This window comes from Brevundimonas abyssalis TAR-001, assembly GCF_000466985.1.
Lineage (GTDB): Bacteria > Pseudomonadota > Alphaproteobacteria > Caulobacterales > Caulobacteraceae > Brevundimonas > Brevundimonas abyssalis.
This window is the reverse complement of the sequence record NZ_BATC01000015.1, coordinates 1-49243: the sequence shown is the minus strand read 5'-3', so window position 1 is coordinate 49243 and position 49243 is coordinate 1. Positions and strand designations below refer to the sequence as shown.

At 69.5% G+C, this 49243-nt stretch carries 49 protein-coding genes, 1 tRNA gene and 8 pseudogenes; 43 read left to right on the top strand and 15 right to left on the bottom strand.

Translation table 11 applies throughout. The features are described from left to right. Positions 1–386 precede the first annotated feature (386 nt). The 3 genes and pseudogenes from scpA to MBEBAB_RS17955 all read right to left on the bottom strand — a co-directional run. A pseudogene (gene scpA, locus MBEBAB_RS06155) lies at positions 387–2510 on the bottom strand (methylmalonyl-CoA mutase); the annotation flags it as partial. Beyond that, a complete protein-coding gene (locus tag MBEBAB_RS17960) occupies positions 2507–3316 on the bottom strand; it encodes a methylmalonyl-CoA mutase family protein (protein ID WP_148291454.1) in 810 nt (269 codons plus the stop codon). The gene MBEBAB_RS17960 and the pseudogene scpA, both read right to left, overlap by 4 nt. Further along, positions 3309–3941: a methylmalonyl-CoA mutase family protein gene (locus tag MBEBAB_RS17955; protein ID WP_158332122.1), complete on the bottom strand. Its 633-nt coding sequence runs from the start codon at positions 3939–3941 to the stop codon at positions 3309–3311. Before MBEBAB_RS17955 ends, MBEBAB_RS17960 begins: the two co-directional genes overlap by 8 nt. Before the next feature lie 187 nt (positions 3942–4128). On the opposite strand from MBEBAB_RS17955, the gene MBEBAB_RS15055 reads away from it, so the two are divergent. The 14 genes from MBEBAB_RS15055 (at position 4129) to MBEBAB_RS06095 (ending at position 15079) form a co-directional block, all read left to right on the top strand. Then, positions 4129–5562, top strand: a complete 1434-nt coding sequence (locus tag MBEBAB_RS15055) for a DUF2793 domain-containing protein (RefSeq protein WP_021697078.1) — start codon at positions 4129–4131, stop codon at positions 5560–5562. 237 nt (positions 5563–5799) lie between these two features. After that, positions 5800–6318 carry a tlde1 domain-containing protein gene (locus MBEBAB_RS06140; protein ID WP_021697077.1) on the top strand — a complete coding sequence of 173 codons (519 nt, stop codon included), beginning with the start codon at positions 5800–5802 and terminating at the stop codon, positions 6316–6318. Beyond that, on the top strand, positions 6315–6785 hold the full coding sequence (locus MBEBAB_RS06135; RefSeq protein ID WP_021697076.1) for a hypothetical protein: 471 nt from the start codon (positions 6315–6317) through the stop codon (positions 6783–6785). The genes MBEBAB_RS06140 and MBEBAB_RS06135 overlap by 4 nt, the downstream gene beginning before the upstream one ends. A gap of 355 nt (positions 6786–7140) precedes the next feature. Further along, positions 7141–7971, top strand: a complete 831-nt coding sequence (locus MBEBAB_RS06130; protein WP_021697075.1) for a flagellin — start codon at positions 7141–7143, stop codon at positions 7969–7971. 127 nt (positions 7972–8098) lie between these two features. Then, on the top strand, positions 8099–8344 hold the full coding sequence (locus tag MBEBAB_RS17400; RefSeq protein WP_021697074.1) for a flagellar protein FlaG: 246 nt from the start codon (positions 8099–8101) through the stop codon (positions 8342–8344). A gap of 134 nt (positions 8345–8478) precedes the next feature. Further along, a complete protein-coding gene (locus MBEBAB_RS06120) occupies positions 8479–9315 on the top strand; it encodes a flagellin (protein ID WP_021697073.1) in 837 nt (278 codons plus the stop codon). Between the two features lie 69 nt (positions 9316–9384). Further along, positions 9385–11043 (top strand): NHL repeat-containing protein, encoded by a 1659-nt coding sequence (locus MBEBAB_RS17395; protein WP_242397107.1) that lies wholly within the window; start codon positions 9385–9387, stop codon positions 11041–11043. Continuing rightward, positions 11043–11489, top strand: coding sequence for a hypothetical protein (locus MBEBAB_RS17390; RefSeq protein WP_242397106.1), 447 nt, complete (start codon positions 11043–11045; stop codon positions 11487–11489). The genes MBEBAB_RS17395 and MBEBAB_RS17390 overlap by 1 nt, the downstream gene beginning before the upstream one ends. Then, positions 11456–12091 carry a hypothetical protein gene (locus MBEBAB_RS17385; RefSeq protein ID WP_242397105.1) on the top strand — a complete coding sequence of 212 codons (636 nt, stop codon included), beginning with the start codon at positions 11456–11458 and terminating at the stop codon, positions 12089–12091. The genes MBEBAB_RS17390 and MBEBAB_RS17385 overlap by 34 nt, the downstream gene beginning before the upstream one ends. Positions 12092–12177: 86 nt before the next feature. Beyond that, entirely contained in the window at positions 12178–12852 is a 675-nt protein-coding gene (locus tag MBEBAB_RS06110; protein ID WP_021697071.1) for a hypothetical protein, read from the top strand. Then, the gene (locus MBEBAB_RS06105) at positions 12852–13253 is read left to right on the top strand and encodes a hypothetical protein (protein WP_021697070.1); all 402 of its coding nucleotides are present in this window, start codon (positions 12852–12854) and stop codon (positions 13251–13253) included. Before MBEBAB_RS06110 ends, MBEBAB_RS06105 begins: the two co-directional genes overlap by 1 nt. Positions 13254–13346: 93 nt before the next feature. Next, complete coding sequence (ssb, locus tag MBEBAB_RS06100; protein ID WP_045318942.1) at positions 13347–13823, top strand: single-stranded DNA-binding protein; 477 nt, start codon at positions 13347–13349, stop codon at positions 13821–13823. 345 nt (positions 13824–14168) lie between these two features. Next, the gene (locus MBEBAB_RS18310; RefSeq protein WP_306302000.1) at positions 14169–14486 is read left to right on the top strand and encodes an EamA family transporter; all 318 of its coding nucleotides are present in this window, start codon (positions 14169–14171) and stop codon (positions 14484–14486) included. Then, complete coding sequence (locus tag MBEBAB_RS06095) at positions 14432–15079, top strand: DMT family transporter (protein WP_306301999.1); 648 nt, start codon at positions 14432–14434, stop codon at positions 15077–15079. The genes MBEBAB_RS18310 and MBEBAB_RS06095 overlap by 55 nt, the downstream gene beginning before the upstream one ends. On the opposite strand, the gene MBEBAB_RS06090 is transcribed toward MBEBAB_RS06095, so the two are convergent. Next, positions 15076–15693, bottom strand: a complete 618-nt coding sequence (locus MBEBAB_RS06090) for a superoxide dismutase family protein (RefSeq protein WP_021697067.1) — start codon at positions 15691–15693, stop codon at positions 15076–15078. The genes MBEBAB_RS06095 and MBEBAB_RS06090 overlap by 4 nt on opposite strands. Before the next feature lie 147 nt (positions 15694–15840). Between MBEBAB_RS06090 and gyrA the strand changes: the two genes are divergently transcribed. Genes gyrA through MBEBAB_RS06060 form a run of 7 tightly spaced genes read left to right on the top strand, consistent with a single transcriptional unit; the run spans position 15841 to position 22443 of the window. Then, positions 15841–18597, top strand: a complete 2757-nt coding sequence (gene gyrA, locus MBEBAB_RS06085; protein WP_021697066.1) for a DNA gyrase subunit A — start codon at positions 15841–15843, stop codon at positions 18595–18597. Between the two features lie 47 nt (positions 18598–18644). Beyond that, positions 18645–19430 carry a hypothetical protein gene (locus MBEBAB_RS06080; protein ID WP_148291452.1) on the top strand — a complete coding sequence of 262 codons (786 nt, stop codon included), beginning with the start codon at positions 18645–18647 and terminating at the stop codon, positions 19428–19430. Positions 19431–19436: 6 nt separating this feature from the next. Beyond that, a complete protein-coding gene (locus MBEBAB_RS06075) occupies positions 19437–20249 on the top strand; it encodes an aminotransferase class IV (RefSeq protein ID WP_021697064.1) in 813 nt (270 codons plus the stop codon). Between the two features lie 55 nt (positions 20250–20304). After that, entirely contained in the window at positions 20305–20790 is a 486-nt protein-coding gene (gene coaD / locus MBEBAB_RS06070) for a pantetheine-phosphate adenylyltransferase (RefSeq protein ID WP_021697063.1), read from the top strand. Further along, a complete protein-coding gene (locus tag MBEBAB_RS06065) occupies positions 20787–21635 on the top strand; it encodes a peptidylprolyl isomerase (protein WP_021697062.1) in 849 nt (282 codons plus the stop codon). The genes coaD and MBEBAB_RS06065 overlap by 4 nt, the downstream gene beginning before the upstream one ends. A gap of 17 nt (positions 21636–21652) precedes the next feature. Continuing rightward, a complete protein-coding gene (locus MBEBAB_RS18305; protein ID WP_306301998.1) occupies positions 21653–21916 on the top strand; it encodes a hypothetical protein in 264 nt (87 codons plus the stop codon). Beyond that, on the top strand, positions 21826–22443 hold the full coding sequence (locus tag MBEBAB_RS06060) for a peptidylprolyl isomerase (RefSeq protein ID WP_306301997.1): 618 nt from the start codon (positions 21826–21828) through the stop codon (positions 22441–22443). The genes MBEBAB_RS18305 and MBEBAB_RS06060 overlap by 91 nt, the downstream gene beginning before the upstream one ends. 98 nt (positions 22444–22541) lie before the next feature. Here the strand turns inward: MBEBAB_RS06060 and MBEBAB_RS06055 are convergent. Then, positions 22542–23602 (bottom strand): annotated as a pseudogene (locus tag MBEBAB_RS06055) (Ppx/GppA phosphatase family protein). Positions 23603–23745: 143 nt separating this feature from the next. Here MBEBAB_RS06055 and hspQ point away from each other — a divergent pair. After that, a complete protein-coding gene (gene hspQ, locus MBEBAB_RS06050; protein ID WP_021697059.1) occupies positions 23746–24051 on the top strand; it encodes a heat shock protein HspQ in 306 nt (101 codons plus the stop codon). Between the two features lie 60 nt (positions 24052–24111). Beyond that, on the top strand, positions 24112–24993 hold the full coding sequence (phhA, locus tag MBEBAB_RS06045) for a phenylalanine 4-monooxygenase (RefSeq protein ID WP_021697058.1): 882 nt from the start codon (positions 24112–24114) through the stop codon (positions 24991–24993). Here phhA and MBEBAB_RS06040 read toward each other — a convergent pair. Continuing rightward, a pseudogene (locus MBEBAB_RS06040) lies at positions 24990–26284 on the bottom strand (diguanylate cyclase domain-containing protein). The gene phhA and the pseudogene MBEBAB_RS06040 sit on opposite strands and share 4 nt — an antisense overlap. Positions 26285–26461: 177 nt before the next feature. On the opposite strand from MBEBAB_RS06040, the gene MBEBAB_RS06035 reads away from it, so the two are divergent. Beyond that, complete coding sequence (locus MBEBAB_RS06035; RefSeq protein WP_021697056.1) at positions 26462–27388, top strand: YihY/virulence factor BrkB family protein; 927 nt, start codon at positions 26462–26464, stop codon at positions 27386–27388. Here MBEBAB_RS06035 and MBEBAB_RS06030 read toward each other — a convergent pair. Beyond that, positions 27354–27644, bottom strand: coding sequence for a sulfurtransferase TusA family protein (locus MBEBAB_RS06030; protein WP_021697055.1), 291 nt, complete (start codon positions 27642–27644; stop codon positions 27354–27356). The genes MBEBAB_RS06035 and MBEBAB_RS06030 overlap by 35 nt on opposite strands. Between MBEBAB_RS06030 and MBEBAB_RS06025 the strand changes: the two genes are divergently transcribed. Beyond that, positions 27643–28287, top strand: coding sequence for a hypothetical protein (locus MBEBAB_RS06025; protein ID WP_021697054.1), 645 nt, complete (start codon positions 27643–27645; stop codon positions 28285–28287). The two genes, MBEBAB_RS06030 and MBEBAB_RS06025, sit on opposite strands and share 2 nt — an antisense overlap. On the opposite strand, the gene MBEBAB_RS06020 is transcribed toward MBEBAB_RS06025, so the two are convergent. Next, on the bottom strand, positions 28259–28750 hold the full coding sequence (locus MBEBAB_RS06020) for a CinA family protein (protein WP_021697053.1): 492 nt from the start codon (positions 28748–28750) through the stop codon (positions 28259–28261). The genes MBEBAB_RS06025 and MBEBAB_RS06020 overlap by 29 nt on opposite strands. Positions 28751–28830: 80 nt before the next feature. Between MBEBAB_RS06020 and MBEBAB_RS17380 the strand changes: the two genes are divergently transcribed. Further along, entirely contained in the window at positions 28831–30081 is a 1251-nt protein-coding gene (locus MBEBAB_RS17380; RefSeq protein ID WP_242397104.1) for a hypothetical protein, read from the top strand. Then, a complete protein-coding gene (locus tag MBEBAB_RS17375; RefSeq protein WP_242397103.1) occupies positions 30021–31127 on the top strand; it encodes a spermidine synthase in 1107 nt (368 codons plus the stop codon). Before MBEBAB_RS17380 ends, MBEBAB_RS17375 begins: the two co-directional genes overlap by 61 nt. Here the strand turns inward: MBEBAB_RS17375 and MBEBAB_RS06010 are convergent. Beyond that, entirely contained in the window at positions 31105–32250 is a 1146-nt protein-coding gene (locus MBEBAB_RS06010) for a bifunctional 2-C-methyl-D-erythritol 4-phosphate cytidylyltransferase/2-C-methyl-D-erythritol 2,4-cyclodiphosphate synthase (protein ID WP_021697051.1), read from the bottom strand. The two genes, MBEBAB_RS17375 and MBEBAB_RS06010, sit on opposite strands and share 23 nt — an antisense overlap. Positions 32251–32328: 78 nt before the next feature. Here MBEBAB_RS06010 and MBEBAB_RS06005 point away from each other — a divergent pair, with 78 nt between their 5' ends. Continuing rightward, positions 32329–32820 (top strand): CC0125/CC1285 family lipoprotein, encoded by a 492-nt coding sequence (locus MBEBAB_RS06005; protein ID WP_021697050.1) that lies wholly within the window; start codon positions 32329–32331, stop codon positions 32818–32820. On the opposite strand, the gene MBEBAB_RS06000 is transcribed toward MBEBAB_RS06005, so the two are convergent. Beyond that, positions 32817–34037 carry a hypothetical protein gene (locus MBEBAB_RS06000; RefSeq protein ID WP_045318940.1) on the bottom strand — a complete coding sequence of 407 codons (1221 nt, stop codon included), beginning with the start codon at positions 34035–34037 and terminating at the stop codon, positions 32817–32819. The genes MBEBAB_RS06005 and MBEBAB_RS06000 overlap by 4 nt on opposite strands. Positions 34038–34172: 135 nt before the next feature. Beyond that, positions 34173–34613 carry a DUF2214 family protein gene (locus MBEBAB_RS05995; RefSeq protein ID WP_021697048.1) on the bottom strand — a complete coding sequence of 147 codons (441 nt, stop codon included), beginning with the start codon at positions 34611–34613 and terminating at the stop codon, positions 34173–34175. Between the two features lie 47 nt (positions 34614–34660). On the opposite strand from MBEBAB_RS05995, the pseudogene crcB reads away from it, so the two are divergent. The 7 genes and pseudogenes from crcB to MBEBAB_RS05965 all read left to right on the top strand — a co-directional run bounded on the left by crcB (position 34661) and on the right by MBEBAB_RS05965 (position 39627). Next, a pseudogene (gene crcB, locus MBEBAB_RS05990) lies at positions 34661–35049 on the top strand (fluoride efflux transporter CrcB). Between the two features lie 40 nt (positions 35050–35089). Beyond that, positions 35090–36084, top strand: a pseudogene (locus MBEBAB_RS05985) (RluA family pseudouridine synthase). Next, entirely contained in the window at positions 36081–37775 is a 1695-nt protein-coding gene (locus tag MBEBAB_RS16680; RefSeq protein ID WP_021697044.1) for a putative 2OG-Fe(II) oxygenase, read from the top strand. The pseudogene MBEBAB_RS05985 and the gene MBEBAB_RS16680 overlap by 4 nt, the downstream one beginning before the upstream one ends. Continuing rightward, positions 37772–38464 carry an HAD-IA family hydrolase gene (locus MBEBAB_RS05975; RefSeq protein ID WP_021697043.1) on the top strand — a complete coding sequence of 231 codons (693 nt, stop codon included), beginning with the start codon at positions 37772–37774 and terminating at the stop codon, positions 38462–38464. Before MBEBAB_RS16680 ends, MBEBAB_RS05975 begins: the two co-directional genes overlap by 4 nt. A gap of 41 nt (positions 38465–38505) precedes the next feature. Then, a complete protein-coding gene (locus MBEBAB_RS17370) occupies positions 38506–38649 on the top strand; it encodes a hypothetical protein (RefSeq protein ID WP_242397102.1) in 144 nt (47 codons plus the stop codon). 26 nt (positions 38650–38675) lie between these two features. Beyond that, on the top strand, positions 38676–39059 hold the full coding sequence (locus MBEBAB_RS05970) for a hypothetical protein (RefSeq protein WP_021697041.1): 384 nt from the start codon (positions 38676–38678) through the stop codon (positions 39057–39059). Positions 39060–39114: 55 nt separating this feature from the next. Next, positions 39115–39627, top strand: coding sequence for a DUF805 domain-containing protein (locus tag MBEBAB_RS05965; RefSeq protein WP_081703437.1), 513 nt, complete (start codon positions 39115–39117; stop codon positions 39625–39627). On the opposite strand, the pseudogene lipB reads toward MBEBAB_RS05965, so the two are convergent. Next, positions 39624–40363: pseudogene (lipB, locus tag MBEBAB_RS05960) on the bottom strand (lipoyl(octanoyl) transferase LipB). The gene MBEBAB_RS05965 and the pseudogene lipB sit on opposite strands and share 4 nt — an antisense overlap. Positions 40364–40436: 73 nt before the next feature. Between lipB and MBEBAB_RS05955 the strand changes: the two are divergent. Then, on the top strand, positions 40437–40688 hold the full coding sequence (locus tag MBEBAB_RS05955; protein WP_045318939.1) for a FliM/FliN family flagellar motor switch protein: 252 nt from the start codon (positions 40437–40439) through the stop codon (positions 40686–40688). A gap of 132 nt (positions 40689–40820) precedes the next feature. Here MBEBAB_RS05955 and MBEBAB_RS16100 read toward each other — a convergent pair whose 3' ends face one another. Continuing rightward, positions 40821–41699 (bottom strand): hypothetical protein, encoded by an 879-nt coding sequence (locus tag MBEBAB_RS16100; RefSeq protein WP_021697037.1) that lies wholly within the window; start codon positions 41697–41699, stop codon positions 40821–40823. 211 nt (positions 41700–41910) lie between these two features. Between MBEBAB_RS16100 and MBEBAB_RS05945 the strand changes: the two genes are divergently transcribed. From MBEBAB_RS05945 to MBEBAB_RS18610, 3 genes and pseudogenes are all read left to right on the top strand, one after another. Next, on the top strand, positions 41911–42720 hold the full coding sequence (locus tag MBEBAB_RS05945; RefSeq protein WP_045318938.1) for an AraC family transcriptional regulator: 810 nt from the start codon (positions 41911–41913) through the stop codon (positions 42718–42720). Between the two features lie 44 nt (positions 42721–42764). Beyond that, complete coding sequence (locus MBEBAB_RS17365; protein ID WP_021697035.1) at positions 42765–43280, top strand: hypothetical protein; 516 nt, start codon at positions 42765–42767, stop codon at positions 43278–43280. Further along, positions 43202–43432: pseudogene (locus tag MBEBAB_RS18610) on the top strand (CPBP family glutamic-type intramembrane protease); the annotation flags it as partial. The gene MBEBAB_RS17365 and the pseudogene MBEBAB_RS18610, both read left to right, overlap by 79 nt. A gap of 125 nt (positions 43433–43557) precedes the next feature. Here the strand turns inward: MBEBAB_RS18610 and MBEBAB_RS17360 are convergent. Further along, the gene (locus MBEBAB_RS17360; RefSeq protein WP_242397101.1) at positions 43558–43758 is read right to left on the bottom strand and encodes a fibronectin type III-like domain-contianing protein; all 201 of its coding nucleotides are present in this window, start codon (positions 43756–43758) and stop codon (positions 43558–43560) included. Between the two features lie 242 nt (positions 43759–44000). Then, a pseudogene (locus MBEBAB_RS05935) lies at positions 44001–45950 on the bottom strand (glycoside hydrolase family 3 C-terminal domain-containing protein); the annotation flags it as partial. A 484-nt stretch (positions 45951–46434) separates the two neighbouring features. Here MBEBAB_RS05935 and MBEBAB_RS05930 point away from each other — a divergent pair. From MBEBAB_RS05930 to MBEBAB_RS05920, 4 genes are all read left to right on the top strand, one after another. Next, positions 46435–46521, top strand: a tRNA-Leu gene (locus MBEBAB_RS05930). 192 nt (positions 46522–46713) lie between these two features. Next, positions 46714–47199, top strand: coding sequence for a magnesium transporter MgtE N-terminal domain-containing protein (locus MBEBAB_RS18300; RefSeq protein ID WP_306301996.1), 486 nt, complete (start codon positions 46714–46716; stop codon positions 47197–47199). Next, a complete protein-coding gene (gene mgtE / locus MBEBAB_RS05925; protein ID WP_306301995.1) occupies positions 47082–48128 on the top strand; it encodes a magnesium transporter in 1047 nt (348 codons plus the stop codon). The genes MBEBAB_RS18300 and mgtE overlap by 118 nt, the downstream gene beginning before the upstream one ends. 250 nt (positions 48129–48378) lie before the next feature. Next, a partial coding sequence (locus MBEBAB_RS05920; RefSeq protein ID WP_045318937.1) for a lysozyme occupies positions 48379–49243 on the top strand: 865 nt, incomplete at its 3' end.

The window sequence follows — 49243 nt, the reverse complement described above, 5'->3', positions numbered from 1 at the left end:
CCCGAATGAGACTCTGGACGCGAAAAACAGTGCAATTGCAGTGCAAGACCCGGGAAAAAACAGGGTCCGAAATGTCCGAAATCCCGTTCGGAGCGTGCGGTTGAGCAGGCGACGGTCTGAAGCGAAAAAAAACAGTGCAATGGAGTCTCACCGTCTCACGTCCCCGCGCTGATCCCTGTCGCCGGACGGGAGTATAAGGGCGCTGAAACAGGGTGGGCGTAAACAGGGACGGCGGCGCAGCCAATCCATTGGAAACAAACGGATCGGGCGCCGGGAAGCGGTGGCGCATCCGGTGGCCCCTTCGCCCTGACCGTGCGTATGGATCGCCGGGACGGGCCCGGCGATGACGGTGATCTAGCGCTTCCCGGCGGGGGGCTGGGCGTAGCGAGGCGGGCGTTGAGCTTGTCCAGCAGGTCGACGGCGCACTCGGCGATGACCGTGCCGGGGGGATAGACCGCCGCGGCCCCACTCTCGATCAGGGCGGGCACGTCGCCGGGCGGAATGACGCCGCCGACCACGATCATGATGTCGGGGCGGCCCAGCTTTTCCAGCTCGGCCTTCAGTTCCGGCACCAGAGTCAGGTGTCCCGCCGCCAGCGACGAGGCGCCGACCACATGGACATTGTTGTCGACCGCCTGTTTCGCGGCCTCGGCGGGAGTCTGGAACAGGGGCCCGGCGTCCACGTCGAAACCGATGTCGCCATAGGCGGAGGCGATGACCTTCTGGCCCCGGTCGTGGCCGTCCTGGCCCAGCTTGGCGACCAGAATGCGGGGCGGGCCGCCGTCGTTCTCGACGAAGGCGGCGACCATGCCGCGCGCGCGGGCCAGTTTCGCGTCGGCCCCGGCCTCGGCGGCGTAGACGCCCTTGACCGTCTTCACCTCGGCGACATGGCGGCCGAAGGCGGCCTCCATGGCGTCGGACATCTCACCCACGGTGGCGCGGGCGCGGGCGGCGTCGACGCACAGCTCCAGCAGATTGGCGTTTCCGGCGGCGCCCGCCTTCAGGGCATCCAGCGCGGCCCGGCAGGCGGCCTCGTCCCGCTCGGCGCGCAGGCGCTTCAGCTTGTCGATCTGGCGGGCGCGGACGTCGGCGTTGTCCACCTTGAGCACCGGAATGTCGTCGGCCAGATCCGAGAGATATTTGTTCACGCCGACGACGGTCTGCTGGCCGGTGTCGATGCGGGCCTGGGTGCGGGCGGCGGCTTCCTCGATGCGCAGCTTGGGGATGCCGGCCTCGATGGCTTTCGCCATGCCGCCCAGCGTCTCCACCTCCTCGATGTGGGCCAGGGCGCGGGCGGCCAGGTCGTTCGTCAGCCGCTCCACATAGTATGAGCCGCCCCACAGGTCGGCGCTGTCGGTCATGCCGGTTTCGCGCTGCAGGAAGATCTGGGTGTTGCGGGCGATGCGGGCCGAGAAGTCGGTGGGCAGGGCGAGGGCTTCGTCGAGCGAGTTGGTGTGCAGGCTCTGGGTTCCGCCGTGGGCGGCGGCCATGGCCTCCACCGCCGTGCGGGCCACATTGTTGAACACGTCCTGGGCCGCGAGGCTCCAGCCGGAGGTCTGGCAGTGGGCGCGCAGGGCCAGGGACTTGGCCGACTTGGGCGCGAACTCGCGCTGGATCAGCGAGGCCCACAGCAGGCGCCCGGCGCGCATCTTGGCCACCTCCATGAAGTGGTTCATGCCGATGGCCCAGAAGAAGCTGAGGCGCGGGGCGAAGGCGTCGATGTCCATGCCCGCGGCCACGCCCGCGCGGGCGTATTCCACCCCGTCGGCCAGGGTGTAGGCCAGCTCCAGGTCCGCCGTCGCTCCCGCTTCCTGCATGTGATAGCCGGAGATGGAGATGGAGTTGAACTTCGGCATCTCGCGCGCGGTGTAGGCGAAGATGTCGGAGATGATCCGCATGGAGGGGGCCGGCGGATAGACGTAGGTGTTGCGGACCATGAACTCCTTGAGGATGTCGTTCTGGATGGTCCCGGTCAGCTTGTCGCGGCTGACGCCCTGTTCCTCGGCGGCGATGATGTAGAGCGCCATGATCGGCAGGACGGCGCCGTTCATGGTCATGGACACCGACATCTGATCCAGCGGGATGCCGTCGAACAGGGTCTGCATGTCGAGGATGGAGTCGATGGCGACCCCGGCCATGCCCACGTCGCCCGCCACGCGCGGATGATCGGAATCATAGCCCCGGTGGGTGGCCAGATCGAAGGCGATGGACAGGCCCTTCTGACCGGCCGCCAGATTGCGGCGATAGAAGGCGTTGGACGCCTCGGCCGTGGAGAAGCCCGCGTACTGGCGGATGGTCCACGGGTTGGTGGCGTACATGGACGGGTAGGGGCCGCGCAGATAGGGCGCGACGCCGGGCAGGCCGTGGACGAAATCGAGCCCCTCGAGCGCAGCGGCGCCGTAGGCCGGATCAACGGTGATCTTTTCGGGCGTGGTCCAGCCGTCACCTTGGGCGGGCGCGGCCGAGCCGGTCTGGTCGAAGGTCAGGGTGGTGAAGTCGGGCAGGCTCACGGGTGCGCCTCCACATGGTCGGACAGGCGGGTGGGGGCGAAGGGCGTGCAGGCGTCGTCGGCGCCGGCCTGACGCACATCCGGCGCGGGGACCGCGTGGGCCGGGCGCGGGTCGATGGTCACGGGGTCTTCGTCAGCGGGATAGAGGCTGACGCCGAGGATCGGGGCGGAGCCGTCGCGGGTGGAGGCGATCAGGGCCTCGCGGGCGCCGGCCACGTCGTCGGCGAGCGAGCCGGACAGGAGGGCGGCGGCCAGACCGCCTTCGGCTTCGATGGCCTGGAACACGGCCCAGCCCGCGCGGGCCAGATCGTCGGTCAGCTGCTCGAAGAAGAAGGCGCCGCCCGCCGGGTCGGCGACGCGCCCCAGATGGCTCTCCTCCATCAGGATCAGCTGGGTGTTGCGGGCCTGACGGCGGGACAGGGGATTGTCGCCGCCCAGCGGCGCGGTGAAGGAGTCGAGCACCACGGCCTGGGCGCCGCCCACGGCTCCGGCGAAGGCGGCGGCGGTCAGGCGCAGCAGATTGTTGTGAACGCCCCGGTCGGCCAGCATGCGGGCGGAGGAGCGGACCTCGATCACGGCGGGCGCATCCGAACCGCAGGCTTCGGCGATGCGCGCCCAGATGGCGCGGGCGGCGCGCAGCTTGGCGATCTGCACCGGATAACGGGCGTCGGCGGACAGGCCCAGGACGATGCGCTTCAGCCCCTCGGCAGGCGCGATCCCGGCGGCCTCCAACGCGCGCAGATAGGCGACCACGGCGGCGGCCATGACGCCCAGCTCCTGGGCCTCGGTCCCGCCCGCCTCATGCACGAAGCGGCCCGAGGCGAGGAACAGGCTGGCGCGGGGATAGGCCCCGGCGTGGCGGGCGCCGGCCTGGGCGGCGGCGTTGACGTGGGCGGCGACGGGGCCGGCGCTGGCGCTTCACGGGCGAAGGCGGACAGGGGGTCCAGATGGAAGGCGAGGGGGGCCTCGGGCGCGCCTTGGCCAGCACGGCCAGCCAGTTGGCGCCCTCGGCGCCCATGAAGCCTGCATCCAGCGCGACAGGGGCGAGATCGAGCAGGACGCCGTCGAGGGCGCGGGCCAGATCGTCCTGCGAGCCCACGGTCACGCCGGCCTCGCCCGCCGGATCGAGCCGCAGCAGCAGCGAGGCCGCGCCTTTGGTCAGGGCGTCATGGGCCAGGGCGTTGGCGCGCGCGGGCTCTGGGTGGTCGATGAGGGTGCGCAGATCCCACGGGCGGTCGCGGTCGCCGGACAGGCCCGGGCGGGCGCGCAGGACCGCGCGGTCCGGGTCGGCGGCGTAGAGCGGCTGGATCGCCAGACCATCGGCGGTGCGGCCGATCAGGGTCTCGAACGGCGCGCCTTTCAGGCCCTTCTCGGCGAGGGCGCGCCAGTCGGCGAGGGACGGGACGGGGAAATCTGGGCTGAGGCTTTTCACGGCGCGAGTGATGGGCCGCGGGCGCCCGGCCCGTCAAGCCGGGCCGAAACAGCGCGCCTTAATCCCGCATTTTTCGAGCCCACTTCATTGACGCACAAGGGGTCGGGCCTCGCGAGAGGCCGATTTCGCCGCACGCGTTCGCGGCGCCCGCACACTGACGCTCACGATCCATCATGGAGGCGCGAGCGTGATCCCAGCCGAATCCCAGTCCAGCGCGAGGCTGGACCTGCCCTATCTGCAGGCCGGGCAGATGCAGAAACATGTGACCCTGAACGAGGCCCTGACGCGGCTGGACGCCCTGGTCCAGTGCGCGGTGGTCAGCCGGTCCATCAGCGAACAGCCGGCGGCGCCGGACGACGGCGCGCTCTATATCCTGCCCGACGGCGCGACCGGCGCGGCCTGGTCGGCGATGACGCCGGGCGCGCTGGCGCGGTTCGAGGCGGGCGGCTGGACAGCGATCGCGCCGCCGCCGGGTCTGCGGGCCTTCGTGGCGGATGAACAGCGGCTCGTGGTGTTTGGCGAGGACGGCTGGATCGAGGTGGGCGGGAGCCCCGACCGGCTGGACGATCTGCAAGGGCTGGGCGTCGGCACGGCCTCGGACGAGACCAACGCCTTCGCCGCCAAGCTGAATAGCGCGCTGTGGACCGCGCGGACCGAGGGCGAGGGCGGCACCGGCGACCTGCGCTCTGTGCTGAACAAGACGGACGAGGCGAAGACGCTGTCGCTGCTGTTCCAGTCGGGCTGGTCCGGGCGGGCCGAGATCGGACTGATCGGCGACGACGATCTGGTGCTGAAGGTGTCGCCCGACGGGGTCGTGTGGCGCGAGGCTGTGCGAATCGATCGTCAGACCGGGCGGCTGGGCTTTCCGGTGATGGACGCGTTGCTGCGGCCCGCGACCCAGGATGTGCTGACGGCCTTCGAAACCCCGCCCGGGCGGGTGCGGGCCTTCCTGATCGACGACCTGATCAGCGCGCTGGAGGCCGCCGGGGTCTGGGCGCGGCTGAGCGCGCTGTATGTGACGGCGGCCCACGACGAACAGGCGGGGCGGCTGAATCTGAAAACGCCGGGGCTGTACGACCTGACGCCCATGAACGGTCCCGCCTTCACGGCGGACCTCGGCTGGTCCGGTGACGGCGTGGACGCCTGGGTGGACACAGGTCTGAGCGCCTCGGCGCTGGCGGACGGCGGGACCGGGCTCGCGGCCGGCGTCTGGGTGGCGGCCAATCCATCGCCGGGGACCAGCCAGTTCCCGCTGGGGCCGGTGGACGGCGACGAGACCCTGTCCATGGCGATCAGTCCGACGACCGGCAATTTCAGCGCGCGGGTGGGGACCGGCGCCCTGGCCGTGTTCGGCGCGGCGCCCGCCGTGACGGGCCATTTCTGCGTCAGCCGCACCGGCACGACCCATGTGTCCGGCTATCACGACGGGGTGCTGATCGGGGCGCCGGCCAGCGCCTTCACCGGCTATGCGGGTGGGTCGACCGGCCTGTTGCGGCGGTTGGGCAATTTCCACAACGGAACCCTGGCGGCGGCCTGGCTGGGCCAGGATCTGGACGCGGGCCAGGTGGCGGCGCTGCACGGGGCGCTGGCGGCCTACCTCGGCCAGGCGGGGGTGGTCTGATGGAGCGCGATCCACAGCCCGAAGGGGATTGGCGGTTCCGCCGGGCCTATACCTATGCGGCCACGGTGGCGGGGCTGGGCCTGCTGGCGGTGCTGGTGTGGCGGCTGGAGGCGCCGCGGGAGCTGATGTGGGTGGCGGTGGCGCTGATCGTGCGCGACGCCTGGCGCGAGACCCTCTACATCGTCGCGCCCTCGGCCCAGGCCATCGTGGCGGGGCTGGCCGCCTGGCGGGGCGGGCATGAGGGCCCCGGACGCGCGCGCGCTGCAGGCGACGCTGGGGAGCCTGGGGCTTTACTCCGGCGATCTGGACGGGGTCTGGGGGCCGCTGTCGCAGGCGGCGTTCGACGCCCTGGTGGAGGGATTTCGCCGCTGCCGTCCGGCGCCCAGGCTGAACCGGTCCATGGGATGGTCCTGGGACCAGTCCGAAGGCGCGCTCTATTTCGACGGACGCTGGGTGGCGCGGGGCTATTCGGGGCGCGGGGAGGGGCGGAACAACCCGGCCATGGAGGCGGTGCGCGGCGTCGGGCCCATCCCGGCCGGGCGCTGGCGCATCGGCCCGCCGCGCACCAGCACGCGGACCGGCCCGCACATCATGGACCTGACGCCCATCGGCCATGACGCCCATGGACGCAGCGCCTTCCAGATCCACGGCGACAACGCGACCGGCGACGCATCGTCCGGGTGCATCGTCCTGCCGCGGGCGTATCGGGAGCGAATCAGCGGCGGCGCGTTCAGCGTGCTGGAGGTGACGCCATGATCCAGATGTTTCCCGGCCGGACGCTGATTCCCGGGTGGGTGAAGATCGTGGCGGTCGTGCTGGCGATCATCGCGGCGGTCGCCCTGGCCGCGCATCAGTGGGACCGGCTGTGGTCCTGGCTGCCCTGGTCCGACGAACGGCGGCTGGAGCGGGTGATCGACCAGCGCGACCGCCTGGCCGCCGAGGCCGTCGCCCAGGCCGCACACATCGAGGTGCTGACCGCGCAGGCGCGGCGCGTCGAGACCGTCCACCGTCAGGTGATCGAACTGCGAGACCTGACCGATCCCGTCATCCATGAAGCCCGGAGCGCGCCCGATGCGTCCACACCGCTTGATCCCGATCGCGCTGATCGCCTGCGCGAGCATGACCGCCGCCTGTGCGAACTGGCGCCCGGCGCCTGCGCCGGTCCAGCCGCCGCCCCTGCCGGAAGCGGCGACCCGGCCCTGTCCGATCGCGACCCTGGCTGAGGCGCCGACCTGGGCGGACCTGGAGGCCGCCTACATCGTGCGGGGACGCCAGCTGGTGGAATGCGACCTGGCGCGGCGGCTGGCGGTGGAGACGCTGGAGGCCATGGGCGCAGCGCCAGGCCCATGAGCGGCAAATCATGCCGGGCGGCAGGCAAAATCTGCAGGGCGTGGCGGCGAACCGGCAAAATGTGCAGGGTTCGGGGCGTGGTAAATCAACCTATAACGCTGTGATTTCAGTGGTTTGATTGCTGTCGCAAAGCGCTCAAACTGGCCCGCCCCTTGCTTCAATGAGCCTGAGCAAAATGCTCCCGGCAGTCAAAATGACGTCGGACACCTTGAAAGAAAAGGACGCGTCATGCTGAACAGCGTGAACACCAACGTGGGCGCTATGGTCGCCCTGCAGAACCTCTCGCAAACCAATTCCGAGCTGAATACCGTTCAAAACCGGATCAACACCGGCAAGAAGGTCAATTCGGCCAAGGACAATGGAGCCATCTGGGCCATCGCCCAGAACCAGCGCGCCGAAATGGGCGCCCTGAACACCGTCAAGGAAAGCCTGCAACGCGGTCAGTCGACCGTCGATGTGGCCATGGCCGCCGGCGAATCCATCTCCGATCTGCTGCTGCAGCTGAAAGAGAAGGCTCTGGCCGCGACCGACGAGACCCTGACGACGGCGTCGCGGAGCGCCTTGGCCGAGGATTTCGATTCGATCCGCGACCAGATCACCTCCGTGATCGAAAACGCCTCGTTCAACGGCGCCAACCTGCTGGATGGCTCGCTGACGGGTGGCTACAAGGCCCTGGCCTCGGCCGACGGCACCTCGACCATCGACGTGGCTGGTGAGGACATGAGCCTCAGCGGCTCGATCGTCACCCTGGGCGCCGCGGACAGCATCACCACCACGACCGACGCGACGGATTCGCTCGCTCTGGTGGACGCTTCCATCGCCAACGTCTCGGCCTCGCTGGCCCGGATGGGCACCAGCTCCAAGGCGCTGGGCACCCACCTGTCCTTCGTGGGCAAGCTGCAGGACAGCCTGGAAGCCGGTATCGGCAACCTGGTTGACGCTGACCTGGCCAAGGAGAGCGCGCGACTCACCGCTCTGCAGACCAAGCAACAGCTGGGTGTGCAGGCGCTGTCGATCGCCAACTCCTCGACTTCCATGCTGCTGGGACTGTTCCGCTAATCCAGGAACGGGGAGGGAGCGTCCACGGGCGCTCCCTCCGTCTTCCCGCCTATCGGGAGGCGCCGGCCTGATGACCGGCGAATGAGGGATGGATGCACATGCAAAGATAAGCCGCGCTTCGTTTCCGGTGGTCCCCGCCACATCGTCGTCCGCATCGGGCGATTTTGCGGATCCGGGACCGTCAGAGGAAGCCGAACGCCTCGCGCGTTACCGTCTGGTGATCGAGGAGGGCGCCGCCAAGGGCGCGTTCGTCTACAAGATCCTGGACCGCGAGACCGGAGAGGTCGTCCGACAGCTGCCTCGCGATGAGGTTGCCCGCATCGGAGATCAATCCGGCTACGCCGCAGGAGCGGTGATCGACACCCGGGCCTGAATCCCGAGGGTCATCAAGAGCGCCGAACCGCCCGACCGCTGGTCGAGGCGGATATCGTGGTTAGCGCGCGTTAACCATACGCATACGACTCGGTCGATACCGTCCCCCTAGAAATCCTCGGGGAACGAAGACCCATGACCAGCAGCGTTCACACCAACACATCCGCGCTGATTGCGCTTCAGAACCTCAACCGGACGAACGAACGTCTGGAAGCGGTCCAGGGACGGGTGAACACCGGCCTGAAAGTGCAGGGAGCCAAGGACAACGCGTCGGTCTGGGCCATTGCCCAGGGGCAGCGCGCGGACCTGGGCGCCCTGAGCGCCGTCCAGATGAGCCTGGATCGCGCCACTTCGGTGGCGGATGTGGCCCTCTCGGCGGGAGAGACCATCTCGGACCTGCTGAACCAGCTGAAGGAGAAGGTCGTCGCCGCCAACGACGAATCGCTCAAGACGCAGTCGCGGGAGCTGCTGAACGACGACTTCCAGGCCTTGCTGGGATCGATCGCCCAGGCGGTTCAGAACGCCGAGTTCGACGGCGCCAATCTGCTGGACGGCTCCCTGACCAACGGGGTGCGCTTCCTGGCCAACGCCGAGGCGGACGCCTTCGTCACCCTCAGCACCCGCGACCTGAGCCTGGGCGGCGGCATCATCGACCTGACCCTCAGCTCGAACCTGCTGAACATGACCGATGCAGCCGCGGCCCTGACGGATCTGAACAACTCCATCTCCCAGGTGAATTCGGCCCTGGGCGCCCTGGGGTCGCAGGCCAAGCAGATCGAGGCGCACAACGGATTCGTCTCGCGCCTGATGGATACGGTCGAATCGGGCATCGGCAATCTGGTGGACGCCGATCTGGCCAAGGAGAGCGCGCGGCTGACGGCCTTGCAGGTCCAGCAACAGCTGGGCGTGCAGGCCCTGTCCATCGCCAACCAGGCCCCGCAGGTGATCCTGTCGCTGTTCCGCGGCGGTTAAGCACGATTTCGGGCTGACGCTTAAGCCTTCGTTTGCTGCGTCGGGCGCATCCTGGAGGCTGGAGCGTCCATGATCGACAACAGCTACATTCTGGGTCTGTTCGGGCAATACGGTTTCACTACCGGCACGAGCAGTCTTTCCACGGGCGCGACGCAGCGGCTCAAGGCCCAGCCGACTCCGCCGTGGGACACGACGCGCCAGGCGCAGCAGAGCGATCTCCTGCGCGCCGCCCTGGCCGGACGCAGCCTGATCAACGAGGGCGCCGCGCGGCTGGACGTGCCCGGCGCCTCGGCCGACTACGGCAAGCTTTTCACGCTCTATCAGGGGTTGGCCTCCCTGGCGGCCCTGGCGGACCAGGCGGGAAGCCCCGGCGCCTCGACGACCCAGGTTTCGCTGGCCGACAAGCGATTCGAGGCCGGACTGTCCGAAGTCACCGGCTGGATGGCGCAGGCGGGGTTTGACGCCTTCTCCATGGTGCAGGGGACCTCCAGTTCGCTGTCCAAGAGCACGGCCGGCGTGGTGCGCGACACCTCCAAATCCCTGACCGGGCCGATCCACGAGGGGGGGCTGGCCGATCCCGTGGCCGCCTTCGAGGGCGACGTGCAGTTCCGTATGACCATCGGCAAGCTGGAGACCTCGGTCGATATCGACATCGATCTGGCCGAGATGGGCGCCCAGCCGCGCACGCTGAGCGCCGTCATCAGCCACATCAACGGCAAGCTGGAAACCGCCGGGGTCCAGACCCGCATCGGCCGCGAGATGATTCCGTCCGAGGAGCGCACGATCCAGGTGGGCGACAAGACGGTGAAGCTGCCGGACGGTCCCGAGCGCTGGGCGCTGATGGTGCGCGGATCCTCCGTGGAGACCGTGGAGTTCTCCGCGCCCGACACGGCCGACGCGGTCTATGTGGTGCAGGGATCGGGCGCGGGAAACCAGCTGCTGAAGTTCACGGACGGGGCAGGCGTGGGCGCGGCCGCCGGGATCGGAGAGACCCACTGGGTCGACGGGCGCATGTCCCAGAACGGCCTGCCCGAGGGCATCAGCGCCATACGGGCCACCGAGACGGACGCCGAGGGCAATGTCTGGATGGTGGCCGATCTCAGCGAGGGGAGCGCCACCCAGCCGATCAAGGGGACCAGCGACGTCGCCCTGATGAAGTTCGATTCCGCCGGACGACTGGTGTTCTCGCGGGCCCTGGGCGCGGCCAGCGAGGCGTCGGGCTACGCCCTGGCGATCTCTGACGACGGCCGCGTGGCCGTGGCCGGGTCGGTCACCGGGGCGCTGGTCAACGGTGATGTGGGCGCCAACCGCGCCGTCTCGGACAGCTTCGTCACGGTCTATGATCTGGACGGTGTGGAGCAGTGGACCCAGCGTCGCGGCGCGACGGCGGCCGACGAGGCCACCGCAGTGACCTTCGGCGATGACGGAACGGTCTATGTGGCGGGCCGGGCGAAATCGGCCATGACCGGCGCCTCGGCCGTCGGCGGCTGGGACGGATACCTTCAGGCCTTCAGCCAGAGCCAGGCCTATCCCACCGCGCCGATCACGGCGGCTTCGAAATTCACCACCCAGTTCGGAACCGCCGGGGACGACTCCGTCGCGGCGGTGACGGTGGAAGGCAACGACCTCTATGTGGCCGGGGTGGAGAACGGGCGCGGCGTGCTGAGGCGCTACACCCTGAACCCGACCGGCGCGCGACCCTGGCGGCGACGCGGGACCTGGGCCTGATGGGCGGCGAGATCGCCGGACTTTCGGTCTCGGATGGACGGGTGGTGGTGGCCGGGACCACCCACAACTCGGATCTGGCATCAGGGGCGACGGTGAATACGGCCCATGCGGGCGGCAAGGACGTTTTCGTCCTGTCGCTGGACCCCAGTCTGACGGCGGACGGCAACGACCGCATCACCTTCTTCGGCGGAGCGGGTGACGACACCGCCGCCGACATGCAGGTTCGTGACGGCAAGGTCTGGCTGACCGGCGTTCACGACCGTCCGCTGGGCGGTCTGGAGGACGACCCGACCGAGGCCTACGCCGCGCGTCTGGACGCCCAGACCGGCGCGGTGGAGTGGAGCCGCGTCTGGCAGGGGGCGGGCAACCAGGCGGCTCCGGCGACGCTCGCCGTGGCGGCGGGCGGCGCAGCGTGCTGGACCGGCTTGGCCTGCCGACCGGTGTGATCGCCCAGGGGGACTCCAAGCTTCTGACCGCCGCCACATCGGTGCGTGTGGGTGACCGTTTCGAGGTGGTGGGCGCGAACGGCCGGGCGCGGACCGTGACCATCGAGGCGCGCGACACCCTGCAGTCCCTGGCCCGCAAGATCGAGCAGGCCTCCAACATGCAGTTGAGGGTGACGGTCGCCTCGGAAGGCGGCGAGGTCACCGGCAAGGACGGCGAGACCGCCCTGACCATGGGGGGGCTGCAGCGTCTGTCCATCAGCGCTCGTGACGGCCGCGAGGGCGCGATCCTGAAATCGGGCGCTGCGGGGCGCGACGCCCTGGCGGGGTTGGGGCTGAGCCCCGGCTTCATCGGCCGGATCTCCGGCAACGACGCGCGCACGACCTATGGGGTGGATCTGCCCAACACCCTGAACCTGGCGACCCCGGACGCGGCGAAGCGCGCGGGTGAGGCGATCCTGGCGGCCATGAAGGTGGTGCGCGACGCCTATCGCGACCTGAAACCCGAAGACCCCCTGACCAAGGCGAGGGGCCAGGCGCCGGCCTATATGACCGCCCGCATCGCCAACTATCAGGCGGCCCTGAACCGTCTGACGGGGGGATAGGGGAAAACCCTCTCTGGAGTTCGCTTGCTGGTTGACGGCGCGCCTGCGTCGGGGGTTATTGCCGGGAAGATTTCCGCGAGAGGTTCATGGCGTTTCCCAACGACAACCGCATCATCCTGGCGCTCGGCGCCGTTCTGGCCGTGGTGGCGGCCGTGGTCATCGCCCTGATCTTCATGGGGCGGGGCGGCGATGATGAGCCGACGACGCCGGAAGAACGCGCGGGCCTGCAGCTGGATGTGACCGAGGCGCCCGATCTTGAACCGACGCGCGAGCTGCGCTGTTTCGTGGACGGCCGGTTCGTGGGCATGGCCACCCTGGCGGACTGCGCCCGCCAGAACGGCGTAGCCACCGAAGGCCTGGACGTGGGTCTGGACGAGACCGGGGCCCTGGCCGCCGCGCCGACCGCCCAGTTCGCCCCGCCGCCCGAGGAGCCGCCGCTGGAGTTGACCGAGGCCCAGCCCATCACTCCGCCCGAGGTCTCGCCCGTCGGCCCCGCGCCGCAACCGGTCCAGGCGGGCGCGCCCTGTCTGCGCCACGTGGGCGGCGAGTGGCGTCAGTTGTCGGCCGGCATGAGCCAGGGCGCCTGTGTCCAGGCCCTGTTCGCGGGCACCTGCGTGCGTCCCGGAGACGCCCAGTACGGCCGCTGGGGCGACCTGACCCTGCGGCTGGTGCCGCGCCGGGTGGAGCAGTCCCAGGACAACAGCCGCTTCCGCACCCTGGCCGAGCAGGACCGCAACTGTCAGTTCCCGGGGCTTCGTTGATGAGACCGCTGCTTCTTTCCGCCGCCCTGATGGGCCTGACCCTGGCCGCCTGCTCCACAAGCACCGAGGCGCCGTTCGACCAGGGCGTCTGCTACCATGTGGTGGAGGAAGGCGAGGAGGTGCGCTTCAACGTCCTGGCCGAGGATGTGGAATCCATCGAGTTCTGCGCCGCGCGGCTGGAGGAGATGCGGCTGAACTTCCTGAGGCTGGGCGGCTCGGTGCTCGAGATCAAGGGCTCCTATCAGGGGCAGTTCATCTTCATCGAACGGGCCGGCGTCTATTTCGGCCAGACCCTGGAGGGGGGGCGGTTCTTCGCCCTGGCCCGCACCGGGGACGGCCGTCTGGCCATTCCCGGCGTCATTCAGCGCCCGCCGGCCTCGACGCCTGAAACGGCGGATTGACGTCACGCACGCGGCGTGAACAATATGTGAACATGGTGTTCCTGAGAGCGTTCGCGCGCCTTCGGGAAGGCCTTATTGAACAAGGAAAAAGCAATGGCGGGCAGCGTCAACAAGGTCATTCTGGTGGGCAACCTGGGGCGTGACCCCGAAATCCGCAATCTTCCGTCGGGCGAGAAGGTCGCGAACCTGTCGCTGGCCACCTCCGAGCAGTGGCGCGACAAGGCGACCGGCGAGCGCAAGGAAAAGACCGAGTGGCACCGGGTGGTGATCTTCAACGAGAACATCGTGCGCGTGGTCGAGAACTATCTGAAGAAGGGCTCGACGGTTTACATCGAGGGCTCCTTGCAGACCCGGAAGTGGACGGATCAGCAGGGCGTGGAGAAATACTCCACCGAGGTGGTGCTGCAGAAATTCCGCGGCGAACTGACCATGCTGGGCGGCCGCAGCGAGGGCGGCGGCTCGGGCCCGCGGGACGACGACGGCTATTCGTCGGGCTTCTCCAGCGGCGGCGCCAACAAGCCGTCCGGTCCGAAGGAAAGCTACGACCTCAACGACGATATTCCATTCTAGGGCGCTACCGCTCGGCTCGCGGAGCCTCGCTGCTTGAGCGCGGGCGCTTCTTCCCTCTCCCTATGGGAGAGGGCTGCGCGCACGGATGCGTGAGCATCCGTCCTGTGCGCGCAGGGTGAGGGTCGGGTGCGTCTTGCGAGGCACCGAACCCTCATCCCCCGCGCCAGAACCTCCGCTACGCTCCGGTGCGCGGGTCCCCCTTCTCCCAATGGGAGAAGGACGAGCGCTGAATTGCGCTCAAGCCGTGAGCGTCCGCGACGCGAACATAGCGCCCCAGGATGGCGCCTAAGATATGGTCATGATTTGTGAGGGGCGGGGGGGCGCCGCCCGTGGCATGAGCAGGCTGTGACCGAGTCCCGTTCCGCCCTGAGTGTCGCCGAGATCGCCGCCATCGCCGCCATCGTGGTGATCTGGGGCGTGAACAACGCCGCGGCGAAGGTGGCGACCGAGAGCCTGCCGCCCCTCCTGACCGGCGCCCTGCGGTTCGGCCTGGCGGCGGTGTGCCTGGCCTGGTTCGTGCGGCCGCCGTTCCCGAACTGGAGAAGCCTGGTGCTGCTGGTCGTGCTGGGCGGCCCGATCCACTTCGGCCTGATCTATCTGGCTTCTCCATGGCCAATGACGTCAGCCCGCTGTCGGTCAGCCTGCAGCTGTGGATTCCCATGACGGCGCTGTTCGCCTTTCTGTTGCTGGGCGAGCGGATCACGGTGCCGGCGGTTCTGGGCATGCTGATCGCCTTCTTCGGCATCGCCTGGATGGTGCTGGACTCCCACGCCTTCATGGACCTGCCCGCCATCATGATCGGCGTGGGCGCCAGCGTGGCCTGGGCCCTGACCACCGTCATCGCGCGGCGGACGCGGGCCGTGTCCCCCATGAAGATGCAGGGGCTGCTGTCCATGACCGCCTTCGTGTTCCTGCTTCTGGGCTCGATGACCTTCGAGACGGGGCAGGTTGCGGCCATGCAGGAGGCGCCGCCCCTGGCCTGGGGCGCGGTGGCCTTCGGAGCCCTGATCTCCACGGTCATCGCCACGGGCCTGGCCTTCTGGCTGGTGCAGCGGCGTGAGGCGGGACGGGTGACGCCCTATCTGCTGCTCACGCCCGTGGTGTCGATCCTGATCGGCTGGGGCTTCATGGGGGACGTCCTGACCGTGCAGATCCTGACCGGCGCGGCCCTGACCCTGCTCGGGGTGACCATCGTCGCCCTGGCCGAGCGGGGACTGCGCGCCGGGGTCGCCCCCGGCGCGAAGGTCAGGCTCTAGCCGCGCGAAACGACGGCGCAGGCCACGCGGTCGCCCGCCCCGCCGATGGGCTGGCTGCGGTGATCATCCGGGCTGGCGTGGATGACGACAGCGGAGCCGTCCTCGTCCCACAGCCACTGGCCGGGACCGTTCTCGGCGATGCGGGCCGAGGTGGTGAACAGCTCCGCGCGCGCCTGACCATTCTCGCCCGCGTGGATGTTGGGCAGGTCGCCGTCGTCGGGTCCCTCGGGATTCAGCAGGCCGTGGGGCGCCTGGTTGTGATTGATGTGGCTGCCCGCGTTCTGGAAGGCGGCGTCGCCGCAGTCGCCCACGGCGTGGATGTGGATGCCGTGCCAGCCGGGCGTCAGGCCCTCGGCCTCCACGCGCATCAGCAGGCCCGTGGGCGCCTGGGTGAGGGTGACCGTGCCGATCTCCTCGCCATCGTTGCTCATCAGGGTGGCGTTCCCCGTCTCGGTGGTCGTGGCCCGAACGAGATCCTGGTCCGCGGGGGCGGACGCCGTCTCTGACGGGGCCGTCGAGGGGGCCGGGGGCGTCGTGGGCTCGGTGTCGCCGCAGGCCGCGAGGCCCAGGGCGCCGATGCCAAGGACCGTGGTGAGAAGAAGGTTCGCGCGCATATATCGGCTCCCTTTGAAAAGCTTTGCCGCAGGGGGTCTGGATGCGTCGGCGTGCTTTGCCACGCAAGCCCCTGGATGCTAATGTTTCGGCCACGGAAGACGTTCCGATTCCCGCCCCCCGGGGGCGTCAGAAAAGCCTGAATTCACTTGACCGACGACAGCCAGAACGACGCCCCGAATACGGGCGGCACCGACGATATCGCGCCGATCGCCATCGAGGACGAACTGCGCCGTTCCTATCTCGACTACGCCATGAGCGTGATCGTCAGCCGGGCCCTGCCGGACGTGCGCGACGGGCTCAAGCCCGTGCATCGCCGCATCCTGTATTCGATGCACGAACTGAACATGACGCCCGAGCGCAGCTACATGAAGTGCGCGCGGGTGGTCGGCGACGTGCTGGGGCGGCTGCACCCGCACGGGGACGCGTCGGTCTACATGGCCCTGGTCCGCATGGCCCAGCCGTTCTCCATGGGGCTGATGCTGGTCGACGGCCAGGGCAATTTCGGCTCGGTGGACGGGGATATGCCCGCGTCCATGCGATACACCGAGTGCCGCATGCAGGCGTCGGCCATGGCGCTGCTGGCCGACATCGACAAGGACACGGTCGATTTCCAGCCCAACTACGACGGCAAGGAGCTGGAGCCCGTCGTCCTGCCGGCGCGGTATCCGAACCTGCTGGTCAACGGCGCCGGCGGCATCGCCGTGGGCATGGCCACCAACATCCCGCCGCACAATCTGGGTGAGATCGTGGACGCCTGCGTGGCGCTGCTGGACGACCCGGACATCGGCCACGACCAGCTGCTCGAGATCGTGCCGGGCCCGGACTTCCCCACCGGCGGCGAGATCATGGGCCGCACCGGCGCGCGCAACGCCCTGCTGGACGGCCGGGGCTCCGTGGTGGTGCGCGGCAAGGCCACCATCGAGGAGATCCGCAAGGATCGCGAGGCCATCATCATCACCGAGATCCCGTATCAGGTGAACAAGCAGACCCTGATCGAGCGTATCGCCGAGATGGTGCGCGAGAAGCGCCTGGAGGGCATCGCCGACATTCGCGACGAATCCAGCCGCGAGGGCATGCGCATCGTTGTGGAGCTGAAGCGCGACGCGCCGGGCGACGTGGTGCTGAACCAGCTCTATCGCTGGAGCGCCCTGCAGAGCTCGTTCGGCGTCAACATGCTGGCGCTGAACCACGGGCGGCCCATACAGATGGGCCTCAGGGCCATGCTGGACGCGTTCCTGGACTTCCGCGAGGAAGTGGTGGTCCGGCGCATCAAGTTCGAACTGGCCAAGGCCCGCGACCGGGGCCATGTGCTGGTCGGCCTGGCCACGGCGGTGGCCAATATCGACGAGGTCATCCACATCATCCGCTCGTCCGCCGATCCGGCCGAGGCGCGCGAACGGCTGCAGGGCAAGCCCTGGCCGGTGGGCGACATGATCGCCCTGGTCGAGCTGATCGCCGACCCGCGCAGCGTCGTCATCGACGGCGACAAGCTGCAGCTGACCGATGAACAGGCCCGCGCCATCCTGGCCCTGACCCTGTCTCGCCTGACCGGCCTGGGCCGTGACGAGATCATGGGCGAGGCGCGCGAACTGGCGGGCGTGATCCAGGGCCACCTGACCCTGCTGTCGGACCGCAAGAACATCATCGCCGTGATCCGCGAGGACCTGCTGGCCGTGAAGGCCGAGTTCGCCGTGCCCCGTCGCACCGTGATCGGCGAGGGCGAAGGCGACATGGAGGACGAGGACCTGATCCCGCGCGAGGAGATGGTCGTCAGCGTCACCCACGGCGGCTACGTCAAGCGCGTGGCCCTGAACGCCTATCGGACCCAGCATCGCGGCGGCAAGGGCCGTTCGGGCGTGTCCATGAAGGACGACGACGCCGTGGTCGGCGTGTTCTCGGCCTCGACCCACACGCCGGTGCTGTTCTTCGCCACCAACGGCAAGGCCTACAAGCTCAAGACCTGGCGTCTGCCCCTGGGCGGGCCGACCTCGCGCGGCAAGGCGTTCGTGAACCTGCTGCCCATCGAGCCGGGCGACTCCATCATGAACGTGCTGCCCCTGCCCGAGGACGAGGCGGACTGGGCCAACTACGACATCATGTTCGCCACCAAGTCCGGCGACGTGCGCCGCAACAAGCTGTCGGACTTCGCGACGGTCAACCGCGCGGGCAAGATCGCCATGAAGCTGGAGGACGGCGACCACATGGTCGGCGTCGCCCTGTGCACGGCCGAGGACGACATCCTGCTGACCACCGCCCTGGGCCGCGCCATCCGCTTCAAGGCCGACGACGTGCGCGTGTTCAAGGGCCGGGACTCCACCGGCGTGCGCGGCGTCCGTCTGCAGGACGAGGACGAGGTCATCTCCATGGCCGTGCTGGGCCGCGTGGACGCCACGCCGGAAGAGCGGGCCGCCTACGTCAAGCACGCCAACGCCATGCGCCGGGCCGCGGGCGACGAGGATGAAGCGACCGTTCCGGACGCCGATGACGAGACGGTGGCCGAGGCCGCGCTGTCGGTCGAGCGCATCGCCGAGCTGGGGGCTGCCGAGCAGTTCATCCTGACGGTCACCGACACCGGCTTCGGCAAGCGGTCCTCGGCCTATGAGTATCGCCGCACCGGTCGGGGCGGGCAGGGGCTGACGGCCCACGGCCTGGGCGGCCGCGCGGGCGCCCGCCTGACCGCCGCCTTCCCGGTGGAGGACAGCGACGAACTGCTGATGGTCACCTCGCGCGGTCAGATGATCCGCACGCGCGTCGATCAGGTCCGCATCGTCGGCCGGTCCAGCCAGGGGGTCACCATCTTCCGCACCGCCGACGGCGAGAAGGTCGTTTCGGTCGAGCGCCTGGCGGAAGTGTCGGGTGATGACGGCGTCGAGGACGGCGACGAGGGCGGCGCCGAGGAATAGAACGGTCGGACACGGCCGTGGCCGGTGGCAAGGATAGGGAGGGGTTCTTGCGCATATTGGTGCTGTTGCTCGCGCTTGCTCTGGCGTCGTGCGGGGTGGGGTCTGTCGATCCGGAACGGGATACGCAGGCCAGAGACGTCTATGAGCACGTGCGCTTGGGCGATTTCGACGCCCTGCGATCATCGATGACCGACGCGGCCAACGCGAACACGACCGATGAACAACTACAGTCGATGCGTGAGTACGCTGCACTGGATACGCCGTCAGAGACTCGCGTCCTGTCCTGGCAGTGGAATACGACGAGCGATCTGTCCGCTTACGAGGTCGTCCATGAGTACGACCATCAGCAGAAGGTTGTTCAGTTCAGCGCCTTGATGGTTCGGCAAGGTGAAGGCCCCTGGCTCGTGGAGCGAGTCCATATCAACCACTTCTCTCCGGCTGAGGCCGCGCTGACAGCCTTCACCCTCCAGGGGAAGACGCCGCTGCACTATGGTGTGCTTGCCCTGGCGGTGCTGGCTCCACTGTTCTGCCTGTTTACGGCGGTCGTTGCGGGGTGGCGGCGGCGTTGGGTCTGGATGATCGTCAGCCTGTTCGGGGTGGGTCAGCTGACCCTGAATTGGGCGACCGGCGCCGCTGAGTTTCATGTCGCGCAGTTCGCGCTTCTCGGTGCGGGTTATGCAAAGGGGCCGGGCGCTCTCGACCCGTGGATCATCCTTGTGGCCCTGCCGATACCCGCCCTTCTGTTCTGGCTGTTTCGAGGGTGGCGACCCAAGAAGCCGAAAGCCGGAAAGGTCAGCGGCGCTGATCATCCGACCGCCGCGACGCCGGACTAGGGTGCAATGCTGACCCTTCTCGTCAACGGGGCGCCGGCCGGGCAGGACGATCTGCTGCATATGGCGCTGGTGAACTACGGCGCTTTCACCTCCATGCAGGCGGAGCAGGGCGCCGACGGCGTGTGGGGCGTGCGGGGGCTGGATCTGCATCTGGCCCGGCTGCGCGAGGGCGGGCTGGAGCTGTTCGGCCAGGCGCCGGACGAGGGCGAGGTGCGCCGCTGGATCGGTCAGGCCTTGCGGGATCAGTCCGGCGCCGCCTCGGTGCGGGTCAGTCTGTTCAGCCGGATGATCAGTGTTCGCAATCCGTCGGCGCGGGGGACGCCCGACGTGATGGTCATGGCCGGGCCGCCCGCCGCGGACCCGACGGAAGCGCTGAAACTCAGGGTCTCGCGCTACGTCCGCGAGATCCCGCACCTGAAGCATGTGGCCACCTTCGGCCTGATCCGCGAGCGGCGCGAGGCCATGGCGGCGGGGGATGACGACGTGCTGTTCGCCGACGACAACGGCCGGGTCACCGAGGGCAGCATCTGGAACATCGGCTTTCTGAAAGGCGACACGGTGGTCTGGCCCCAGGGCCCGATGTTGGCGGGGACGGGGCAGGCCCTGATCCAGCGCGGGCTGGAGGCCGTGGACGTCGCCACCGAGCAGCGCTGGGTCGGCCTGCCCGAGCTGCCGGACTTCGACGCCGCCTTCATCGTCAATGCGGCCATGATCGGGGTTCCGGTCGCGGCCATCGGGGCGGTGCGTTATGCCGAGCGGCCGGACCTGACCATGCTGGTGAAGAACGCCTGGCGATCAAACCCGTGTCAGCCGCTCTAGGTTCGACGGCGCGCGGATGCTAAACCGGGGCGAACGTGGGGGAGATCAGGGCCTTATGCGCATCGGACTGTATCCGGGCACCTTCGATCCGGTGACCAACGGGCACATGGACATCATCGGCCGGGCCGTGAAGCTGGTGGACCGGCTGGTCATCGGCGTGGCCCAGAACGACGACAAGGGCCCGCTGTTCACCACGGCGGAGCGTGTCGAGCTGCTGCGGGCCGAGGTGGCGCCCCTGAACGCCGACATCGTGGTGGAGCCGTTCTCGACCCTGTTGATGCATTTCGCCGAACAGCTGAACGCCAACGTCATCGTGCGGGGCCTGCGCGCCGTCGCGGACTTCGAGTACGAGTTCCAGATGACGGCCATGAACCAGCGCCTGAACGCCGACATCGAGACCGTCTTCCTGATGGCCGATCCGCGTCACCAGGCCATCGCGTCCCGGCTGGTCAAGGAGATCGCCCGGCTGGACGGCGCGATCGAGAGTTTCGTCAGTCCCCGGGTCGCCGAGCGCGTCCGGGCCAAGGTCCAACACGCATGAAGTTTCCGACCAGCCTTCTGGCCGCCGCCGTCCTGGCGACCGCCGTGTCCCCCGCCGTGGCCCAGGAGGCCGAGATCTGGCGCGACATAGCGCCCGAGAACCTGTGGGTCATCGACACCTCCAAGGGCCGCGTGCTGGTGGAGCTGGCGCCGGATATGGCGCCGCACGCGGTCGAGCGGATCCAGACGCTGACGCGGCAGGGATTCTACCAGAACCACGCCTTTCACCGGGTGATCCGGAACTTCATGGCCCAGACCGGCGATCCCACAGGCACCGGCGCGGGCAACAGCGAGCTGCCGGACGTGCCCGGCGAGTTCACCTTCCGCCGCAGCCGCCGCCCCGCCTTCATCGAGACGCCGACGGGCCGTGCGGACCGCGCCGTGTTCGGCCTTTATGGCTCCATGCCCGTGCGCACCCAGCCGGACGCCCAGATGTTCGTGACCGCCGACAACCGGGTGGACGGCATGGGCTATTTCTGTCCCGGCGTGGCGGGCATGGCACGTTCGGCGAGCCCGGACAGCGCCAACAGCCAGTTCTTCCTGATGACCGCCTACCGCGCCAACCTCAACGGCGACTACACGCCGTTCGGCCGGGTGCTGGAGGGGCTGGACGTGGTCGAGTCGCTGAAGGCCGGATCCGATGCAGAGGACGGCGTGGTCACCAATCCGGACAGGATGCTGAACGCGCGTCTGGCCGCCGACATGCCCGAGGGCGAACGGCCCAGGGCCCAGGTGCTGGACGCCCGCTCGCCTCGCATGGCGGAGATCGTTCAGGCCGCCGTGACCGAGCGCGGCGACCGCCTCACCGTCTGCGACGTGGTCCCGCCCGTCCGCATCGAAGGTTGATCCAGAGGAGAGGCCCCATGCGCCTGTCGATCATCGCCGCCGCCGTCCTGTTCGCGGCCACGCCCGTCATGGCCCAGGACGCGACGCCCGCCCCGGCCGCCGCCGCTTCGCCGCCGGAGTCCGACTGGCGTACGGTGCGCCGGAGAACCTGCTGGTCATCGACACCAATCGGGGCCGCATCCTGGTGGAGATGTCGCCCCTGGCCGCGCCGGGGCATGTGGAGCGCATGCGTCTGCTGGCCCGCAACGGCTTCTATGACGGTCTGGTCTGGCACCGGGTGATCGACTGGTTCATGGCCCAGACCGGCGACCCGCTGGGCACCGGGGAGGGGCAGAGCGCTTATCCGGACCTGACCGCCGAGCTGACCTTCCGCCGGGGCGCGGACATGCCGTTCACGCCGGTGGCCGACCCCATGGGTGCGCCGGTGGGCTTCGTGGGCTCGCTGCCGATCCAGACCCAGCCTCAAGAGCTGATGGCCCGCACCGCCGACGGCATGGTGCACGCCTGGGGGGTCTATTGCCCCGGGGTGGCGGGCATGGCGCGGGGCGAGGCGCAGGACAGCGCCAACAGCCAGTTCTTCCTGATGCGGCAGGCCTATCCGTCGCTGGACAAGCGCTACACCGCCTGGGGCCGGGTGATCTCGGGGCTGGACGTGGTGCGGGCGATCAAGACGGGCGAGGAGCCGTCCGGGACGGTGGCGACGCCCCAGGACGTCATGACTTCGGTGCGCGTGGCCGCCGACATCCCCGCCGCCCAGCGGCCGGTGGCGCGGGTGCTGAACACGGCGTCCCCGGCCTCGGGGACATGATCGAACGGACGCGGGCGGCGCGTGGGGCGGACTTCTCCATCTGCGACCTGGAGCCGCCGGTGGATGTGATCGAGCCCGCGGCCTAGACCGATCCGTCTCTAGCGTCGGCGACGACGGCGGCCGCCGGTGCGGCGGCCTTCGCGCATGGCGGTGAGCAGCAGGCCCTCGCGCAGGCCCCGGTCGGCGACGCGGACGCGGGCGCAGGGCCAGGCCCGCTGGACGGCCTCAAGGATTGCGGCCCCCGCCAGCACCAGATCCGCGCGCTCTGCGCCGATGCAGGCCTCGGTCGCGCGCCCTGCCGGCGTCAGGCTTCTCAAGCGGTCCGCGGCGCGGGTGCAGTCGTCGCGGGTCATCCACAGGCCGTCGACCCGGTTTCGGTCATAGCGGGTCAGGTTCAGGTGCACGCCCGCCAGGCTGGTGATGGCGCCAGAGGTGCCCACCAGATGGGCGTGGCCGTCGTCGAAGACGGGCCGGAGCGACCGGGCGCCGTCATGGGCGTCAAGACGCGCCTTCATGTCGTCGACCATGGCTTCATACCACTCGGGCGTCGGCGGATCGGGCTCGGGATGGCGCTCGGCCAGGGTGACGACGCCCAGCGGGGCGGACATCCAGCTGACGGTCTCGAAGCGGGCCTGGCCGTTGTCGCCGACGCGACGAAGCCAGGACACCTCGGTCGAGCCGCCGCCCACGTCCACCACCACAATGGCGCGCGCCGCGGAGTCGAACAGGTTGAGGCAGCCCTGGACCGACAGGTTCGCCTCTTCTTCGGGCGGGATGATGCGCAGGGTCAGACCGGTGCCCTTGCCGACGCGGTCCAGGAACTCGGCCCCGTTGTCGGCCGAGCGACAGGCCTGGGTGGCCACGGCGCGGACCCGGTCGCCTTGATTTCACGGCGGGCGATGCGTTCGGCGCAGATGTTGAGGGCGTCATAGGCCCGATCCATGGCGCCCGGGTCGAGCCGGCCGGTGCGGGTCAGACCTTCGCCCAGACGGACGATGCGGGAGAAGGAATCCACCACGCGGAAGCCGTCACGCGAGGGACGCGCGATCAGCAGTCGGCAATTGTTGGTCCCCAGATCGAGCGCAGCGTACAGCGGCGCCTCGCGACCTGAAGGGGACCGGGCGCCGCGCTTGCCGCGCGCGCCGTCCGCCTCTGGCATGGCCAACCTTTCGTGGGCGCGTGACGGCGCCCGTTCAACGCAAGGTTAGGCGCATCCGGGCGGGCTCGCCAAGCGCTTCCTGTCACAAAGATGAACAAGGCGGCTGGCATCCCGCTCAGGTGCGGGGGCGTATTCTCTGAGGCATGTCCATTGAACGCACAGCCCGTTTCGGCCTCGGCCAGATCGTTCGCCACCGCGAACAGCCCCTCGAGGGCGTGATCGTGGACGTGGACGCGGTCTGCGCCGTGCCCTTTGACGACATCCGTGCGGATCAGCCGTTCTATCAGGTCTTCGCCTATGGCGATGACGGCGGTTTCATCGCCTATGTGCCCGAGGACGCCCTGATGGCGAATCGGGAGCTGAAGCCGCTGAGCGCCGCCGAACAGGCCCAGTGGTTCACCACGGATCGCCACGGCCGACACGCGCCGCGTTCGCAACCGATCCACTGACGCACGTATTCCTTCATGACCAAGGACGGACTAGATTCGTCCTGATCATGAGGAGGCCGCATGTCTGATTTCACCCACGTCCATGAAACCCCGCCCGAAGGCGCGGCCGAGGACTGGACCATTCCCCAGGCATGGGAGTCCTACACCGACGTCGAGCATCAGACCTGGGTGACGCTGTACGAGCGGCAGATGAAGATCCTGCCCGGACGGGCGGCGGACGTGTTCCTGAAGGGGCTGGAGGCTCTGGACCTGCACGGCTCGGGCATTCCCGATTTCCGCGAGATGAACCAGAAGCTTGAGGCCCTGACCGGCTGGACGGTGGTGTGCGTGCCGGGACTGGTGCCGGACGAGGTGTTCTTTGACCACCTGGCCAACCGCCGCTTTCCGTCGGGCCAGTTCATCCGCAAGCCGGATCAACTGGATTATCTGCAGGAGCCGGACATCTTCCACGATGTGTTCGGCCATGTGCCGATGCTGACGGACCCGACCTTCGCCGATTACATGGAAGCCTACGGCAAGGGCGGCCAGCGCGCGGCCAGCCTGGGCATGCTGCCCAATCTGGCGCGGCTGTACTGGTACACGGTGGAATTCGGCCTGATGGAGACGCCCGAGGGGCTGCGCATCTACGGCGCCGGCATCGTGTCCTCGTCCACCGAGAGCAAATTCAGCCTCGAGGATCCGTCGCCGAACCGGCTGGGCTTTGATCTGGAGCGGGTGATGCGGACCCTGTACCGCATCGACGACTTCCAGCAGGTCTATTTCGTCATTCCGTCCATCGAGCAGCTGCGCGAGGTGACGCTGCAGGACTTCGGTCCGGTGTACGAGAACCTGAAGGGGGCCGAGGACCTGCCCATCGACGCGATCCTGCCGTCGGACAAGGTGTTCACGCGGGGCACGCAGGCTTATGCCGCCAGGGGCGGACGGTTCGCCAAGGCGGGCTAGGCCGCGCCGACCGCGGCTGAGGCGCGTTCCAGCAGGGACGCCGGGCTTTCGCCGGGCTGAAGTTCGGCGGACCCCACCTCGAACTCCACCACGAAGGGCGGGCGTTCCGGCCCGGCGTCGAAGGCGGTGCAGCCGATGACGGCGGCGATGCGTTCGGCGGTCAGGCGGGCCGCCGCGCCGCGGGTGGCGGGCAGGGCCAGGGCGAAGACCTCGGGGGCCAGGCGCGCGGCGGTGTCCTCGGCCCGGACGAGACGCGAGACCATGGCTCCGATCTGGGGCATGGCGCGGTCCAGCCAGCCGCCTTCGCGGGCCAGGGCGACCTCGCGGCCATAGACCACGCGCAGCACGCAAACCGACAGGGGACGGCCCCGCTCGCGGGCGCCTCGGCGACGCGCGCCAGGTGGGCGGCGAACAATTCGCGGGTGAACAGGCCGGTGTCGGCGTCCATCAGACCCGAGCCGCGCGCGGCCTCCAGCGCCTTGCGGATGGACTTCTGGCGGCGATAGTCCCGCGCCAGGGCCAGGATGCGTGCGGCGGTCTCGTCCTCGGGGGTGTCGGGGGACGCCACGTCGGCGAAGCCGCGATTGTAGAGCTCCGACAGGTTGAGGTCGGCGACGTGGCGCAGATAGAGCACCAGCGGAATGTGGAACAGGCGCGTGTTGCGCTTCATGCCCGCAGCGATGGACAGGGCGGGCGCATGGTCCTCGCCCCCCCACAGGACCGCCGCGTCAAAGGCGCTTTCGTGCAGGTAGTCGAAGGCGGTGTAGGGCGTAGGCGCCGCTACAGCCTCGGCGCCGCCGGCCGACAGGGCGTTGGACAGGGCCAGAAAGCGGCGATCCGCCACCCCCGCCGCCAGGACGCGCAGGGGTTTTTCGGACGGATCCGGGGCCTCCAGCGTCGCGCCCCCGGCCGCGAAGGTGGCCTGCCGCAGGGCGAACTCCTCCTCGGCCACGGCGCCGCGCACCAGCTGCTCGAGCCGCAGGGCCAGCTGGGCCGGGTGAGGGGGGCCGGTCATCACCAGATCGGCGCCGGGCGCGTCCCGGCCCGGTTTCGACAGGGCCAGAACCGGCAGGATGCGGGGCAGGGCGCGCGCCTTGAGGACGGCGGCGGCTTCCGGCGCCGCATCCGCGATCAGGGCCGCTTCGAAGGCCAGATCCTCCATGGCGGCCGCGCCGCCGTCCAGCGTGCGGGCCGTCAGGGTGCGCCAGCCGAGGGCGTCCAGCCCGGCGCACAGCGGCCCGGCCAGATCGTCGTCGGCCGCCACGACCAGTACGCGCGGATCGGGTCCCAAACTCAGAATCTCCGTCTCGCGCACCGGATCGGCCGCGTCCCCCCTGAATTGCCGGGACCATAGCGAGCCGGTCCCCTGCCATGCAACGGCCCCGGGATTGGACATCGGAGCGCAAGGGACTTATCCACCGCCGCGATCTGGGCTAAACCCAGTTAACCGTGACGCGGGGGAGCACGTTTGACCCAATCGACGGACTTCACCTCGCTGGCCTTCTGGGGTCGGCTGGCGGGGCGCGCCTTCAAGCGCAGCTGGGGCCGCGACGTCATGCTCTACACGGGCGGCGTCTCGTTCTTCGCGCTTCTGGCCGTGTTTCCGGCCATCGCCATCCTGATCGGCTTCTACAAGATCGTTCTGTCCAGCGGCCAGGCGACCGAACAGGCCGCCGCCCTGACCGAGATGCTGCCGGCTGCGGCCCGGGGCATCTTCATCGGCGAGGTGGAGCGCATGACGGGGCTGTCGGCCCGGTCCATCTCGACCCAGAGCGCCATCGCCCTGGTCATCGGCGCCTACGCCGCGCACCGGGGGTTCAAGGCCTTGCTGGCCGGGCTGAACCTGATTCACGACGAGCCGGACCCCCACGGCTTCTTCCGCTTCAACCTGCTGGCCCTGGTGGTGGCGATCCTCGCCTTCACCCTGTTCACCGTGGTGTCGGGCGCGGTGGTGACCTCGCGCATCCTGAGCCATGCGTCGGAGACGGGAAGTTCGCTGTGGCTGGACGGGGTCTGGTCCACGGCCGGGTTGTTCATCGGCCTGACCTGTCTGTACCGCTACGCCATGGTGCACTCGAGCCGGGTCGCGTGGCGCGCGGCCATCGCGGGCGGGCTGGTGGCCACGGTTCTGTCGGCCACCGTGTCCTGGCTGTGCGTGGTCTATGTGGAGCAGATCGTGGAGCTGGGCGCGACCTACGGCTCGGTGGGTGCGGTGGTGGTGCTGCTGATCTGGCTGTCCTGGAACGTCAACGCCATCTTCTACGGCGGCGGCTTCGTCACCGAGATGGAGATCGTGCTGCGCCGTCAGGACGAGCCCCCGACCGAGGACGCGCCCGAGGTGGACACCGATTCCCGAATCGTCAGCCTTCAGAGTCGGCGGCGCGCTCAACCGTAATCGCCAGCCAGCCGGCTTCCTCGCGCACCTCGATCATCCGCCCGCCCAGCTCCTGCATCAGGTGCGGGACGTCGATCCGCGCCATGGGGTCGGTGGCCAGCAGGACCAGCCGCGCGCCCGGCGCCGCGATCTCCAGCGCCTTGCGCAGCCGCAGGCTCGGCACGGGACAGCGATGGCCGCGCGCGTCGACGATGATGGGGACAGGACTGACCACGGGCTCTCCGCAGGGGACGAATCCGGTCAGGGTGTGACGCATGGTGCGTCTTTCGTCCAGTTTGCCGGCGGTTCTGATCGCCCTCTGCGCCCTGGCCGCGCCCGGTCAGGCCCAGACGCCGCGCGTTTCGCCGGACTATCACGCCCGGGTCTGGGTGGCCGGGTTCGAAACCCCCGTGGAGATTCGCCAGTCGGGCCTGCGTCGGCGCATCGAGGTGGCCCAGGGCGGCCTCGTCCAGACCTATATCGCCGACCGGGTGCGGGGATCGCTGACGGTGATGACGGCGGGCGGGCAGGGCCGGGTGGCCTTTGTCTTCCCCCTGCCGCGCGAGGAGCAGATGTCGCCCCTGCCGCTGGATCTGCTGGTGATCGAGCGCGGCGCGGCGCGCCTGACCCGCGTCGGGGCGTCGAACATCGCCGGGCGCTCGTGCCAGCGGTTCCGCTATTCCGGCTATATGGGACGGGCGGGGTCGGTTTGCGCCACGCGGGAAGGCATCGTGCTGGAACTGCACCCGGACGGGCGCCGACGGCCGCTGTACCAGGTGCTGAGCCTGACCCCGGCGCGTCAGGCGGCCAGCTGGTTCGCGCCGACGCCGGACTATCAGCTGGCGGTGCTGCCGGGGATCGGGGGCACGGTGGGGACGCCGGCTGCGCCGGCTACGCCAGCATCTCCGCCATCATCCTGAGCGCGGTGCGGACGGATTCCAGCCGCACGCTGTCGCGGCCGATGTCGCCGAAGCGTTCCTCGCGGTGGATCAGACGTCCGTCCTGATGGGCCACGGCGAAATGGACCAGACCCACGGGCTTTTCCACCGTGCCGCCGGTGGGTCCGGCGATGCCGGTGACCGAGGCCGCCAGTCCGGCGCCCGACGTCTCCAGCGCCCCTTTCGCCATGGCTTCGGCCACCGAGCGGGACACCGCGCCGTGCAGATCGATCAGCTCGGGGTCCACCCCCAGCATCTGGGCCTTGGCGGCGTTGGAATAGGTGACGAAGCCGCGGTCCACCGCCTTGGCCGAGCCGGACACGGTGGTCAGGGCCGCCACCAGCAGACCGGCGGTGCAGCTTTCGGCCGTGGCCAGCATGATCCCGGCGTCGGAGGCGCGGTCGGTGATGGTCTTGGCCAGGGGTTCGATGTCGGCGGGAAACATGGCGTTCTCATCAGCTGTCGAGTCGCGGTAACGTCGAAGAGAACGCCCCGTTTCATCCGGGCGCGCAAGCCGGGGGCGTAATGACCGACAACACCACCGAGGCCGAGCCCGTTCGTCCGCGCCTGCGCGACCTGAACGATCCGCTGACTCCGGCCCTGTTCGCCCTGGCGGTGTTCGTCAGCGCGGCGCTGGTGTTCGTGGTCCAGCCCATGGTGACCAAGCTGGTGCTGCCCTCGCTGGGCGGCTCGCCGGCGGTGTGGAACACGGCCATGGTGTTCTTCCAGGGGGCGCTGCTGGCGGGCTACGCCTACGCCCATGTGCTGCAGCGCATCCGGTCGATCCGGGGGCAGGTGATCACCCATCTGGTGCTGCTGGTCATCGCGGCGCTGTTCCTGCCGCTGAGGATCAACGGGCTGCTGGGGGACCCGGACCCGTCGGCGCCCATCACCTGGCTGTTGCTGACCCTGGCGGTGTCCATCGGCGCGCCGTTCGCGGTGCTGTCGGCCACCGCGCCCTTGATGCAGGCCTGGTACGCGCGGGTGCGGGCCCACGAGCCGGACGGCAAGAACCCCTATGTGTTGTACGCCGCCAGCAATCTGGGCAGCTTCCTGGCCCTGTTGTCCTATCCGGTGGTGATCGAGCCGATCCTGACCCTGACGGGTCAGCGGATCAGCTGGAGCGTGGGGTATGGCCTGTTCACGGCGCTGGTGCTGGGGCTGGCGTTCGTGGTCTGGCGACGCCGGACCCAGGCCGCGCCGCCCGAGCCGCTGGCGCCGACCGCGCCGATCCCGTGGCGGACCAAGGGGCTGTGGGTGCTGCTGGCGGCCGCGCCGTCCAGCCTGATGCTGGGCGTCACCGCGCACCTGTCCACAGACGTGGCCTCGGCGCCGTTCCTGTGGGTCATCCCGCTGGCGCTGTACCTGCTGACCTTCATCATCGCCTTCCAGGCGCGGCCATGGATTCCCCTGCCGGTGACCTTCCTGGTGCAGGCGGCGCTGGTGGCCTCGCTGATCGGCATGCTGCCGTTCCAGAGCGGCGAGTGGGCCTTCATGTTCCTGGTCCACATCGCGGCGTTCTTCTTCACCGCCCTGATGTGCCACCAGCTGCTGGCGGCGCGGCGGCCGCCGCCGGACCGGCTGACCGAGTTCTATCTGCTGCTGTCGCTGGGCGGGGTGCTGGGCGGGATCTTCAGCGCCCTGATCGCGCCGGTGGTGTTCGAGGTGGTGCGGGAATATCCGCTGGTGCTGATCCTGACGGCCCTGTTCCGGCCGTGGGGGCGGGGACGGATCACCATCCGGAGTGGGTCTGGCTGGCCGCGGTGGTTCCGCTGACCCTCGCGCCGCCCGCCATCTATCTGGCGCTGAGGCTGAATCCGGAACTGCTGGCGGCGGTGGGATGGGATTCGGCCATGGCCGTGTCCCGGTTCGCCTTCCTGCTGGCGGCCATCAGCGCGTTCATGATCCGCGACCGGGCGCCGTTGTTCGCCGCCGCCCTGGTGATGATCAGCCTGTCGGCGCACCATGTGGCGGGCCGTTACGACTGGCAGCATTCGGAGCGCAGCTTCTTCGGCGTCATGCGGGTGGCCGAGTTCAATGATCCGGGCATGGGCGGGCCGGTGCGCATGCTGATGCACGGCACCACCCTGCACGGGGCCCAGGCGACCGATCCGGTGGAGGCGTGTCTGCCTTCACTCTACTACGCCCCGTCCACGCCGATCGGGCAGGTGACGGACGCGCTGCAGATCGCCCGCCCGGCTGTGTCCATCGGGGTGGTGGGTCTGGGGACGGGGGCCATGGCCGCCTATCGCCGCCCGGCGGACGATCTGACCTTCTTCGAGATCGATCCCATGGTGGACCGCATCGCCCGCGATCCGACGTGGTTCACCTATATCAGCGACTGCGCCCAGGGGCCGGTTGAGACGGTGCTGGGCGACGCGCGTCTGACCCTGGCCTATCAGCCGGACGACCGGTTCGACCTGCTGCTGATCGACGCCTTCTCTTCGGACTCGATCCCGACGCATCTGCTGACCCGCGAGGCCATCGCCGACTATCTGCGGGTGGTGAAGGACGACGGGGTGGTGGTCCTGCACCTGTCCAACCGGCATCTGGAGCTGGCCATGCCGACGGTCAACGCCGCGCGGCTGGCGGGCGCCCACGACCGGCACCAGATCTATGTGGAGCGCGAGGGCCTGCCGGTCATGGCGGAGGCGTCGACCGAGGCCCTGATCCTGTCACCGACCGAAGAGGGCCTGGCCCTGTTCGCCGACGATCCGCGCTGGAAGACCATCGCGCCCAACGACGTGCGGGCCTGGACCGACGACTATGTGAACGTGGTCGGCGCCCTGACGCGGCAGATCAGGTTCGAGCGGGGAGGGTGATCGAGACCACCGCCTGGGCGGCCAGGCCTTCCTGACGCCCGGTGAAGCCCAGGCCCTCGCTGGTGGTGGCCTTGACGCTGACCGCGTCCAGCGGGACGTCCAGCAGCGCCGCGAGCCGCTCGCGCATGGCCAGCCGGTGCGGCTTGATCTTCGGCTGTTCGCAGATCAGCGTCACGTCCACATTGACGATGCGGCCGCCGCGCGCGCGCATGCGCTCAAGGGCGTGGATCAGGAACTGGTCGGAGGCCGCGCCCTTCCATCGGGGGTCGCTGGGCGGGAAGTGATCGCCGATGTCGCCGTCGCCCATGGCGCCGAGGATGGCGTCGGTCAGGGCGTGCAGCCCCGCGTCGGCGTCTGAATGGCCGACCAGCGCATGATCATGGGGAATGGCCACGCCGCACAGCCAGGCGGTGTCGCCGGGGCCCCAGCGGTGCACGTCGTAACCCTGTCCGATGCGGGTCTCGCGCGCGATCATCTGTTCAGCCAGGGCGAAATCCTCCGGATAGGTCAGCTTCATCAGGCGCGGGTCGCCGGGGACCAGGCGCACGGTTCCGCCCGCACGCTCCACCACCGCCGCGTCGTCGGTGGGGCTCTCGCCGGCCGGCCAGACGGCCCAGGCGTCGCGGAAGGTCTTCAGGCGCGCCGCCTGCGGCGTCTGGGCCCGCCACAGGCCCTCGCGCGGCTCGGTCGCGGCCACGAGGCCGTCGGCGCCCTCGCGTTTCAGGGTGTCGGGGACGGGCAGGGCCAGCAGGGCGGCGTCGGCGCCGTCCAGCGCGTCCAGCAGGCGGGCGACGTGATCCGCCGTCAGGAAGGGCCGCGCCGCGTCGTGGATCAGCACGGGCGTATCGTCCCTCGCGGACAGGGCGGCCAGTCCCGCCTGTACGGACTCCGCCCGCGTGGCGCCGCCGGCCACGGCGCGCCAGCCGGACAGGCCGGTCAGGGCCTCGGCGGCCTGATCCTCGGCGCCGCCCGGCACAACCACCACGACCTCATCGGCGCCCGCATCCAGAAGCGCGCCCACCGACCACGCCAGCAACGGCCGTCCGCCCAGAGCGCGCCATTGCTTGGGGCCGCCCGCGCGCGAGCCGGAGCCCGCCGCCACCACGATCGCTGAGAAACTCATGACGGCCTTCTAGCCCAAATGCGGGTCGGAACAATCGATCACGTCGTTCGCTTTCTGTGATGAAAGAGGGAGTCCGCCATGATCCGTCCGTTCGTCGTCGTCGCGTCCGCCGCCGCCTTGCTGGTGGCCGCCTGCGCCAGCCTGTCGCCCTATGGGCCGCAGATGGGCGGCTCGGGCCAGGGCTATTCGGAGCAGCGCATCGAAAGCGACCGCTGGCGCGTCACCTATCGCGGCGTCGGCGATCCCGGTCCGGTCGCGGACTACGCCCTGCTGCGCGCGGCCGAACTGACGCTTCAGAACGGCGACGAGTGGTTCGAGGTGACCCAGCGATGGATCGACGGGCGCCCCAGCCAGGGCGGCGTCCGGCCCAGCGTCTCCATCGGCGCCGGATCGGGCAGCTACGGCGGCTATCGCACCTCGGGCGTCGGCGTCGGCCTTGGCCTGAACATCTCGGGCGACCAGCCGACCTCGACGGTGATGGAGATTCGCACCGGCGACGGCCCCCGCCCGGACCGTCCCGAGGTCTATGACGCCCGCAGCGTGCGGGACTCGCTGGGCGCGCGCTACTAGACCCTACCCCGCGTCAGGTTGCGGTATTCCACCAGGCGCTCCTTGTCGCGGCGGACCTGGTCGGCCACGGCGTTGTCCACGTCCAGCGAGGCGTAGCGGACCCAGCCTTCGATGCCGAGCTTGTCCTGAATGGCGCCCACCGGGGTTTGCCACAGGAAGTAGGACATCCACGACACCCCGGCGCCCAGCACGATGGCGAGGCCCTGCAGGATGCGGAATTCCATCTCGTTCACGCCGGGCACGGGCTCCAGCACGGCCAGCCAGAGCCACAGCAGGAACACCAGCGGCGTCATGAAGCGGCTGAACCAGCGCATCCAGTAGCGCTCGCGCCGCACCCGCCACAGCTCCATCTGGACGAACTTCTCCAGATATTCCATGCGCGCGCCCAGCCACATGGTCAGGCGGGTCAGGTACATGGCGCGCTGGCCCCAGCCCTTGCCGTCGGTCTGGAACTGGGTCTCGGCCTGGTCCGCCACGGCGCGGGCGTTGGTGAACAGGTTCTGCAGCTCGCGCGTCCGCTGCACGATCTCTCGCGACAGTTCGTAGGAGTCGTTCTCCAGCCGGAAGCGGTACTGGGTGAACAGGATGGCGTTCAGGCCCCAGTACAGGGCCACGGTCAGCACCATGGCGATGGCCGCCATGGCGACCCCGGCGGTGGTCGTCCCGGTCCAGTCGGTGAACCAGGTCGGGCCCAGCGTGGCCAGCAGGGTGAAGGCGATCAGGGCCAGGGCCTGATTCATGCGTTTGATGGCCACATGGGTGCACAGGCGCCGGAACACCGAGCGCCCGTAGCGGTGGATGCGGCCGCGCATGTCGGACTCGACCGGAAAACGTTCCTGGATCTGGCGATGGAACAGGACGTGGAAACGGTCCGGCTTTCCGTCGCTCTCCCAGAAGGGAAAGATGTCGAGGGGCTGGTTGAAATACTCGTCGATGTGATCCGAGATGTGCTGGATCGCCTCGGGATCGTTGGAGAAATACTCGCTTTCCTGAATCGGCCGGTCGATGCCGTCGCGCGAGCGGGTGTGGCGGGCGTCGGGGTCGCGAACGGGAGCGGGCGCGTCGCGGTCAGGCCGGTCGGCCGCCCCCGGCGGGGGCGGGGTCGCCACGGCGCCCATCACCGGCGCAGGCTGATGCAGGGGATGGGCCATGGGCTCCACGGTCGGCTCCGGCACAGGCGGCGCCACCGTCGGCTCATGCGAATCCTGTTGCGACATGCCTGTTCCCCAAACCTTGTTCCGCAAGGGTTCTACGATGAAAGTCGGGGCCGAGCCATCCAGCTTCGCCTTGGGCGCGAACCAAGCTTAACCCTATCGGCGAACCGCCCGGGGGCAAATGAACTTTGAGAAAGTTCAGAACGGCCAGCGGGCCATGGCGGCGGCGAAGGCCAGCAAGGGCAGGAGCAGGAGCGCTTCGATCCCCAGCCAGCGGCGGACCCTGGCCACATCGGCGGGTTCCGGCTGGAAGGCGGGATCAGCCTTGCGGGCGCGGCGCCAGGCGATGAACCGGAGCGTGGGAATGATCGAGGCGGCTGCGATCAGGCCGAACACGGCGAGCTTGGCCCAGAAGAAGGGGTTGGCCTCATAGAACATCCAGCCCTTGCCGCCCCAGATGACGCGGGAGACGCCGACGATCAGCACCAGGGCGGCCGCGCCGCCGACGCCGGCGTCCAGATGCCCGAGCCGGTCCACATCAAGGGGCGCCGCGCGCAGCAGGACCCGTTCGCCCATGATCATGGCCACGAGGCCGAAGACCAGGATGTGGTGCAGGATGGCGAGGGTCAGGTCCAGCATGGGAAAGCGCCTTCACGGGCGAGTCGGAAACAGCGTAGGTTGGCATCATGACACGATTTCTGTTGGTGGCGGCGGGCGGCGCGGCGGGGGCCATGGCGCGCTACGCCCTTGGGCTGGCGGCGGCGCGGCTGGCGCCGGGCGTGGCCTGGCCTCTGGGGACCTTCACGACCAATGTGGTGGGCGGGCTGCTGATGGGGCTGCTGGCGGGATGCTGGCGCTGAAAGCCGGGTCGGGCGTGGATCACGAGCGCCTGCGCCTGCTGCTGGGGGTGGGGCTGCTGGGCGGCTTCACCACCTTCTCCGCCTTCTCGCTGGAGACCGCCCTGATGATCGAGCGGCGGCAGCTGGGGCTGGCGGCGGGCTATGTGGGCCTGTCGGTGGTGCTGTCGGTGGCGGCCCTGTTCGCGGGGCTGATGATCGCCCGGCGCCTCTGGTAGCCAGGATGGCGCCGCGCGCGTGACGGCCTATAAGGCGGCCATGAGCCGTGAAGTGAAAACCCTGTATGTGGCCGAGGCCGAGGACGGCATCCGTCTGGACCGCTGGTTCCGGCGGCGCTGGCCGCACCTGTCCCATGTGCAGGTGCAGAAGATGGCCCGGTCGGGCCAGATCCGCGTGGACGGATCGCGCGCCAAGCCGGAGGACCGGCTGACCGCGGGCGCCGCCGTTCGGGTGCCGCCGATCCCCGATCCGGTGGAGAAGACCCCGGGCGAGCGGCCGACCCTGAGCGACCGGGACGTGGCCTATGCCCGCTCGCTGGTGCTGTTCGAGGACGACATGGTGATCGCCCTGAACAAGCCCGCCGGGCTGGCGGTGCAGGGCGGGACCAAGACCACCAAGCACGTGGACCGGCTGCTGTCGGCCTGGGGCGAGGGGCTGGAGCGGCCGCGTCTGGTGCACCGGCTGGACCGGGACACCTCGGGCGTCCTGCTGCTCGGCAAGGGGCCGGAGGCGGCCAAGCGGCTGGCGGGGGCCTTCGCCCGGCGTCAGGCCAAGAAGACCTACTGGGCCATTGTCATGGGCGCGCCAAGCCGGGGGCCGGGCAGATCGATCTGGCGCTGAAGAAGTCGGGCATCAACGATTTCGAGATCATGCGGCCCGCCGATCCGAAGGAGCACGGCGCAGAGCCGGCGGAGACCGCCTTCGCCACCATCAGCCGGGCGGCGCACCGGGCCAGCTGGATGGCGCTGCGGCCGTTCACGGGACGGACCCACCAGCTGCGGGCGCACATGAAGGCGATGGGGCATCCCATCCTCGGCGATCCCAAATACGGGGACGAGGCGTCGAACGAACTGTCGGGTCCGCTGAAGCTGCAGCTGCATGCGCGGCGGATCGAGCTGGACCACCCCGGCGGCGGCAAGCTGATCGTTGAGGCCCCCTTGAGTCCCGAGATGAAGGCCGGCTTCGCCCATTTCGGCTTCTCCGAGGATGAGGCGGAGCAGGATCCCTTCGCCGGGGTCAAGCGCATCCGATGACGCCGGATCAGGCCATGCGGGCGCAGCAGGCCGCGGCCCTGCTCAACCAGCGGCGTTTCGCCGAGGCCCTGGATCTGCTCGCGCCGCTGGCCTCGACGCTGCCGGGCGAGGCGGACATCCGTCACCTGTTGGGCGCGGCGCTGGCGGGGACGGGGGACGCGGCAGGAGCGGAACGGGCGCTGCGCGCCGCCCTGACAATCAATGCCGCCCATGTGCACGCCGCGGTCGATCTGGCCCGGCTGCTGGCGGCCCAGGAGCGGCATGAGGACCTGCTGGCCGCCACCGAGGCTGCGGCGGCGGTGGAGCGCCCCCGTCTGGCCTTGCTGGATTTGCGGGCCCAGGCTCTGCAGGCGCTGGACCGGGCGGCGGAGGCCCTGGCGGTGCGCGAGCGGCAGGTGGGGCTGGCGCCGGACAATCCGGTGGTCCACCACAATCTGGCGGCGCTGCTGGGGGACATGGGTCATGCGGACCGGGCCGAGGCGGCGGCGCGCACAGCCTTCGCCAAAGGCGGCGACGCGCCCGAGACCTGGCTGGCCCTGGCCCGCGCCCTGCAGAAACAGGCTCGCTACGACGAGGCGGACGCGGCCTTCGCCGAGGTGCTGACGCGGCGCCCGCTGGCCCTGGACGCCCTGCGGGATCAGGCCCAGCTGGTGTGGATGCGGACGGGGGATGCGGCGGCGGCGTGCGCGCGCATCGACCGGATGATTGTCGAACACCCGGACGTCAGTCCGCTGCGGGCGCTCAAGGCCAAGGTGCTGACCTATGCGGGCGATCCGCGCGGGGCCTATGAGGCCATGACGGCCGGGCCGCTGAGCGATGCGGCGGGCCATCTGGCGGCGTCGCGGGCGGCGGTGGCCTTTGATGCGGACAAGGCCCTTGAGCATGCACGGACCGCCGTGGGCATGGCGCCGGAGCAGGAGGACGCCCGGCGCGGACTGGTGGAGGCCCTGCTGGCCGTGGGGGCGGCGGAGGAAGCGGCGTCGATGGTGGAGGCCATGTTGCGCGACCGGCCGCTGGATCAGTACCTGCTGGCCTTTCAGGCGACCCTTTGGCGGCTGCTGGACGATCCGCGCCTGTCCGAGTTGTGCGACTATGAGGCGGTGGTGCGGGGCTGGCGCATCGACACGCCGGACGGCTGGCCGGATCTGGACAGCTATCTGGCCGAGCTGGCCGAAACGCTTCGGGGCCTGCATCGGCTGAAGACCCACCCGCTGGACCAGTCGCTGAGACACGGCACCCAGACCAGCATGGACCTGCTGGTCAGCGAGGAGCCGACGGTGCGGGCCTTCTTCAAGGCCATCGACGGCCCCATCCGGCGGCACATGGCGCTGCTGGGGCAGGGGGACGATCCCCTGCGCCGCCGCAACACCGGCGCCTATCGCATCAAGGGAGCCTGGTCGATCCAGCTGCAGCCCGACGGGTTTCATGCGGACCATCTGCATCCTGACGGCTGGCTGTCGTCGGCCTGCTATATCGCCCTGCCGGACGCGGTCGAGGGGGCGGGGCGCGAGGGCTGGATCCAGTTCGGGCGGCCCGGCATTCCCACGGCGCCGTCGCTGGAGGCGCAGCATTTCATCAAGCCGGAGCCGGGGCTGCTGGCGCTGTTCCCGTCCTACATGTGGCATGGGACCGTGCCGTTCTCGGGGGACCAGACCCGGCTGACCATCGCCTTCGACGTGGTCCCCGCATGAGGCCCGCAGCCGATGCGCCGCTGGCGGTGTTCGACATCGACGGGACCCTGGTGGACAGCCGGGCGGCGATCCTTGAGGCGGCGGTGACGGCGGCGCGGACCGTGGGGCTGGCCGAGCCGGGCTATGAGGCGGTGCGCCAGATCGTGGGGCTGTCGCTGCACGAGGCGCTGCGCCAGCTGGCGCCTGAGCTGACCGACGCCGAGCTGGCCGAGTTCGTGGCGGCCTATCAGGGCGCGTTCCGGAGCATGCATGAGCGGCCGGGGTTCGAGGAGCCGCTGTATGCCGGGGCCATGGACCTGCTGGACCGGCTGAGCCGGGACGGGTGGCGGCTGTCGCTGGCCACGGGCCAGTCGCGGCGGGGGGTGGAGCGGAACCTGGCGCGAGCGGGCTGGGCGGACCTGTTCCTGAGCAGCCACTGCGCCGAGGACGGGCCGGGCAAGCCGGACCCGGCCATGCTGGTCTGCGCCATGGATGTGTGCGGCGGGGCGCCGGAGCGGACGGTGATGATCGGCGACACCAGCCACGACATGCGCATGGCCCTGAACGCGGGGGTCCGGCCGCAGGGGGTGGCCTGGGGCTTCCACACGGCGGACGAGGTGCTGGCGTCCGGAGCGGTCCATGTGGCCGAGGACTTCCCGGGGCTGGAGCAGGCGCTGCACGCCTTTGCCGCGGGGCGTCGCGCGGCGTGACGATTCCCACAACCAAGTCCTTGGAAATGCGTTACATCCCCATGATGAAAACCTTGAGCGTTTCCGTGATCTGCCTGTCGGCCCTGGCCCTGAACGCCTGCACGGCGGCCCGTTCGGCGGGGGACGGGGTGGGGACGGTGCGCGACGCTTCGCCGATGCCGCCACCGCCCCGCTGGAAGACCTGAACCTGCGCCGCGACGCCATTCCGACGGTGCTGCTGCAGGCCCAGGCGGCGCCCTATGACATGCGCAATCTGGAGCGCTGCCCGGCCATCGCGGCCGAGGTGCGGCGGCTGGACGACGCCCTGGGACCGGACCTGGACGAGCCCACGCCCCAGGACGGCTCGCTGAACAGCGAGATCGCGGCGGACGCGGCGGCGTCGGCGACGCTGGATGCGATCCGCGACACGGCCACCGACTTCATCCCCCTGCGCAGCTGGGTGCGGCGGCTGAGCGGGGCGGAGCAGCACAGCCAGCAGGTGCAGTCCGCCATCCAGGCCGGACGGCAGCGCCGGGCCTTCCTGAAGGGCATGGGCATGCAGCGCAACTGCGCCCCGCCCGCCGCGCCGAGCTGGTTCACGCCCCGTCGGGGGTGAAGTCTCAAGCTTGACCGAGCCTGATTGATCCTCCAACCGAGAGACGGGGGTAGCGATGGCCACACACAAAGCACTGAAGGCGCTCGTGAGCTTTGATGGGCGCACACGTCGACGGGACTGGTGGTTGATCTGGATTGGTCTTGCCGTCATTCAGACGTCGCTTTGGGCTCTGCTCAGCAAGATGATCTTCGGCGCATGGCCGTCGCCATTTGATCCGAGCCTTTCGCAAGGTGAGGCCGCGCTCAGTCTTGGTGTGCTCTTGGTCTTTCTTTGGCCTTTGACAGCATTGTCGATGAGGCGTGCGCATGACCGCGACAAGAGCGGCTGGCTGGTGCTTGTGTCAGCGCCCTTGGCTATTGCCGATGGGATCGCCATGCTCATCGCGCCGGATTTGATGATGTCGCCGATGGCGCCTCCGTTCTCCACCCTGGATATCGCCAAGCATGTCTTCACTTCGGTGTACCTCATCATCGGATTTTGGCTTCTGGTCACCCTCGGCTTCCTCGACGGCACGCCCGGGCCCAACCGATATGGCCCGTCCCCCAAGGGCATTGGTCAGAAGGACTAGGTTTCCCCCCGCGTCGATTGACTCTCCGTCGGCCCGAACACCCGCTCGAAGCTCGCCTTCAGGGCCGCGTCGGCGTCGTCCATGGTCGCGATCAGGCCCAGGTCGGCGAGGCTGGTGACGCCGTGCTCGCGGATGCCGCAGGGGACGATGCCGTCGAAGTGGGTCAGGTCCGGCTCCACGTTCAGGCTGATGCCGTGGAAGCTGACCCAGCGGCGCACCTTGACCCCGATGGCGGCGATCTTGTCCTCGCGGGCCTGGGCCGACCCGTCGTCGCCGACGAAGCGGCGCTCGACCCAGACGCCGACGCGGCCGTCGCGCACGTCGGCCTCCACGTTGAAGGCGGCCAGGGCGCCGATAATCCACTGCTCGAGCCCGCGTACGAAAGCGCGCACGTCGCGGCCACGCCGGTTCAGGTCCAACATCACATAGGCCACCCGCTGGCCCGGGCATGGTAGGTGTACTGGCCGCCGCGCCCGGTCTGGAACACCGGGAAGCGGGCGTCGATCAGGTCGTCGGCCTTCGCCGAGACCCCGCCGGTGTAGAGGGGCGGATGCTCCAGCAGCCAGATCATCTCCTCCGCCTCGCCCGCATGGATGGCGGCGACCCGGTCCTCCATGAAAGCCACGGCCGTCTCGTAGGGGACGGGGGCGAGGGCCGTGACCCACTGAACCGGCCGCCCGTCGTCGCGGCGCAGGCGGGTCAGATCGGGCGGAGAACTTAACGGCTGGGAAAGCATGATCGGCCCAATGTGGCGGCAGGGGGCAGCCATGCAAGACCAGATCACCCCAGTAACCGCGTCAGTACACCCGATGAGTCAGATTGAATCCGTAAACGTCGAGATCTCCGTGGTGCTCGGTCGCTCCGTGCTGCCCATGGCGCAGCTGTTGCGCATGGGCCGTGGCGCGGTGATCCCCCTGGACGCCGGAGAGCACGAAGAAGTGTGGATCCTGGCCAACAACCACCCCGTGGCCCGCGGCGAGATCACCATCAACGACGACCGCATCGCCATCACCGTGACCCGCCCGGCGGACCTGTACGACTACATGGCCGGCGCGGCGTAGGGCGGAGCTCCTCCCTCCGTCATTCCCCGGCTTGACCGGGAATCCAGAAACACTGGACGTTCGGAGGTCGCTCGGCCCTGACGGAGCGTCTGGACCCTCCGGTCAAGCCGGAGGGTGACGGGTTTGATGGGGTCACGGCCCCTGTCCCGGGTGGTGAGACTCCGGCGGCGAAAAAGAGTGCAACGGGAGTCTCGCGGTTTCGGCGTCGAGCGTCTGTTCGGCGCGGGCGGTGACGGCCTGCAGCGCGGCGATGAGGCGGGCGAGATCCCTGGCGGGCAAGGGATCGGGGACCGCGTCGGCGGCGGGGGCGTCCGGTGGTGGGTCGTCGGCGGGGGGTGGTTGGTGAGACTCCGGAGCGGAAAAACAGTGCAACGGGGGTGCAACGTCCCCACCCAGGGCGGCGGTCTCCGCCTGACGGGCGGCGGCGGCCAGATGGGTGGTCAGGCGCACCAGATCGTGCGTGGGGTCCGGTTCGGGCGCGGACGGCGAGGGCGGTTCGGGTTCGGGCGTGCGGGGCTCGGGATCGGAAAAACAGTGCAATGGCCGTGCAACGTCTTCTTCCCCGGCGGCGCTTTCGGCCGCCTCGCGGGCCTCGATCTCGGTGAAGGGCACGAGGGGCTTGAGCTCCTTGTAGAGGCGCAGCCAGCCGCGGGCCTGGATCAGCTGCCCGGCGGCCACGGCGGCCTGGACGTGGGACCAGCATTTGTCGACCATCTGCGAGGTGGTGAGGGGCGTCCCCGATGGCGCCTCCGGCGCCTCGGGGATGACAAGGGGCTCGTCCTGCGCCGGCGGCGCCGGGTCGGGCGCGAGGGAGGGGGCGGGCTGGTCGGCGCGGCGCCAGCCTTCCTTTCGGGCGCGCCAGCGGAAGGTGCGCAGGCTGAGGCCGTGGCGCTCACAGACCTCGGGCGCGCCGCCCCCGGCCAGATAGTCGGCTTTGGCGGCGGCCCAGCGGGCGCGGGCTTTTGCGGTGTCGAAGACGGGCGGGCTGTCAGGCAGATATCGAATGGACATCCCGCCAGTGTGAGGCGCCCCCGGGCGCGGCGGTGAAAAAGGCCGAATTTCGAGGACCGGGCCTTGTTTCACAAGGGATTGGCCGTCGGAAATGCGGGATTAACAAGCGGTAAGTGGACGCGGAGGCGATTGCCCGTCTTCTCTTTCAGCGGTGGCGCGGCGCCCGGTCCGAACAGCGGATAGGGTCTCCACGATGATGAGGGATCGGCGGATGGCGGCGGGTGCGGACAATTGGGTGTTCAGGTCGTCCGGCGGCATCGACCGTCTGGAGGCGCGGTTCACCGGCGTCGCCTTCGCACCGCATCGACACGACACCTATGCGATCGGGATCACCGTGGCCGGGGTTCAGACCTTCGACTATCGGGGCGCGTCGCGCCATTCGCTGCCCGGCCAGATCGTCGTGCTGCATCCGGACGAACTCCACGACGGGCGCGCGGGCGACGGCCTCCCGTTTCAGTACAAGACCGCCTATGTGGCGCCGGCCGATATCCAGAGGGTTCTTGATGGCCGCCCGCTTCCGTTCATCAAGGGCGACGTATCGGACGATCCGGGGCTTCACCGCGTGGTCTGTGAACTGCTGGACGATCTCGACAGCCCCATGGAGGATCTTGAGCGCGAGCAGGCGATCACGGATCTGACGGCGGCCTTGTCGCAGGCGTCCGGCGCGGACCTGCCGACCGGGGTTCAGAACCACGCCGCCGTGCTGCGGGCGCGCGATTTCATCGAGGCGAATCTGGATCGCGCCCCGACGCTCGCCGATCTGGAACAGGCCGCGCACTATGATCGCTGGCGGCTTTCGCGTGATTTTCGGGCCCTGCTGGGCGCAAGTCCCTACCGCTATCTGATCTTCCGACGGCTCGACCGGGCGCGCGGGATGATGAGCCGGGGCGCAGGGCTCGCCCAGGTGGCCCAGGCCGCCGGATTTGCCGACCAGAGCCATTTCACCCGGCATTTCAAGAAGACCTACGGCATGACGCCGAGAATCTGGGCCGCCATGCACAGACGTTCAAGATCAGCCTGAACCGCGTGGTCTATCCCGGCCTGTCCCGACACCGGAGCCTGGCCATGACCGACGAGATCAATCCCGCAGAACAGCGCGGGGCCCTCCAGCCGGAGGGGCCGGAAAGCACGAAGGCCATGATAGGCCGGCGCAGGGCCGCCGCCGAGCTGGCGGCGTTCGGCGCGCTGGCGCTGATCCTTCGCATCGCCTTTGACCCGCTGTTCTGGCGGTTCGCCGGGCCTGTGTCGCTGATCGCGACCCTGGTCTGCCTGGCGATTTATCTGCGCCGAAGGGGGGAGGGATGGTCATCGGTCGGCCTGATCCCGCTCAGGGGCGTCAAGGCCAAGCTGCTGGTCCTGCCGCAAGCCCTGCTGGTGTTCGGCTTTTTCGCCGCCGCCGTCACGGTCGTCCTGTACGGCGGAGAAGCGCTCGGCTGGACGTTCCTGAAAACCGTTCCCGAGGCGTCGGGGATCGCTGGGGCGACGTCGAAGGCAGCTTGCCCATGCTCCTGCTATGGCTCGGGATTGTCTGGACCGCGGCCGCGTTCGGGGAAGAGATGTTTTTTCGCGGCTTTCTGGTGACCCGCGCCCTGGCGCTGTTCCGTGGCGTGCCCCTCGCCCCCGTATTCGCCGTTCTGATCCCGGCCCTGTTGTTCGGACTCGGGCATTTCTACTATCAGGGCCTGCGCGGGCTGGTGACGACGGCGGCCATCGGCATCGCGTTCGGCGCCGCGTTCCTGCTGTTGAAGCGCAACCTCTGGCCCATCGTGCTCGTCCACGGCGTCGTCGATACGATCAACTTCATCGTGTTGTATCTGGGGGCGGACGCTGAGTTTCGCCCGGCGCACCCGCGCGTGTCTTACTCCGGCAGGATTGCGGTGGTGGTCACGGTCAGACTTCCAGCCTCGCCCGGAGCGAGGCCGCCGGGCTGGCCTCCGCCGATCCACAGCTCGACGGGGCCGGGCAGAATCCGTCGCACGCCGCGGTCGTCCACCGTGCTGAGGCTGCGCGGGTCCAGGGTGAAGGCGACGCGGCGCTGTTCGCCCGGGGCCAGGGACACCCGCCGGCGCCGGCGAGCGCGCGCAGGGGCGCCCCTTCGATGCCCGGGCGGCTGATGTAGAGCTGCACGATCTCGTCGCCGGCCCGATCGCCGGCGTTGGCGACGACGACGCTGACTTCAACCGCTTCATCGGCGCGGATGTCGCCGGGGCTCGCCTGAACCCCGCTGTAGGCGAAGCGGGTGTAGGAGAGGCCGTGGCCGAACGGATACAGAACCGGCCCGTCAAAGTAGCGGTAGGTCCGGTTTTCCATGCTGTAGTCGGTGAAGGCCGGCAGGTCGTCTTTGGAGCGATAGAAGGTGACCGGCAGCCGCCCGGAGGGATTGACGTCGCCCGCCAGAATGCGGGCCACCGCATCACCCCCCTGACCCCCCGGATACCAGGCTTCCAGAATCGCGGGGAGATTGCGGTCCGCCCAGTTGACGCTCAGGGCGCTGCCGTTGACCAGCACGAGGATCACGGGCTTGCCGGTGGCGTGAAGCCGCTCCAGCATGGCTTGCTGCGGCGCCGGAAGGTCCAGGCTTGTCCGGTCTCCGCCCGAGAAGCCGGGTGTGGACAGCGGGAGCTCCTCGCCCTCCAGCTGAGCCGTCAGGCCGCCGACGAAAATGACCAGGTCTGCGTTGCGCGCCGCCGCCTCGGCCCGGGCGCCGCCGGGATCGGACGGCGGACTCCAGAGCAGCCGCTCCTCGCCCCGGGTGGTGCGCTGGAACGCCTCGACGCGCAGACGATAGGTCTGCCCGCGCCTCAGGCGGACCGTGCCGGCGACGATGGCGGGGCGCCAGTCCACATTCCATGCGTCCACCACGGGCGCATCGTCGATGAAGACCCGGTAGCCGCCGTCGGCGGCGTAGCGGAAGACGTAGTCGCCGTCCTCCGGCGCCGTAAGCCACGCCGTGTAGCGGACCGCGCCGCTGCGCAGGATCCCTTCCCATGTCTGTTCGACCGAACCGGCATGGTCGGTCGAAACCGGCGATCCCTCGAAGGCGCGGTCGCTGAAGTGCTCGACGCGGACGCCCGGGGCGCTGCAGGCGGCGTCGAGGCACAGCACGTCGCCTGGCAAGGGCTCGAGCGCCCGATCGATCAGCCCGGCGCCTTCCACATAGGTCACCTCGGCCTGGGGCCAGCGTCGACGCACGCCGTCCAGGATGGTCACCGGCTGTGACGGATCACCGTTGTAGTTGCCCACGAGGGCCGCGAGGCTGTCTGCGTTCGGCCCGATGACGGCGATGCGGCCGGGGTTGTCTCCCAGCGGCAGCAGGCCGTCGTTCCTGAGCAGGACGATGCCGCGCTCGGCGGCGGTCCGGGCCAGTGCGCGCCCTTCGGCGGTGTCGAAGTCGGCCGCCGTGATGGACGGGAACACGCGCGACGGCTCGTCGAACTGGCCCAACTGCATCCGCGCGGTGAACAGGCGCACCAGGGCCCGGTCGATCACCGCCTCGTCCAGCAGGCCGTCCCGCACCGCCCGCACGATGGCCTCGCCGTCCTCCGCCCCGCCGCAGATCAGGTCCATGCCGGCGTTGAAGGCGACGGCGACCGCCTGTTCCGGCGTGGGGACGTAGGCGTGTCGATCCGCGGCATGGATGTCGAGCACCGCGCCGCAGTCGGAGACCACGAAGCCGTCGAAGCCCCAGGCCTCGCGCAGATAGTGGGTCAGGAGGGGCTCATTGGCGCAGGCGGGCGCGCCGTCCACGGCGTTGTAGGCGCACATCATCGAGCGGGCCCCGCCCTCCATCACCGCCGCGCGGAAGGCGGGCAGGTAGGTGTCCGCCAGATCGCGGGCGCTGGGGAGGATGTCGTCCCGGTGGCGGCTCGCCTCCGGACCGGAGTGAACGGCGAAATGCTTCGGGGTCGCGATGGTGAGGGCGTAGTCGGGGTCATCCCCCTGCAGGCCCTGCACGAAGGCGACGCCGAGACGGGCGGTCAGATAGGGGTCTTCCCCATAGGTTTCCTGGCCCCGGCCCCAGCGCGGATCACGGAAGATGTTGATGTTGGGGGACCAGACGGTCAGCCCCTCGAACCAGTCCGAGCCGCCGAAGCGATGGCGGGCGTCCAGATATTTGGCGCGGAACTCGACGCCGATGTGCGCCGCCACCCGGCGCACGAACGGCTCGTCGAAGGTGGCGGCGAGACCGATGGCCTGGGGAAAGACCGTGGCGTAGCCGCCGCCGCCACGCCGTGCAGGCCCTCGTTCCACCAGTTGTACTCGCGGATGTTCAGCCGGGGGATGGCGGGCGCGTCGTTGAGCACCTGATACGCCTTCTCCTCCAGCGTCATCCTTGCGACCAGGTCGGCGGCGCGCGCTTCCGCCGGCAAGCCATGGTCCTGGTAAGCAGGCCGCTGGGCCCCCGGAAGCTGGGCCTGACCGACGCCCGGCCACGCCAGCACCCCGATGACGGCGACCGCCGCAGCGGCGGACGCAACTCCAGACATGACTTGGCGCACCTCAAACCTCCCGACCATCCTATTTGTCTGACTATTGCGCGTCCGGGCCGCTCTGGCCAGCCTCGCCTGCCGGAGCCCGCCCGCCGGAAGCGGCGGCCACCAAATTCACCCACATCCGACCCGCTGCGCGGGGGCCCTTTGCCTTGAGGGGAGGCGAAGTGGGGAGAATGGGTTGCTGTTGCGAACGGCCCTTTCCTTTCGGGTCATCCTCGGCTATTGCCCCCGCTCCGATGCGAGCGGTCGTGGCGGAATTGGTAGACGCGCAGCGTTGAGGTCGCTGTTCCCTAACCGGAGTGGAAGTTCGAGTCTTCTCGACCGCACCATCACCTCAAGAGCCGAGTGATCGGCTCCTGGTCCCATATCCGTCATTCCCGGCCTGCGCCGGGACTTCGTGATCGCGGGGACAAGCCCGGCGATGACGGGTAGGGTGGGGGTTCGTATCGGCGGATCAGCCGCTTGCAGGGTTTGCCCCGAAGCCGACCACAGGACTGACCTGCTGAAAGGGGAGGACGCTCGTGACCATTGACGACGTGCGCGAAGCCCCGGCCGGTCCTGACCCCGAACACGACGAAGACGAACACCTGGGCGAGGACTACGCCCTGACGGCCGCCTTCGTGGAGAAGGTGATCGACGCGGCCGACGCCGGGGACGGCGAGCGTCTGCGCGATCTGCTGGAAGACCTGCACCCCGCCGACATCGCCGACCTGATGGGCTTCCTGACGTCCGAGCACCGCTCGGTGCTGGTGCTGTGGCTGTCGCCCCACGTGCTGGCGGAGGTGCTGCCCGAACTGGACGACAGCATCCGCGAGCAGGTGCTGGAGCGGCTGCCCTCGGGCGCCTGGCCGAGGCGCTGCAGGAACTGGATTCCGACGACGCCGCTGCGGTGGTGGAGGAGATGGAGGACGACCAGCGCCGCGCGGTGCTGGCCGCCATGCCCGAACAGGACCGGGCCGCCATCGAGAGCTCGCTGGGCTACGAAGAGGACACCGCCGGGCGCCTGATGCAGCGCGAGGTGATGGCGGCGCCCGAGTTCTGGAGCGTGGGCGACACCATCGACCACCTGCGGGCCCAGGGCGAGGACCTGCCCGAGCTGTTCTTCGACATCTATGTGGTGGACCCCCAGTACCGGCCCGTGGGCGGGGTGGCGGTGAGCCGCCTGCTGCGCTCGGCGCGGGAGGTGAAGCTGTCCGCCCTGATGGAGCCGGTCAACGAGATCGAGGTGCACCAGGACCAGGAAGAGGTGGCCTACATCTTCGAGAAGTACCACCTGATCTCGGCCCCGGTGGTGGACGTGGGCGGGCGGCTGGTGGGCCAGATCACCGTCGATGACATCGTCAACATCATCCAGGAAGAGAACCGCGAGGACATCCTGCGTCTGGCCGGCGTGTCCGACGAGGGCCGCGACGCCAGCGTCATGGGCGTGGTGCGCTCGCGCATTCCCTGGCTGATCATCAATCTGGGCACGGCGGTGGCCGCCTCGCTGGTGATCGGGGCGTTCGCCGAGGAGATCGAGGCGCTGGTGGCCCTGGCCATACTGATGCCCATCGTGGCCTCCATCGGCGGCAACGCCGGGGTCCAGGCCATGACCGTGGCGGTGCGCTCGCTGGCGGCGCGCGAGCTGTCGGCGGCCAATGCGGTGCGCATCGTGCGGCGCGAGGTGGTGGTGGGGTTCCTGAACGGGGCGGCCATCGCGGTGCTGCTGGCGGCCATCGCGGCGGTGTGGTTCGGCATGCCGATGCTGAGTCTGGTGATCGGGCTGGCGGTGACCATCAATCTGGTGGCCGCGGCCCTGGCGGGGGCGCTGATCCCCATGATCCTGGAGCGGCTGGACCGCGACCCGGCGGTGGCCTCTCCGGTCTTCGTGACATGGATCACCGATACGGTGGGCTTCTTCACCTTCCTGGGACTGGCCGGGCTGATCCTTCTGTAGGGCGGCATCGTCATCACCGGGCCTGTCCCGGTGATCCATACGCCCTGAACCGACGGGGTGCGCCGGGACGGTTTGAACATCCGGGCTTTTGACGGATCCGGCGAGGGTATGGATGGCCGGGACAAGCCCGGCCATGACGAACAAAAAAATGTGCGCTCTTCCATGCAGGATGCACCGGGCGGTGGGCGGCCCGGAGCTTGCTGGTTCCCCGTCAGGGCGAACCCGCCCGTCTCATTCTGGGTCAGGACCTTTGTCGCAGATCGACAAGCCGAAGCTGAAAGTGTCCCGCCGGGGCCTGGAGCTCATCAAGAGCTTCGAGGGCTTCCGCGCGCGCGCCGAGCGTCTGGCGGACGGCCGCTGGGTCGTGGGTCACGGGCATACGCTGTCGGCGCGCGAGGGCGCCGAGGTGTCGGCGGCGGACGCCGAGCTCCTGCTCCAGTACGATCTGCTGCCCATTCTGAACGCCATCGCCGAGCGCATCGCCCTGCCGCTGAACCAGCATCAGGTGGACGCCCTGGCCAGCTTCGGCCAGGCCGTGGGGCTGGAGCGGTTCCTGGCGTCGGAGGTGCTGGTCTGGGTCAATGCGGGCGAGCCCGAGGACGCGGCGCGGGCCCTGATCGCCTGTGACGCCCCGCCGCTGACGCCGGCGCCCGATCCCGCCGCGCGCCGCCGTGCGGCCGAGAGTGCGCTGTTCCGGCATGATCCGGGACAGGAGGCGGATCTGGCGGCGTTGCTGAATGCGCCCGCCCCGCCGCCCGCGCCGGTTCCGGAGACGCCGGAGACGCCGGAGGAGCGCCCGGCGGAGCCTGAAGACACTCCGGAGCCCGAGGCCAACGGGGCCCGCGCCCTGGCCGTGGCGGCCCTGCTGGGCGAGACCCCGGCTGCGGCGCTGGACGAAACCCCGGAACAGACGGCGGAGCCTGAAGCCGAGGCGGAGGGTGAGCCGGAGGCCGCGCCCGAGGGGGAGGCTGACGCGCCCGCCGAAGAGGCTCCCATCGTGACGCCGACCTTTGCGGCGCCTGCAGAGGCCTCCGCGCCCGAGCCGGTGGTCGCCGCCAATGAGAACGGCGCGGACGAGATCGCTGCCGAGGCGGCTCCTGAGCCCGAGCCCGAAC

What these genes read in the sequence shown, in the direction of transcription:
- MBEBAB_RS06105 (WP_021697070.1), top strand. Translation starts at nt 12,852, where the DNA reads ATGAGACCGCTGCTTCTTTCCGCCGCCCTGATGGGCCTGACCCTGGCC.
- MBEBAB_RS06005 (WP_021697050.1), top strand. Translation starts at nt 32,329, where the DNA reads ATGATCCGTCCGTTCGTCGTCGTCGCGTCCGCCGCCGCCTTGCTGGTG.
- MBEBAB_RS06030 (WP_021697055.1), bottom strand. Translation starts at nt 27,644, where the DNA reads ATGCGTCACACCCTGACCGGATTCGTCCCCTGCGGAGAGCCCGTGGTC.
- MBEBAB_RS06025 (WP_021697054.1), top strand. Translation starts at nt 27,643, where the DNA reads ATGGTGCGTCTTTCGTCCAGTTTGCCGGCGGTTCTGATCGCCCTCTGC.
- MBEBAB_RS06120 (WP_021697073.1), top strand. Translation starts at nt 8,479, where the DNA reads ATGACCAGCAGCGTTCACACCAACACATCCGCGCTGATTGCGCTTCAG.
- MBEBAB_RS05955 (WP_045318939.1), top strand. Translation starts at nt 40,437, where the DNA reads ATGAGTCAGATTGAATCCGTAAACGTCGAGATCTCCGTGGTGCTCGGT.
- MBEBAB_RS05945 (WP_045318938.1), top strand. Translation starts at nt 41,911, where the DNA reads ATGGCGGCGGGTGCGGACAATTGGGTGTTCAGGTCGTCCGGCGGCATC.
- MBEBAB_RS06065 (WP_021697062.1), top strand. Translation starts at nt 20,787, where the DNA reads ATGAAGTTTCCGACCAGCCTTCTGGCCGCCGCCGTCCTGGCGACCGCC.
- MBEBAB_RS05975 (WP_021697043.1), top strand. Translation starts at nt 37,772, where the DNA reads ATGAGGCCCGCAGCCGATGCGCCGCTGGCGGTGTTCGACATCGACGGG.
- ssb (WP_045318942.1), top strand. Translation starts at nt 13,347, where the DNA reads ATGGCGGGCAGCGTCAACAAGGTCATTCTGGTGGGCAACCTGGGGCGT.
- MBEBAB_RS06095 (WP_306301999.1), top strand. Translation starts at nt 14,432, where the DNA reads ATGGCCAATGACGTCAGCCCGCTGTCGGTCAGCCTGCAGCTGTGGATT.
- phhA (WP_021697058.1), top strand. Translation starts at nt 24,112, where the DNA reads ATGTCTGATTTCACCCACGTCCATGAAACCCCGCCCGAAGGCGCGGCC.
- MBEBAB_RS06010 (WP_021697051.1), bottom strand. Translation starts at nt 32,250, where the DNA reads ATGAGTTTCTCAGCGATCGTGGTGGCGGCGGGCTCCGGCTCGCGCGCG.
- MBEBAB_RS17380 (WP_242397104.1), top strand. Translation starts at nt 28,831, where the DNA reads ATGACCGACAACACCACCGAGGCCGAGCCCGTTCGTCCGCGCCTGCGC.
- MBEBAB_RS06020 (WP_021697053.1), bottom strand. Translation starts at nt 28,750, where the DNA reads ATGTTTCCCGCCGACATCGAACCCCTGGCCAAGACCATCACCGACCGC.
- MBEBAB_RS17390 (WP_242397106.1), top strand. Translation starts at nt 11,043, where the DNA reads ATGGGCGGCGAGATCGCCGGACTTTCGGTCTCGGATGGACGGGTGGTG.
- MBEBAB_RS06060 (WP_306301997.1), top strand. Translation starts at nt 21,826, where the DNA reads ATGTCGCCCCTGGCCGCGCCGGGGCATGTGGAGCGCATGCGTCTGCTG.
- MBEBAB_RS06000 (WP_045318940.1), bottom strand. Translation starts at nt 34,037, where the DNA reads ATGTCGCAACAGGATTCGCATGAGCCGACGGTGGCGCCGCCTGTGCCG.
- MBEBAB_RS17370 (WP_242397102.1), top strand. Translation starts at nt 38,506, where the DNA reads ATGATGAAAACCTTGAGCGTTTCCGTGATCTGCCTGTCGGCCCTGGCC.
- MBEBAB_RS05965 (WP_081703437.1), top strand. Translation starts at nt 39,115, where the DNA reads ATGGCCACACACAAAGCACTGAAGGCGCTCGTGAGCTTTGATGGGCGC.
- MBEBAB_RS06135 (WP_021697076.1), top strand. Translation starts at nt 6,315, where the DNA reads ATGATCCAGATGTTTCCCGGCCGGACGCTGATTCCCGGGTGGGTGAAG.
- MBEBAB_RS17395 (WP_242397107.1), top strand. Translation starts at nt 9,385, where the DNA reads ATGATCGACAACAGCTACATTCTGGGTCTGTTCGGGCAATACGGTTTC.
- hspQ (WP_021697059.1), top strand. Translation starts at nt 23,746, where the DNA reads ATGTCCATTGAACGCACAGCCCGTTTCGGCCTCGGCCAGATCGTTCGC.
- coaD (WP_021697063.1), top strand. Translation starts at nt 20,305, where the DNA reads ATGCGCATCGGACTGTATCCGGGCACCTTCGATCCGGTGACCAACGGG.
- MBEBAB_RS16100 (WP_021697037.1), bottom strand. Translation starts at nt 41,699, where the DNA reads ATGTCCATTCGATATCTGCCTGACAGCCCGCCCGTCTTCGACACCGCA.
- MBEBAB_RS06075 (WP_021697064.1), top strand. Translation starts at nt 19,437, where the DNA reads ATGCTGACCCTTCTCGTCAACGGGGCGCCGGCCGGGCAGGACGATCTG.
- MBEBAB_RS18305 (WP_306301998.1), top strand. Translation starts at nt 21,653, where the DNA reads ATGCGCCTGTCGATCATCGCCGCCGCCGTCCTGTTCGCGGCCACGCCC.
- MBEBAB_RS06090 (WP_021697067.1), bottom strand. Translation starts at nt 15,693, where the DNA reads ATGCGCGCGAACCTTCTTCTCACCACGGTCCTTGGCATCGGCGCCCTG.
- MBEBAB_RS06110 (WP_021697071.1), top strand. Translation starts at nt 12,178, where the DNA reads ATGGCGTTTCCCAACGACAACCGCATCATCCTGGCGCTCGGCGCCGTT.
- MBEBAB_RS06130 (WP_021697075.1), top strand. Translation starts at nt 7,141, where the DNA reads ATGCTGAACAGCGTGAACACCAACGTGGGCGCTATGGTCGCCCTGCAG.
- MBEBAB_RS16680 (WP_021697044.1), top strand. Translation starts at nt 36,081, where the DNA reads ATGACGCCGGATCAGGCCATGCGGGCGCAGCAGGCCGCGGCCCTGCTC.
- MBEBAB_RS17365 (WP_021697035.1), top strand. Translation starts at nt 42,765, where the DNA reads ATGACCGACGAGATCAATCCCGCAGAACAGCGCGGGGCCCTCCAGCCG.
- MBEBAB_RS05995 (WP_021697048.1), bottom strand. Translation starts at nt 34,613, where the DNA reads ATGCTGGACCTGACCCTCGCCATCCTGCACCACATCCTGGTCTTCGGC.
- MBEBAB_RS06140 (WP_021697077.1), top strand. Translation starts at nt 5,800, where the DNA reads ATGAGGGCCCCGGACGCGCGCGCGCTGCAGGCGACGCTGGGGAGCCTG.